We start from the raw sequence: 55,282 nt of genomic DNA, 5'->3' as shown, positions 1-55,282 counted from the left end.
CCCGGATCGCCGAACGCTACGGCCTGCCCGGCAACGTCGGCCAGTGGCGCAGGGAAGCCGACCGGTTGCGCGAACTCATCCTGGAGCGGTCCTGGGACGAGGACGCACAGACACTCAGCGTGTACATGGACGGCGGCGGCGTCCTCGACGCCAGCCTGCTGAACCTGCCGCTGCGCCGCGTCCTGCCGGTCGACCACCCGCGCATGGTCGCGACCACCCGCGCCGTCGCCGAACGCCTGTCGGCCGGTGACGGACTGCTCTACCGCTACCTGCACGACGAACACCCCGACGGCCTCCCGGGGGACGAGGGCGCCTTCGTCCTGTGCAGTTTCTGGATGGTGGACAACCTGATCGGCCAGGGCCGTCTCGACGAGGCCGAGGAACTGTACGACTCGCTGTGCTCGCGGGCGAGCCCCCTGGGCCTGCTGTCGGAGCAGATCGACCCCACCACGGGAGTGTTCATGGGCAACGCGCCCCAGGCGTTCAGCCATATCGGGACCATCGCCAGCGGAGTCAATCTCGAACGGGCGAGGAGCGCTTCGCGATGACCATCCGACGACTCGTCGTCTTCGGAGGGACGGGCGACCTGACGGGCCGCTACCTCCTGCCGGCACTGGCCGCCCTGTACGCGGCGGGACACCTCGACGACCGGTTCACCCTGCTCGCCGCCAGCCGGGAGGACTGGAACGGCGCACGGTACCGCGAGTGGGCCGAGGACCAACTCGCCCGGCACGGCACCGACTTCCCGGCCCACACCCGGCAAGCCGTCACGGCATCGGCCGACTACCGCAGGGCCGACGTCACCGACCCCGCGGACGTGGCCGCGGCCGTCGCCGGTGACGACCCCGTGGCCGTCTACCTCGCCCTCCCGCCGGCCCTCTTCCCCGCGACGGTGACCGCGCTCCACCGGGCGGGACTGCCCCGGGGCAGCCGCATCGTCCTGGAGAAGCCCTTCGGGGAGAGCCTCACCGACGCACGGGAACTCAACCGGCTGCTCTCCGAACTCCTTCCGGAGCGCGCCGTCTTCCGGGTCGACCACTTCCTGGCGATGACGACCGTCCAGAACGTGCTCGGCAGCCGGCTCGCCAACCGGGTGCTCGAACCGATCTGGAACAGCACCCACATCGCCGAGATCGAGATCGTCTGGGACGAGACCCTCGCCCTGGAGGGCCGGGCAGTCTACTACGACCAGGTGGGCGCCCTGAAGGACATGGTGCAGAACCACCTGCTGCAACTGCTGTGCCTGGTCGCCATGGAACCCCCGCTCACTCTCGGCGAACGGGACCTGCGCGACCGCAAGGTCGACGTCCTGCGCTCGGTGCGGCCGTTGACCGACTACGACGTCGTACAGCGCACGCGTCGCGCCCGCTACTCGGGCGGCCCGGGCATCGACCACGCGGTGCCCGCCTATGCCGACGAGGCCGGCGTCGACGCGGGGCGCAGGACCGAGACCTTCGCCGAGATCGTGCTGGAACTCGACAGCTGGCGCTGGGCGGGCACCCGGTTCCGGCTGCGCAGCGGCAAGGCCCTCGGCACCGACCGCAAGGAGGTCGCGGTGCGCTTCCGCTCGGTCCCGCACCTGCCGTTCGGCCAGGACCAGGACGTCCGTCCCAACGTGCTGCGCTTCGGACTGGAGCCGGAGAGCCTGAGCATGGACCTGACGGCGACCGGCTCCCGTCCCGAAACCCTCACACAGCTCTCGCTGGCCGCCCGCATGGACGCCCCCGATCTGCCGGCCTACGGCCGGCTGCTGCTGGACGTCTTCCGGGGCGACCCCGCCCTGTCCATCCGCGGCGACGAGGCCGAGGAGGCGTGGCGCGTCGTCGAGCCGGTCCTGTCCGCCTGGGAGCGGGGGCTGGTGCCGCTGGAGGAGTACCCGGCCGGCTCGGACGGGCCGCCCGAGCGCCATGCCATGCCCGAGCGGCGGGACGAGCTGCTGCACGAGGAGTCCGTCATGCCGGCCGAGTGAGCGCCCGCCCCCGACGGCAGCTGCCGAAGGCCGCCGTGGTCAGCGCAGGATGCGCCAGCGGTTGTCCGCCGTGCCGTCGTCCGCGTCCTGGACGACGAAGGCGCCGACCGCGGGGGAGTCGTCGCGCACGGCGAGGAGTTTCCCGCTGTGGGCGTTGCGGATCGTGCAGGTGCCGTCCCCCTGGTCGAGGAGGGTCCAACGGTGGTCCGCGGTGCCGTTGTCCGCCCACTGCAGCACGGTGGCGCCGTCGGCCGTGGACATGTCGAGGACGCCCAGCACCTTGCCGCTGTGCACGTTGCGCAGACGGTGGGTGCCGCCCGCGTCGGGCACCAGCTCCCAGTCGTGGTCGGCGGTCCCGGAGTCCGTCCAGAGCAGGGCACGGCCGCCGTCGGCGGTGGACATGTCCTGGATGCCCAGCACCAGACCGCCCGCGGCGTTGGCGATGCGGACGGAGGCGCGGCCGCCGGTGTTCCAGTAGACGGTGTAGTTGTGCCCGTGGGCGTCGTGGAACGGGCCGAGGCGCACGGTGGCACCGTTCGCGGTCGCGGTGAACGCGAGCGCGGTGGGGCTGGTCCGCCTGATCGAGGCGACGTCCAGGGAGGGAAGGGAGGACAGCGTGGTGTCGCCGTAGTTCCCGGACAGGGTGACCGGGCCGTGCGTGACGGCACCGACGTCCGGATTGTCGTTGGCCGGCCGTACGACGGTGCGCATCGGGAGCCGGACGGTGACGGTGTCCCCGGAGGTCCAGGCGCGCTCCACCGTCGCGTAGGTCCCGGGAGTGGCGGTCACGTCCTGCGTGACGCCGTTGACGCTGATGACGGCACTGGTGGTCCAGCCCGGGATGCGGATGCGCATCGCCCAGGTGCCGCCCACGTGGCCGGTGACCCGCAGCGCCGTGGTCTCGCTCTCCGGGTACGAGGTGGTCTGGGTGACGGTGATGCCGCGCTCGGCCCAGGTGAGGACCGAGGGGACGAACAGGTTCACGGTCAGGGTGGTGCCGCCGTCGTGGAAGTAGACGGAGTCCATCAGCCGCGTGTGCATCTCCAGACCGGTGCCCTGGCAGCACCAGAACGTGGTGTAGTCGGTGCTCCAGGTGCCGCCGCCCCACGCGGGCCCCACACCGCGCCGGCCGCCCGGCTTCAGCGGGGTGAAGTAGGTGACGTGACCGTGGGGGTCGGCCGGGTTCTGCTGGCCGATCATGTGGTTGAGCCACGCCTGCTCGTAGTAGTCGAACAGCTCGGCCCGCTCCGGTGTCAGCGCGAACAACTCACGCGTGAGGCCGAGCATGTTGACGGTGTTGCAGCTCTCGCAGGTGTCGTTCGCCAGGTGCGCGGCGATGGCGTTCGGGGCGCGGAAGTGTTCCGCCTGGCTGTTGCCCCCGATCGCGTAGGTGTGGGTGGTCACGCACATGCGCCAGGCGTTGGTGGCGATGTCCCGGTAGCGCGTGGCGCCGGTGGCCTTGTACTCCCGCACGGCGCCGATCCACTTCGGCACCTGTGTGTTGGCGTGCAGCCCGGCCAGCCGGTCCTGGTCCGCAGCCAGCGGGTCGAACACCGCGGCGTGGTCGAACCGCTGGGCCACGGTGAGCCAGCGGGTGTCGCCGGTGTGCTGGCAGAGATCGGTCAGGACGGCGTTCATGCCGCCGAACTCGGTGCCCAGGACGGACTGCATCCGCGCGGTGCTCAGCCGGCCGGTGCGCCGGTCGACCCAGCCCGCCAGGGCGAGCAGCACGTCCCGGGCCTGGACGCTGCCGAGGTGCCGCCACACGTCCAGCAGGCCGGTGAGGGTCTTGTGGATCGTGTAGTACGGCACGTTGCCGTTGGTCAGCGTCCCGGACTCCAGGGCGTCGAAGTCCGACTCGGGGTAGCCGCACAGGTAGCCGGCTCCGAAGCCCGCGGCGCCGTTGTTGGCCTGGCACTTGGCCAGCTCGGTCACCATGTACAGGGCCTTGTCCCGGCAGACGGTGTCCCCGGTCACGGCGTACACCTGCGCCCATGCGGTGAGGAAGTGGCCCTGCACGTGGCTGCGGAAGGGGAAGTCGGGAGCCTCCCAACCGCCGGTCGCGGCGGCGCCGTTCACGGAGAGGCCGTGGTTGGCGCGGAAGTTGTACAGCAGCCGGTCGACGTCGACGAACCGGAGGTAGCTCCGGGTGCGGTTCTGGTTGTCCAGCCATCTGCTCGCGGTCAGCCGGACCCGGCCGAGGTCGAAGGGGAACGCCAGCGCTCCGATGTCGGCCCTGGCCGGTGGGAGGGTCGCGCCGTGGGCGGGGGAGCCGCCGGCGAGAGGGCCGACGGCGGTCGCGGCAGCCGTCGTTCCGGCGAGCTGGAGGATGCGCCTTCTGCTGAGGGGGACAGGCATGGAACCACCTTTGCGTTCACCGTGACGGGACAGGGGACGGACGACTGTGGCTCGGCTGTTCATCGGTTCGACAGGTCGAACGCTGTTCGTGAAATCGTCGAGACCATAGTTCCGGTGTTGCCGGCCCGTCAACGCACCCGACGACTTCGGCGGGATGGTGCCCCGTGGACGGCACCGTCGTCCCTCACTCGATGCGGACACTCGCGCCGGGGGCGAGCCGACGGTAGCGGGCCGGGACCCCGGGCCCCCGTTCGCCGAGGAACCCCTCGACCATCGTGGTGCCGACGTCGTTGAGGGCACCGTCGTGCACGGCGTAGGCGGTGCGGGGAGCGACCTCGCGGACGTAGTCGATCAGATCGCCGACCGTGGACCAGGGCGCGTGCACGGGCAGCAGCAGCGTGCCGACCGGTGTGGCGGGCACGGTCAGGGCGTCGCCGGGGTGGAACAGCGACCGGTCGACCAGGAAGCCGATGTTGGGGATGCGCGGGACGTCCGGATGGATGACGGCGTGCCAGGTTCCGTGCACCTGGACATCGAAGCCCGCGACGCCGAAGGCGTCCCCGTCCCCCGTGGTGACGACCCGGTCGCCGAGGCCGTCCAGACGCCGCGCGACACGGGAGTTGGTCCAGATGCGCAGACCCGGCCGCGCCGCGGCGGCCCGGCGCAGCGCCTCCTCGGAGAAGTGGTCGAAGTGTTCGTGCGTCACGAGCACCGCGTCGGCGCCGTCCAGCGCCGGGGGATCGGTCAGACCGCCCGGGTCGATGACCAGGCGGCGCCCCTCCTTCTCGAGCCGTACACACGCGTGGCCGAACTTGGTGAGTTCCATGACCGTCATGCCCTTTCCATGCCATCGACATCATTGGTGCGACGAGGTATACAACCTAACAGTACAACTCAACTGTACAACTCGCTTGAGTGAATGTGGTTAGGATGACCCCATGGACGAAGACGCGCTGGCCGAGGAGTTGCGGCGGTCGATCGGTGAGCTGGTCCGGGCCGTGCGAGCCGCGGACACCATGCCCCCGGGCGAGGCCGCCATCCTCGGCTTCCTCGACCGCGAGGGCCCCCTGACCACGGCCGACCTCGCCCGACTGCGCGGTGTCACACACCAGTCGGCGGCCAAGTCGGTCAAGGACCTCTCCGCCGACGGCCTCGTCCGCGGAGAGCGGCACCCCGACGACGGCCGCAAACTCCTGCTGCGGCTCACCGACGCCGGCCGCTCCCGCCTCCGGCGGGAACGCGACTTCCGTGCCGGCGCCCTGGGCACCGCCATCCGCGAGACCTTCGACCCCGACGAGAGACGGCGGTTGAGCGAGTCGGTCGCCCTCCTGTCCCGCCTGACGGCCCACCTCACCGCACTCGGCGGCGATGCCCGCCCCACGGCAGGGGCCCGCCAGGAGCGGCACACCCGGGAGAACCCGAGCGGCACCGGGACCTGAGCCCGTCCCTGAATCTCCCTCGGGGCGAGCCGGACCGGCGCCGCGGGCCGGCGAGGCGCTGTGACTACTGTGAGCGCCATGAGCGAAGACTCGAAGCGTTCCGTCGTCGTCGAACGCACCAGCAGCGGCCAGTTCGTGGCAACCAACGCCCGCGGCGGAACCATCAGTTTCGGTACGGCGCCGGAGAACGGCCAGGAGACCGGGTTCACCCCCGTCGAGTTGTTCCTGGCGGCGATCGGCGGCTGCACGGCTGTGGACGTCGACATCGCCACCGGCCGCCACGCGGAGCCCACCCGGTTCGACGTGACGGTCACGGGAGACAAGGTCAGTGACGACCTGGGCAACCGCATGACGAACCTCCAGGTCACGTTCGCCGTGACCTTCCCGGACGGCGAGGGAGCGGAGCGCGCGCGAGCCATCCTGCCCCGCGCGGTCAGGACCTCCCACGACCGTCTGTGCACCGTGAGCAGGACCGTCGAGGTCGGCACACCGGTGACCACGACGGTCGCCGACGCCTGACCCCCGGCGGCCCGGGAGACCGGACACGGCGAGGTACCGGCTGCGTGGGGCAGTGGGGCCCGTCCGGGTGCGGCCGCACTCCGAACAGACGCGGTCGGATGGTGGCTCCGTCGGCCCGGAGGTGCACTGGGCCCGTGGGCCCCGACAGGCGGGCCGCGTGCTGCCCGTGGGGTGGCCGACCGACAAGGAGACCTCATGAGACGGCTCAGGGCAGCCACCGCACTGGCCTGCGGTGTGCTGGTCGCCGCCGCGGCGACCGGATGCGCGGGCGACGGCGGCGACAGCGGCGCCGCCGGTACGCAGACCGCCAACGCGGCGGACAGTCTCGACACCGACGTGGTCCCGGCGGCGACCTCGTCGGCGGCCCCCGCCGTCGACGTCAAGGACGGCACCTACGGCAAGATGCTGGTCGACGAGAAGGGCCGGACGCTCTACCTCTTCGAGAAGGACACGAAGAACAAGTCGAAGTGCGACGACGACTGCGCCAAGGCGTGGCCGCCGTTCACCGTCAAGAAGACACCGACCCCGGGCCACGGGGTGAAGAAGGATCTGCTGAAGACCACGAAGCGGGACGACGGGTCCGAGCAGGTGACGTACAACGGGCACCCGCTGTACCGGTTCGCCGACGACCAGAAGGCGGGCGACATCAACGGGCAGGACGTCGACGCCTTCGGCGCCAAGTGGTTCGTCGTCGACCCGGACGGCAAGAAGATCACCACCAAGCCGAACACCAGCGACGGCGGCTACTGACCTTCGGCCGTCCGGCCCCACCAGCGCTCGGAGATGCCATGCCGTTCCGGTTCCCTTCAGGCACCGTGCGCCTCGGCGCCGTCACCGCCTGCGCACTCGCTCTGACCACCCTTCTCGGGTGTTCGAACGGCGGAGGCGGTGGCGGCGACACCGCGACCGAGTCCGCCACCGGCCCGTCCACGGGTGGTGGCACCCGGATCACCATCCAGGACTTCAAGTTCCAGCCGGCCTCCCTGACCGTTTCCGCCGGCGCCAAGGTCACCGTCGTCAACAAGGACACGACCACGCACACCGTGACGGCGTCCAAGGGCGGCTCCTTCGACACCGGAGACATCGCTCCCGGCAAGAGCGCCACCTTCACGGCTCCGTCCAAGCCGGGCGACTTCCCTTACACGTGCACGATCCACCCGTTCATGAAGGGCACGCTCACCGTCGAGTGAGCCCCGGCCGCCGGTAGGTCCGCGGCGCGAAGGGAGACCCGCCATGTCCTCACAGCCCACCGCTCCACCCGCCCGCGGACGGGGTGCCGGTCACCTCGTGCGGGGCGCCGCGCGGGTGCTCGCCGCGGCCGGACTCGCCGTGGACGCATACGTGCACGCGCACCTCGCCGACCGGTACGACGCCGTCTCCGCGAGCATCGGCCAGGGCACCCTCTTCCGCGTCGAGGCCGCCCTCGCGGCACTGGCGGCACTGCTCGTCCTTGTCTGGCGCCGCCTGCCGGGAGACCTCTTCGCGGCGTTGGTGGCGGCCGGCGGGCTCGCCCTCCTCCTGGTGTACCGCTACGTGGACGTCGGTGAGCTGGGACCGTTCCCCGACATGTACGAACCCGTCTGGTACGGCGAGAAGGACGTCACGGTGCTGGCCCAGGCGGTCGCCGTCCTTGCCACGCTGTACCTCCTCCTCGTCCGCCCCCGGGGCAGCCGCGCGCTGTGATGCCGGCATGACGTCCGAACGGCCGATGTACCGCGTCAAGCGGCTGCTCCTCGGCAGACCGCTCACCACGGAGCGGGTCAGCGAGGAGAAACTGGGCAACCCCACGGCGCTCGGCGTACTCGCCTCCGACTGCATCAGTTCGTCGGCCTACGGCTCCGAGGAGATGCTCCGGGTCCTCGTGCCGGTGGTCGGAGCAGCGGCCTTCACGATGGTCGTGCCGGTGACGGGCGCGATCCTGCTGGTGCTGCTGCTTCTGACGCTCTGTTACAGCGACGTCGTGACGATCTACACCCGGGCCGGCGGGTCCTACGTGGTGGCGCGGGAGAACTTCGGGCCGAACGTCGCCCAGGTCGCCGCCGTGGCCCTGCTCGTCGACTACGTCGTCACGGTCGCCGTCCAGGTGTCGGCCGGCACGAACGCGCTCATCTCGCTCGCCCATCTGGTCGGCCACGGCTGGACGGGGCTGGACCATCTCCAGTTGCCGGTGTCGGTGGTGGTGATCGTGCTGCTGGGCTACGGCAATCTGCGCGGGGTGCGCGAAGCGGGCCGGATGTTCGCGCTGCCCGCCTATCTCTTCATCGCCGCGATGGGTCTGGTCTTCGTCGTCGCGGCGGTGCGGGGCCTGACGGGCGATCTGCCGCACGCCGACCTCGACGCTCCAGGCGTCGTGCCGCTCGGAACCCCGGGCGACGGCTGGCTCCAGGGCGCGTCGTTGTTCATCGTGCTGCGGTCCTTCGCCAACGGCGGTTCGTCGCTCACCGGGCTCGAAGCCATCTCGAACGGCATCTCCGCCTTTCGCGAACCGCAGGGCCGCAACGCCCGGCGGACCCTCGTCATCATGAGCTGTGTGCTCGCCGTCCTGGTCCTGGGCGTCTCCACCCTCGCGCACGTCACGCACGCCGTCCCGTACACCGACGGGACCCCCACCGTCATCGCGCAGGAGGCGAGGCTCGCCTTCGGCGACGCGACGGTGGGGACGATCGGACTGGTCTTCGTCCAGCTGGCGACCGCGCTGGTCCTCTACACGGGTGCCAACACCCCCTTCACCGGGTTTCCGTTCCTGGCGAGCTTCGTCGCACAGGACCGGTTCCTGCCGCGACCGCTCACCCGGCGCGGACACCGGCTGGCCTTCTCCAACGGCATCGTCACGCTCTCCGCCCTCTCCCTAGCCCTGCTGCTCGTCACGGGCGCCAACGTGGACGAGCTGGTGGCCCTCTACGCGATCGGCGTGTTCACCGCCTTCACCATGGCCGGGAGCGGCCTGACCGCCTACCACCTGCGCGGACGGGAGCCACGGCGCCGGATGAAGGTCACCGTCAACGCGCTCGCGGCGGTTGTCTCCGCCGCCGTCGTGCTGATCTTCGCGGTCACGAAGTTCACGGAAGGCGCCTGGCTGGTCGTCGTGGTCTTCCCGCTCGGGGTCTGGGCGCTGATCCGGATCAACCGCGAGTACCGGCGCGAGGCCGCCGCCCTGGAGCGGCTGCCCACCGGCGCGGACCGGCCCCGTACCCGCCGCCACCAAGTGTTCGTCCTCGTCGAGACGCTGGACCTGGCCACGCTGAAGGCGCTGCGCTACGCCCACGAGCTGCGGCCCGACGGCGTCCGTGCGGTGCACTTCGCCATCGACGAGGCGCACGCCCGCCGCCTGTCCGCCCGCTGGGCGTCGACCTCCGCGACGTCGGTCGAGCTGGAAGTGGTGGCCTGTCCCGACCGCCGGCTCCGTCACGCGATGCGGGAACTGGCCGTCCGCACCACCCAGGACGGGGACACGTCCCTGACGGTGCTCGTGCCCCGACGGATGTACGCCAACGCCCTCGGCAAACTCCTCCACCGGGAGACCGGCGAGAATATGTCGAGGACGCTGGAGCAACTGCCGCACATCGCGGTCACGATCCTGCCGTTCAACGCGTCGCGCGCCATGCGGGCCCTGGAGTCGCACCACCCGCCCGACATGGACTGAGACGAGCCCGCACGGACCACCTCGAAGGACCCCCGACGGAGCCCACCCCGGGCGCCTGCCCGAGCCGTTCAGCCCCGTGCGTCAGTCGTCGCCCGGCCGCCGCCACCGGCGTCCTCCGGGGCGGCCTCGGTGCCGGGGCGGAGGGGCGGCTCGTTCTTGGGCCCGCGCAGGGCGGTGTGGAGGAGGAGTGCGGTCATGACGGCGGCGCCGACCCACATGGCCTGTTGCCAGCCGTCCACGAAGGACTGCTGTGCGGCGTGGACCAACTCCGGCGCACGGCTGCCGGTCGTGGGTGCGACCTGGATCGCGTTGGCGATGCCTTCGCGGGCGGTGTCCGCGGTGTCCGCGGGGAGGCCGGCCAGCCTGTCGTCGACGGCGCCCCGGTAGCCGTTGGCCAGGAGTGCGCCCAGCATGGCGACACCGAGGGCGGTGCCGAACTCGCGGGTGACATCGTTGAGCGCGGAGGCGACGCCCTGGTCGGCCCGAGACAGGGAACCGGTGATGGCCTCGGTGGACGGGGTCATCGACAGACCCATGCCGGCGCCCATCGCGAGCATGCCGGCCAGGATGGACGGGTAACCGCCGTCGACGGATACGAACAGGGCCATCAGGACCAGGCCGAGGGTGGCAAGGGCGACGCCGACGGTCATGGTCGCGCGGACGCCGATCGCGGCAACCGCCTTGGGAGCAAGGCCGGAGGCCGCCATCATCGTGACGGCCATGGGCATCATCGCCACCGTGGACAGCAGCCCGGACCAGCCGAGGACGGCCTGGAAGAAGGGGAAGAGAACGACGGCGATGCCCGCCTGGACGCCGAACACGACGAGCAGGGTGACGGAGCCGCCGGTCAGGCCGCGCTCGCGGAACAGGCGTACGTCCAGCAGCGAGGCGTCACGGCGGCGCAGTTCCCAGGCCACGAAGGCGGTGGCGGCGGCCACGCCGACGGCCAGGCCGATCAGCGTGACGGGTGCGCCCCAGCCGCGTTCGGGGCCTTCCTGCAGGACGAAGATGAGACCGGTCACGGCGATGACGGAGACCAGTGCGCCGACGATGTCGAAGGAATGGCCGGAGCGTTCGCGGGAGTCGGGCACGCACTTCAGCGTCATCACCAGCGCGACGACGACCAGGACCACGGGCAGCAGGAACAGCCGGCGCCAGTCGGCGACATCGACCAGCAGGGCGGAGAGGAACATGCCCAGGATGCCGCCGCCTCCGGCGACGCCGGTCCACACACCGATCGCCCTGCCCCGCTCCTTCTCGGGAAAGGTGGAGGTGATGACGGCCAGTGTGATCGGCATGATCATCGCGGCGCCGACCCCGGCTGCCGCCCGGGCGCCGATCATCACCGCGGCCGACGGGGCGAGTCCCGCGACGACGCCGGCGGCGCCGAAGACGACGAGTCCGGTGATCAGCATGGGCTTGCGGCCCAGACGGTCGCCGACGGCGCCGAGCGGCAGCAGCAGCGCGGCCAGGACCAGGGTGTACACGTTGATGATCCACAGAACGGTGTTCTGGGAGGCACCGAACTCGACGGCCAGATGGGTCTGGGCGACGTTCAGCCCGGACACCGAGGCGATGACCGCCATCAAAGCGATCGAGACGGTGATCAGGATCGCGCGCAGCTGACGCGCATCCGGCGCACCCGCACCGCCTACCGGTGTGCGGGGCGCCAAGGGAGGCTGGTTGGTCCTCATGTCTTCCTTCCGAAGCGGGCGCGCGGGACCGGCGCCGGAACAGGGCCGGTCGTCGGGGGCGCGGGGGAGGGCTTGCCGGTCGGCCGTAGACCTTCGGGCCGCCTGCCCGCGACGTTAGGCGCGCGCTGCACCAGAGGCATAACATGTTGCCCATGACGCAAGAAGATGGGGAGCTGGACAGCCTCGTACGCAAACGGATCCGTGCCTTGCGCGTCGCGCAGGGATGGTCGCTGGACGAGTTGGCCACGCGCGCCAACCTCAGCCAGTCCTCACTGAGCCGTATCGAGAACGGTCGGCGCCGTCTCGCCCTCGATCAGTTGGTCACCCTCGCCCGCGCACTGGACACCACCTTGGACCAGCTCGTCGAGAACGCCGCCGAAGACGTCGTCTTCAGCCCGATGATCGACGCGGCGCACGGTCTGATGCGCTGGCCCGTGAAGGGCGACCCGGGCATGACCGTGATGCGTCAGCGGATGACCGACCCGCCGCCCGACAATCCGGCCCGGATGCGCGCCCACCCCGGCCGGGAATGGCTGGTGGTCCTGTCCGGCACCGCCGTCCTCGTGCTCGGCCACCGCCGCTTCCGCGTCGAGACCAACCAGGCCGCCGAGTTCCCCACGATGATGCCCCACGCCATCGGCGCCGAGGGCGGACCGTGCGAGATCATGGGCATTTTCGACCGCGACGCCCGCCGCGGCCACCAGACCGACACCGGCGCCGACGGCTCGAAGCCGGTTGGCGGCTGACGGCGCCCGTAACGTGGAAGCATGAAAGACACTGCGCGAAGCACGTCGCTGGTCATCCACCTGGGCCGGGAGGAACTCGTCATCGGGCGGCGCTACGAAGCCGCCAGTATCGCCAACGACGTCCTGATCGCCCTGTGGTTCATCGCGGGGAGCGTCATGTTCTTCTCCGAGCAGTGGACCACAACGGGAACCTGGTGCTTCCTCATCGGCAGCATCGAGCTCCTCATCCGCCCCGCCATTCGCCTCACCCGCCACCTGCACCTGCAACGCGTCCACGCCCACACCCCGGGACCCGATTCCCCCGCGGTTCCCCCCGACGGCTCCCAGGACTACTGAACGTACTGGCAACACCGGCGACACGGCCCCGCAGGTCACCTCGGAGCCGGCCCCGCCCTATCCGCACCAGAGCCAGCAGCCCCCGGGCCGAACATCCTGGTGAACAACGCTGCCCACCTGAACAGCCAGTTGGACCTGTCGCAGCTGTCGTACGAGGACTGGGACCGGTCCTTCAAGGTCAATGTGTATGCGTACTACCACCTGGTTCAGGCCGCGCGTCCTCACCTCGAAGCGGGTGACGCGATCATTGCCACGGCTTCGGAAGAGGCCCTCAAGGGCAGCGACACCATGATCGACTATGCGGCGGCCAAGGCCGCCCTGGTCAATTTCACGAAATCGATCGCCGCGCGCCTGGCCAAGGACGGCATCCGGGCGAACGTGGTCGCACCCGGTCCGACCTGGACAGTACTCAACGTGGCCGACCCGAACATGCCGCAGGAGGGCCTCGCGCACCTCGGCAGCGAAGGCCCCGCCGGCCGGGTCGCCCAGCCCGAGGAGATCGCCCCGGTGTACGTATACCTCGCCTCCGACGCCGACTCCAGCTACACCATCGGCGAGATCGTCGCCGTCACGGGCGGACTGACCTCCACTCGCTGACAGTCGGGCCCACCTGCGGGTTCACGGGGGTGGTGCGAAGGCACCGGGCGTTCCACGAGGGAACCGCGGCGGAACCCAGGACCCCAACCGCGGCTGTCCGGGCGGGCATCGACCGGCGAGCCGTCAGTCCCGCTCGTCATCCCCGCCCGAGCCGCCGTGCGACGTCCTCGAGGAAGTCGTCCAGCGCCGCCACGTGCGTCCGGCCCCGGGGCCGGGCCAGCCCCACTCGGCTCGGAGAGACCCCGTGGACCGGACGGAACACCACACCGGGGTGGGTGTAGAAGCGGGCCACCGACGCCGGGGCGAGGGCCACGCAGCCGCCCGCCACCGCTCCGAGCCACTCGTCGGGCCGCCTGGTGACGGCACCGACCCGCACGGGATGCCCGTCCCGTTCATCCACCGCCAGCCAGTGTTCCCTCCAGGGCCCCGTCTCGGGTCCGGCCGCGGCGAACGTCTCCTCCCACAACTCCCGGAACTCCACCGTCCCGCTGTTCGCCAGCGGATGCCGAGCGGGTAGCAGCACCCCGCGCTCCTCGACGAACAACTCCACCACTCCGAAACGCTCCTGGCCGGGAAACGGCAAACGCACCACGGCCGCATCCACCTCACCCCGGGCCAGGCCGGCGCTCGGCTCGGACCAGTCGAACTGCCGCAGCTCCACCCGCCACTCCGGCCGCGTGTGCCGGAATTCGGCCACGATCTCGGGGACGGCTTCCACCGCGCCCGCGTCCAGGAAACCCAGGCGCAGCACCCGCGCCGCCCGCCCGGCCGCCCGCACCGCCTCGTCCCAGTCGTCCAGCAGCGCGGGCACCCGAGAGGCGAGCTCACGACCAGCCTCGGTCAGCGTCATCCCCGCCCGCGAACGCACGAAGAGCCGTACCCCGAGATCGTCCTCCAGGTGCCGGACCTGCTTGCTCAACGCGGGCTGCGAGACGAACAGCTTCCGCGCCGCTCCGGTCAGGGTGCCCTCTTCCGCCACTGCGGCGAAGTAGCGGAGCAGGCGCGTGTCCACATCCATGCCACCAGGTTATAGAAGCAGGTATTGGACGGTGCCAGGACGCCCGAGGACCCTGAAGACATGATGGACAACCCACTTCCACTCCTCGTCGTCACACTCCTGACCGCCGCCCTCAACATCGGTATCGCCGCCGCCGACCTCGCGGGGGCGCGCTTCGTACTGGCCAACTCGGCGGAGGTGGGCGTCCCCCGTTCCTGGCTGCCCCGGCTGGCCGCCCTCAAGCTGGCCGGGGCCGCGGGCCTCCTTCTCGGCCTCCTCGACACCGGGCTGCGCCCTCTCGGCGTCGCCGCGGCCTGCGGCCTCGTCCTGTTCTACCTCGGTGCGCTCGCCTTCCATGTGCGCGCCCGCGTGCTGCGCAACCTCGCGTTTCCCGGCCTCTTCCTCGCCACCGCCCTCGCCTCGCTGCTGCACCAGATGGCAATGCCCTGATAAGTGATAAAACGGGTGAATGCGCAAGGGGATGAGTGGCGTATCAGCGGTGCGGCGCAAACCATGGCCGCAGAGCGTCGCGGCGCAAGTCTTCGTACTGCAGTTGCTGGTCATGCTGCTCCTGGCCGTACTCAGTGACGTCACCCTGGTGTACGAGACGCGGAGCCAGACGGTGCGTGGGGCACGGCACCAAGCCCTCGCGGTGGCTGCGGGCTTCGCCAGTTCCCCCGGTGTCGCGGCAGCCTTGAAGGGTCCGAACCCGACCGCTGCGCTGCAGCCGCGCGCCGAAGAGGCCCGGCAGACCTCGGGCGTGGATTTCGTCGCCGTCCTGAATCGCGACGGTGTCCGCTACACCGACGTCCGCCCCGATCTGATCGGCAAGCGGGCGACCGGAGACTTCGGTCGAGCGCTGGACGGCGAGTCCTACACCGAACTGTTCAGGGGAGCGCCGACGGATGCCGTCCGCGCGGTCGTACCGGTCACCGACGCGGACGGAACGGTGACGGGACTCGTGACGGCCGGCCTGGAGATCAGCACGGTGAGCGGCACCTTCAACCGGCAGCTTCCCCTGCTGGCAGCCGGTGCCGCAGGGTCACTGGCGTTGGCCACGGGCGCGGCGTGGCTGGTCAGCCGACGGTTGCGCCGGCAGACACACGGGCTGGGACCGACCGAGGTGACGCGCATGTACGAACACCACGACGCGGTGCTGCACGCGGCGCGCGAAGGAGTCCTGGTGATCGGGGCGGACGGCCGGTTGTCGCTGGTCAACGACGAGGCACGAAGGCTGTTGCAGCTGCCGGCGGATGCCGAGCACCGGCCGCTGCGAGACCTCGGCCTGCCCGACTCGATGGTGCGGCTCCTGGCGTCCGACCGAAGCGTGGACGACGCCGTTCAGCCGGTGGGCGGACGCCTGCTCGCCGTCAACGTGCGACGGACCAGCCGTGGCGGACACGGCCCGGCCGGGGGCGTCGCGACTCTGCGGGACACCACGGAGCTCCGTGCCCTCGCCGGGCGAGCGGAAGTCGCGCACGAACGCCTGGAGCTGCTGTACCGGGCCAGCGCGGAGATCGGCAGCACCCTGGACGTGGCGCGTACCGCCGAGGAACTCGCGGACCTCGTCGTCCCGCAGTTCGCCGACGTCGTCACCGTCGACCTCTTCGATGTCGTACTGCGCGGCGAGGAACCCGTGCCGGGCGTGGCGTCGTCGGTGCGCCGCGTGGCGGTACGCGGAGCGGTCGAAGCCTGGCCCTTCCACGAGGCGGGCAGCAGTCTGGAGTACGGGCCCGTCGCGGAGCAGCGTCGGACGATGGACGGTGAGGACGCCGTCCTGGTGTCCGATCTGGCGCAGTCGCAGGACTGGCGCGTACCGGATCCGGACGGCGCGCAGGAGGTTCTCCGGCTGGGGTTCCACTCGCTCCTCGCGGTGCCGCTGCGGGCCCGGGGGGTGGTGCTGGGACTCGTCATGTTCTGGCGCGGCAGCCAGCCTCCGTTCCAGCCGGACGACGTCTCGCCCGCGGAGGAACTGTCGGCCCGCGCGGCGGTCTGCATCGACAACGCGCGCCGCTACACACGGGAGCACGCCACCGCGGTCTCCCTCCAGCGCAGCCTGCTGCCGCGAGACCTGCCCCGACAGGATGCCGTCGAAGCGGCCCACCGCTATCTGCCGGCCCAATCAGGCGTGGGCGGCGACTGGTTCGACGTCATCCCCCTCTCGGGCGCCCGAGTCGCCCTGGTGGTGGGCGACGTGGTCGGACACGGACTGCAGGCCGCCGCCACCATGGGCAGACTGAGAACCGCGGTCCTGACCTTCTCGGCGCTCGATCTGACTCCGGAAGACCTCCTCTTCTCCCTGGATCAACTCGTCACGCGTGTGGACGCCGCCTACCAGGCGGGCGGCGAAGGCCACACCATCACAGGCGCGACCCTGGTGTACGCGGTCTACGACCCGACCAGCGGCCGGTGTGCTGTCGCCCGTGCCGGACACCCACCGCCGGCGCTGGTCCTGCCCGACGGCTCGGTCGAGTTCGTGGACGCGCCGGCCAATCTGCCCCTGGGCCTGGGAAGCGTTCCGTTCCAGACCACCGACATCGCCGTCCCGCAGGGAAGCCGCCTCGTTCTCTACACCGACGGGCTGGTGGAGAGCCGGGGCAGGACCATCGACACCGGAATGGAGCTGCTGCGGTCGGTACTCACCGACACGGTGCCGGACCCCGAGAGCACCTGCCGTACCGTCGTCGAGGCCATGGCCCCCACCGGATCGCACGACGACGTCGCCCTGCTCGTCACCCGCACCCGCGGTTTCCCGGCCGAGCACATCGCGCAGTGGGACGTTCCCGCCGACTTCGAAGCGGTCGGTGCTGTCCGCACCCAGTGCATGCGGCAGCTGGAGAGCTGGGCCCTCGACACGGGCTTCACCACAGAGCTCATCCTCAGTGAACTGATCACCAACGCCGTTCGGTACGGCACACCGCCGATCACCGTCCGGCTGCTTCGGCACCACGTCCTGATCTGCGAGGTGTACGACGCGAGCAGCACCGCACCGCGCGTCGTCCAGGCGGCCGAGTTCGACGAGGGCGGACGCGGCTTGTTCCTCGTGGCCCAGCTCGCCGATCGGTGGGGCGTGCGCTACACCGGAGAAGGCAAGGTCATCTGGGCCGAACAGTCACTCACTCAGGACCTCGGCACGGCCCCCTGACCGCCGACCTCGCCGACCCGCGGTCGACCGCCGGGACGCGTGCGGCAGTCAGCCGACGCGCGGTGTGACCAGCGGCTATCAAGAGTTTTTGTGGGGCGACACGCAGGTCGTGTTGGCCTGCGTCCGGCATGCCTGCCTAGCCTCGTGAGTGGAAGTGATCAACCCGGTCACCGATGGTGACATGAGGAGGTTCTGGACATGGCCGAGCACACGCTGAAGGACAAGGTCGCGGTCATCGGCGGCGGCGAGAAGAATCTGGGCGGACTGCTCAGCAGGTCGTTCGCCGAGGCCGGGGCCAAGGTCGTGGTGCACTACCACACGTCGCAGAAGGAGGCTGAGGAGACCGTCCGGGCCATCCAGGACGCCGGTGGCCAGGCGGTCTCCGTGCAGGGGGACCTGACGGACGTGGCGAGTACACGGCGGCTGTTCGACACCGCGGTGGACACCTACGGCGGCGTCGACGTCGCGGTGAACACGACCGGAATGGTGCTGCGGAAGCCCATCCTGGAGACCACCGAGGAAGAGTACGACCGCATGTTCGGCATCAACGCCAAGGCGGCGTACTTCTTCATCCAGGAGGCGGGGCGCCGCCTCGAGGACCACGGCAAGATCATCAGCCTCGGCACGTCCCTGCTGGCCGCCTTCACCGATGGGTACTCCACCTACGCCGGTGGCAAGGCGCCGCTGGAGCACTTCACCCGCGCGGCGGCCAAGGAGTTCGCCGACCGGTCGATCTCGGTGAACGTGGTGGCGCCGGGGCCGATGGACACGCCGTTCTTCTACCCGCAGGAGACGCCGGAACGGGTGGAATTCCACAAGTCGCAGGCCATGGGCAACCAGCTCACCCACATCGAGGACATCGTCCCCCTCATCAAGTTCCTGGCCACCGAGGGCTCGTGGATCACCGGGCAGACGCTGTTCGCCAACGGCGGCTACACCACCCGATGAGCATGGCCGCCGAACCGCCTGGCCCTGTGAGGTCCGACGACGTCGTCGCGGTCCGGCACCTGCGAGCGTGGGCGAAGAGGACGAAGCGGGCGAAGAGTGAGCGGCGGGGCGACGTGCTGCGTCGGCGTCGCAGGAGGGTGACCTGACCCCATGGGCCTGGACCTGCACAAGCTGGACCACCTGATCGCGGTGGCCGAGGAGCACAGCATCACCCGCGCCGCCGCTCGTCTGCACCTGTCCCAGCAGGCGCTGTCCACCTCCATCCGCGTCCTCGAACGCGAAGTGGGCGTTCCCCTGCTGGAGCGCACCGCCACCGGTGTGGTGCTGCTGCCCGCCGGCACCGCCCTGGTCGAGGACGCCCGCGTCCTGCGGGGCACGGCACGCTCCGCGCTCCAGCGGGCCCGCCGCATCGGCCGCGGCGAGAAGGAAGTGCTGCGCCTTGGGCACACCCCGGCCGTCACCGGAGAGGAGATCATCGCGCTGCTGCGGCAGGTGGGGGCCGTACACCCGCGCCTGGCCACCGACGTCAACCAGCGCTACCCGGGCGAACTGACCGAAGCCCTGCTGGCCGGAGACCTAGACATCGGGCTGTGCCGGGCCATGGTCCCTCCCCACGGACTGACCCGAACCACCCTGGGGGAGCACCCTCTCAACATCGCGGTCGCCGCCGACCACCCCCTCGCCGACCGCACGTCCGTGGCCCTGTCGGACCTCGCCGACCAGCGCTTCATCGTCTGGGGGCAACCCGGCCGGTCCGGTTACACCGACCTGCTCATCACCCACTGCCGCGCAGCCGGCTTCGAACCCCGTACCGAACGCACCGCCCTCCAGGGCACCCCACCCGCCACCGCCGTCATCGGCACCGACCGCGTCGCCTTCGTCACCACAGCCCCGGGCCCCGCCGCCGGCGGCGCCGCCCGCATCCTCGCCCTCACCCCGCCCCTCTACGCACCCCTTCACGCCCTGTACTCGCCAAGGACCACCAGCCCCGCCAGAGACGCATTCCTCACCGCCGCCGCCCTGTGACCACAGACCGACTCCCTCGGCAGTCCGGGGAGTTGGTCCCCAACGTCAGGCCACCGAGCGCAGCCGGTCCAGTTCGCTGCCGATCGCTTCCCGCAGCACGTCATGCTGCGAACCGAGCCTGAACCGTTCGTCACTCCACCGCTCACGCGGATGGAGCCATACCGGCCTGCCCACCACATCGGCCGGTTCCCACTCGAACCGCGGCCAGACGTGCGCGTGCAAGAACGAGTCCGTGTTCCCCAGGATCTCCAGGTTGACCCGCCGGAAGGCCGGGTCCAGCCGACGGCAGACGTGCTCGACGGCTTCACCGAGCTGATCCATGTCGGACAGGAACGACAGCCGCTTCCCCCTCGGAAGGTCCGACAGCCGTTGCACATCCGGCTCGTCCACGAGCAGAACCGAGTAGCCCGGCAGGAACTGAACATCCCCGATCACCGCGAAACCCGACGTCAACCGACGCAGCACGGTCGGGTTCTCGCCCTTCAGCGCAGCCCTGATCCGGTCGTTCCGCCAGTCACCAGTCATGGCCACAACCTACGCGAGGCGGTGGGTGAAACCCGTTCGACCCGATCACCTCCTTGGCGACATCCTTGGGGCATGGAGTTCCTCTGTTACCACCGCGACCGGCCCGGCTCCCTGACGCTGCGTCACGAGCTGTCGGAAGAGCACTGGTCCTACATGGAGCAGTACGCGAAGGAGATGATCGCCCGGGGCCCGACGTTCGCCGACGACGGCGACACACTCACCGGAAGCGTGCACATCCTCGACCTGCCAGATCCCGCGGCTGCCCGCGCGTTTGCCTTCGACGAGCCGAACTACCAGGCCGGCGCCTACCGGGACGTGCTGCTGCGACGGTGGCGCAACACGCTCGGACGGACCATGTGGGACTTCCCCGGCGGCAGGACCGGCGGCAACCGGTACCTGGTACTCGGCCTCGGCACGGGGCGGGCCGCCGACCTCGAAGTGCCGTCGGACCGGGACGAGCTGATCGCGTACGGGCCGCTGCTGTCCGACAACGGCGCCACCTGGCTGGGCACGGCGGCGTTGGTCCGGGCGCCGGACCCGGACACGGCACGCGCACTCCTGACCCCGGACCGGTACGCCGACATCGAGGTGCACAACTGGCAGTTCGGCGGGCGCCCGTCATAGGCGGGGACGTCCGCGAGGCAACCGCCGATTCCTCGCCCCCGCCTCCCGCCGCTTCTACCCGACTGGGACCAGGCCGCCGACATCGCCGTCGCCATCCTGCGCACGGAAGCCGGACGCAACCCCCACGACAAGGATCTCCACGACCTCGTCGGCGAGCTCTCCACCCGCAGCGACGACTTCCGCACCCGCTGGGGCGCCCACAACGTCCGCCACCACGGCACCGGCACCAATCGCTTCCGCCACCACACCGTCGGCGACCTCACCCTCGCCTACGAAGACCTGGACATGGCCGCCGAACCCGGCCTCACCCTCACCATCTACACCGCCGAACCGGGCTCACCCGCCGAAGAGGGCCTGCGCCTGCTCGCCTCATGGGCTGCCACACCCCAGCTCTTCACACCCCACTCCGGCGGCTGAACAGCCCCGCGCGCTGACGCCACGTCGGACGCGCGAGATGAGCCGCGTCCGGGGGCAGTCGGAATTCGGCGCGGCATGGTCCCGGCGCCCCGGGCAGCTTCGGCTCCGACACCTCGTATGCCGGCTCGTGCGGTCATCCTTCGGCGTGCTGCTCCGGCCGTTCCGGGGCGGGTTCGGCGGGGACGCCGGTATCGGTTCCGCGGCCGGGGGAGGTGCGGGTACCGGCCGCCGGGGCCGCGAGGACGGCCGTGGCGACGAACGCCAGGACCACGCCCATGGCCGGACGCAGTCCGTAGTGATCGCCCAGGAAGCCCAGAGTCGGCGGCCCCACCAGGAACGCGACGTAGCCGATCGTCGCCACGAGGCCGACCCGCGCGGTCTCGTCGGGTCCCGAGTCGCCCGCCGCCGACAGGGCCACCGGAAAGCCCAGGGAAGCGCCCAGTCCCCAGAAGAGGACGGCGGCCGCGGCCACGACGGCGTTGTCGGAGAAGATGACCAGGCACAGACCGATGGCTCCGGAGACCGCGCTGGCCCGCACGACGGTCGCCCGGCTGTGGCGACTGAGGAAGAAGCTGCCGCAGAACCGGCCCAGGGTCATCGCGGCGGCGAATCCCACGAAGACGAGCGAGCCCGCGGTGGCGCCGAGACCGTGGCCGTCGACCATGAGCAGGGGAAGCCAGTCGTTGGCGGCGCCCTCGGCGAGAGCCATGGCCAGGACGATGGCCCCGATCATCAGGAGCCGCCGGTCCTTCCACACCTGCGGGCCCGCGGGTCGAGTGGAGTCCGGGACGGGCGCCACGGCACGGACACCGGTCCCGGCCGGTACGGCACCGATGGCGTAACCGAAGAGCGCGGCCGTCACCGCGGCCACCGCCAGGAGGTGCCAGTGGGCGGGGAACGCCGCGGCGGTGGCCGCCATGCCGGCCAGGCCGCCGATGACGGTGCCCAGGCTGAAACACCCGTGCAGCGTGGGCAGAACCGCTGTGCCGGTGATCCGCTCCACGTCGGCACCGTCCACGTTGATCGCCACCTCGCCCGACCCGACCCCCACTCCGAACAAGCACAGCCCCGCGGTGACCAGGGGAGCGGAGGCGAGGGCGCTGCCCGCGCCCACGACGACCACGCTCGCGATGACGAACAGCGTGGCGAGCGCCGTCACGGGCCTGGTCCCGAACCGGGACACGAAACGGCCGGAACAGAGGATGCCGGCCATCGAACCGACGGACAGACCGAACAGCACCAGCCCCATCTGCCCCGTGGAGACGCCCAGACGGTCACGGACGTCCGGGGTGCGCGTGATCCATGAGGACATGGCGATGCCGTTGAGGAAGAAGAAGAGGTACAGCGCCCGGCGGCGTCGGCGTACAGCACGGTCTGTCAAGGAAGGGCCCCGCCGGTGTTGGAGACAATGAGGAACAGGCAGGCGACGATCCCACGCCACCCACCGAGTATGAACAAATGTACACATCGGGTCGGCGGCCGAGAAGACAAGGCGGACAACGGCGATGACAGGCAGCACTCGTGGCCCCAACGACCCCCGGCGCCGCGAACGCATCCTCGATGCCGCGCTCGACGTCATCGCGGAGCACGGCGCCATCAAGGTGACCTTCCGCAGGATCGCGGAGGCGGCAGACGTGCCCCTCGGGTCGCTCACCTACTACTTCGACGACATGCAGCACCTGTTGACCGACGCCTTCACCCGGCTCGCCGAGACCGTCTCCACCCGTTACGGCGCCCTTCTCGATGCCGCCCGAACCCGCCAGGAGGCCGAGGAAGCGGTCGTCGAGATCATCTGCGGCAAGGTCTGGGGGACGGACCGCAACCTCCTGCTCAGCTACGAGCTCTATGCCTTCGCCACCCGCAATCCGGAGGTGCGCGCCGTCATGCGCTCGTGGATGCGGGCCAGCCGGGACTCCCTGGCCGGACACTTCGACCCGCTCACCGCACGGGCCCTGGACGCGCTGGTCGAGGGATTCTCCATCCACAACTCCGTCGACCCCAGGCCCACCGATCGCGAGGAGGTCGCCGCCGTCGTCCGTGCCGTCGTCGACAGGCACCACTGAACAGGAGGGGCGTGGGTGCGGACCGGTCAGCGGGTGAGGGAGACGGCGAAGGGGGCAGGGCCGCTGCGGCGCAGGACGTGGGGGACCACGAGCACCATGGCCTCGGTGGCGCGGGCGGTGGTGATGCCGCCCAGGTCCTCGATCCAGGCGGGCTGCCAGCCGAGGTCGCCCAGGAGGCCCGCGACGGTCTTCTTCGCCCGCTCGTCGTCGCCGGAGAGGTAGGCGGTGGGCGGGCCGGCCAGGGAGCCGGGGTTGGTCATGACCGTGAACAGCATGGTGTTGAGGGTCTTGACGACAGAGGTTTCGGGCAGGGCTTCCTGGAGCTGTTCGGCGAGGCTGCCGCCCGGGTAGCACAGGTCGCCGGGGAGACCGTCGGCGTCGTCCTCGGTGGCGTTGGAGACGTCGATGAGGATCTTGCCGGCGAGTTCGGTGCGCAGGGCGGTCAGGCGGGCCAGGGAACTGCTACCCGGGGTGGCGTTGATCACGACGCCCGCGGTACGGGCGGCGGAGCGCTGATCGGCGTAGTGGATGCCGGTACCGTCCCTCGGTGGCGTGCCCGCGACGTCGCCGTTCTCGCGGCGCCCGAGGGTGACGTGGTGTCCCGCCGAGGCGAGGGCGCGGGCGAGGTGGGTGCCGACTCGGCCCGCACCGAGGATGCCGATGTTCGTCATGGAAGGTGCTCCTTGCGGTAGAGGGGGAGGCAGGTCGATGAGGGCGGTCAGACCGAAGCCAGGACGGCGAGGGCGGCGGTGTGGATGCCGGGGGCGGTAGCCAGGAAGTCACGGCTGCCCGCGTTCCAGGGCCCGCCCTCCATGTCGGTGACGGTGCCTCCGGCCTCGGCGACCAGCAGAGCGCCGGCGACGAGTCCGGAGCGGACGTCGGAGAACTGCCAGAAGGCGTCCGCGCGTCCGGCCGCGACGTGGATGAGCTGCAGCGTGGCCGGGACGGACACCCGCACGACCAGGCCGCTCATCAGCATGGCGGTGACCGAGTCGCCGATCCGGCGGAGGGTGCGCTCGTCCTCGCCGGGGCGGGCCTGTCCGGTGCCGACGAGCGCGGCGCCCAGCGCGGTCTTCGCGGACACCTTCAGGACCCGGCCGTTGAGGTGGGCGCCACCGCCGGCGGTGGCGGTGTAGGTGTCACCGGACAGCGGCAGGTGGACGACGGTGAGGACCGGCCGGTTGTCGCGCACCAGGGTGGCGGTGACGGCCCAGTCGTCCGTTCCGTGGACATGGTTGACATTGCCCTCGGCCGGGTCGACGACCCACCACTCCCCGGACGGGAGCGCCCCGCCGGCCAGTTCGTCCTCGGCCCACCGCGATCCCGGCCTGGCCCGCAGCAGCGGCTCGCGCAGCACCTCCAGCACCGCGTCGTCGTTGGCGTGGATCTCGGCGACGATCTCGTCCAGGCTCACGCCCCGGACGTGGGGGGTGTGGCGCTCCCGCAGGGTGCGGCCCGCGGCCTGCACGGCGGCGGTCACCTCGGACAGGAGGGTGGTGCCCGCGGCGAAGGGCATGGCGATGCTCATGGGGAACTCCCTGGGTTCGGTGGAGCGGGCGGCTCGTCACCTGCCCGCACTGCGAAGGTAGGACCCGCGATCATTAACAACAAGTGCATGTTGGTCACTTATAGGATTACTGCCATGCAAGTAGACCTGAATCTGCTCACGGCCCTGGACGCGCTCCTGGAAGAGGGCAGCGTCACCGGTGCCGCGGAGCGTCTGCACCTCACCCCACCGGCGATGAGCCGCTCCCTGGGCCGCATCCGCAAAGCCACCGGCGACCAGATCCTGGTCCGCACCGGCCGCACCATGGTCCCCACCACCCGCGCCCTGGCCATGCACGCCCAGGTCCACGCCCTTGTCCAGCAGGCCCACCAACTGCTCTCCGAGCAGCAGGAACTCGACCTCGCGGCCCTCGACCGCACGTTCACTCTGCGCTGGCACGACGCGCTGACCGCCGCCTGCGGCACCGCCCTGCTCGCCGCCGTCCATCACCAGGCCCCCGGCGTCCGCCTGCGCCTGTCCGCCGAGCCCGGGACGGACGACGCCGAACTGCGCCGGGGCGAGGTCGACCTCGAATCGAGCTCCGAGGTCCCGGCACTTCCCGACATCCGCCATCGGCTCGTCGGCCGCGACCGGCTCGTCGTCGCCGTCCGGGAAGGCCACCCCCTCACCGAAGGCGTGCTGAGCGTCGAGCGCTACGCGGCCGCCGAACACCTCACCGTCTCCCGACGCGGAAGTCTGCGCGACCCGGTCGACGACGCCCTCGCCGACCGCGGCCTGGAGCGGTGCGTCGTCGCTGCCGGGCCCACCGCGTCCTTCGCACTGCAACTCGCCCACGACACCGACCTGGTCGTCACCCTTCCCGACGCGGTCACCCGCTCAGCCCGGGATCGGCTCGGCCTGGTCACCCTGCCGCTGCCGCTTCCGCTGCCCGAGGTGCCGCTCCACTTGCTGTGGCACCAGCGCTACGACAACGACCGCGCCCACGCCTGGCTGCGCGACCTGGCCACCACGACCGTCCGGGCACTGTTCACACCAGCCACGTAGGGCTTTGCGCCGCCTTGCCGTCGATCCGCGCCTTCAGGCCGAACGCCGCTCAAGCGGGGCGCAGAACATGGGGGGAGGAACTCCTCCAGGCGGTGCATGCGGTAGCGGACCGTGTTCTGGTGACAGTACAGAGCCCGTCCCGCCCCGGCTGCCGAACCGCTCAGCTCCAACCCGCCCGGGCAGTCGCGAGCAGCGTGGTGCGGTCGTCCTCGGGCAGGGACAGCACGCCTCCGAGCCTGGGCCGCGACCTGTGCGTAGCGCAGCGCCCGGCTGGTCTGGTCGAGCCGCTCGTACACGGGGCTGACGCCGACGCGACCGGTGGCGACGGCGCGCTGCGGCGGGCAGGAGAGGACGCCGGTCTCCGAACTCGGCTGCGCGCCCGCCAGGCGGACCTGACGCCCAGGGCGTGCAGGCGCGGATCCAGCCCCGGCAGTGAGGGCTCGCCGGCCGTGACGCCCTGTGCCGTTACGACGAGGAACGACCCTTGGAAGGGGAAGTCGAGCATGCGTGCGACTTCCCGGGCGGTGTCGCCGTCCGACGAGGGGCCGTCGATGAGCTCGGACACCAGTGCGGAGCGGCGCCGGTCCGTCTCCACCGTTCGTTCCGCGCAGGTCTGCCGGTAGGAGTCGGTGAGGGCCGAGCAGTACACGTCCGAGAGTTCCCAGATGTGCGATGCCGTGCCCAGGAGCGCGTCCGGCATACTCCCGCCTCTCCGGTGCGCCTCGCCCAGGAGATGTTCCCAGAAGATCCGGAAGCTGAGGCGGTAGGAGCGCAGTACGTCGGGCAGGGGCGCGTTCTGGAGAGCACGTCTGCGGCCGGTGGCGGCGGGGCCGTCCAACTCGACCGCGGCCTTCGCCGTGCTCTGCTTCGGAGCACTGCGCGCCGGAGCGGTCGTGGTGCCGCTGTTCCCCCAGCCCCGGAGGGAGGTAACGCGGCCAGGGGCGATGCCTTCGGCGCGGAGATCGTATGTGCCCGGCCCGATGCGGCGAGGACGCAGGACTCGGGCGCCGACGCGGGCGACACCATGTCCGTCCTGGCCGGTCCCGAGTTCCTCGAGCAGGTGGCGTTCTGGCCGCAGCGCCACGGAGTTGCCGACCGTACAGGTCACACCACGGCAGTCATGGCCCCTGGGCAGGGGACGACGGCGAGCGGGCGGGGAGCCGACAGTGCTCAGCCATCGCTCGCTGCGCGACAGCACCCGGACCGTCAGACTGTTGAGCGGCCTGGCCGCCACGCATGACGGCCGGGGCGAACCCGAGCGTGCTTCCTGCCCGACCAGCCGGACTTACGGCATGCAGGCGGTGCTCCTCACCGGAGCCTGCCTCCCTGCCTGTTTGCTGACGGGGAGAGGGCCCGGCGGGACGGTGTCCCGTAGTGGGTCTTCAGAATGACATCCTCGGCAGGGCCGAACGTGAGGCTCCCGTGGAAATCGACCGTGCCCTGATCCTTCAACCAGTCCGCGGGGGACGGGCCGGATGCCTCGTGCTGAGGCGCGTGCGACAGGATCGACGCGGCTACGAGGCCGCTCAGAAGGGCGACCGCACCGACGACCGTCCGTGTGAGCAGGCGCGTGCGCCGCTCGCTCTCGGCGCGTACCGCTGTCGCCGTGGGCACGGTCGCCGACGCGGCATTTTCCACCAACGCCCTCACCTGCTCGCGCAGTCGGCTCTCGTCGCAGCCGGGGAACTGCTCCAGGAGAGCGGCGTGCGCGTGAAGCAGCCGGCTCCGGGTGGCCGCGGGTGAGGCTTCCAGCTCCGCCGCCGCTTCGGCGATCGTCAGTCCCAGGCCGTCGCACATCACGAGCGTGCGGCGGTGCAGCGGTCTCAGCCGCAGGAGCGCGGCGCCCATCGTCCCTTTCGGCGCGGGGTCGTCGCGCTTCACGGTGTCCCGGATCCGGTGCCATGGCGAGAGGGCGTACTCGTAGGCGCGCTGGCGAACCCAGCTCACCGGGTCCGCGTGCACGGCGACCTCCGGCCAGCAGTCCCAGGCGCGACAGAAGGCGTGTTCAACCGACTCGAAGGCGCGCCCGCGCCGCCCGGTCAGCAGAAGTGTCTGATGGACCAGATGCGGCGCGGCGTGCAGATACAGCGCGTCGAACGCCGCCTCCGGCGTCGGGGCGGAGCGAAACGAATCTGCAGACCGTCCGGGCTCCCGGCGATCGATGCCGACCGATCCGACGGGCTGTTCCGTCGCGCGGTCCGCCGGGTGCAGATGAGAGAGCAAACGAGCACGTCCTTCTGGTGATGCGGAGGTGGTGTGGAGGATGCCGTCCCTGCCGGACGAGCAGTGCGGGACGGTCAACGATCGACCATGCGACAGGTCACCCGAACAATTGGGCGCACCCCGGCCGACCGCGTGGTTCCCCTGCTCTGTTCACCCGATTGCCGCACATCCGCCGGGCTGCAGAACCGTTACTCCGGGCATGACCAAGAACACGCGAGACGGGGATCTCCGGCCACCGGGGGACAGCGCGAACGACCGGCACCGGCCACGACCGGTCAGCACAGGCCGGGAGACGGTCAGGTAACCCACCCCCTCATGTATCACGAACGCATCCCGCACGACGCACACCGCCCGAACCACCCTCAGTACCTCCCCGGACAGACGCCGTTCCCGGAGGGAAACGGCCAACCCTCCCCGCATGCCGCGGAGTTCACCTCCCACACGGACGGGAACATCGGCCCTCACACGGCTGATGCGTACGCCGGGCCCCTGGCGCCGCCGGGCGCCGACTGGGACCCCGCAGCGGAACTGGCCTCCCTGCTCCAGGGAGCGGAAGAGTGGCAGCAGCCAACCGACTTCCACGAAGACAAGCGTTCCCCGCACTCCCCGGCGGCCGGGCCACCGCAGGAAGGCCCGCATCGGGTCACGGTCCCGCCCGGACGCCGACGCCGTCCGCGTCGCAGAGCCCGCCGTCGAGCGCAGGTCAGCCCACTGCGCCTCGCCAGCCTGACGGCGGCCGCGCTGGCGGCGGTCATCGCCTCCTCCGTGAGCCTCCTCGGCGGAATGGCGTCCTACGAACCCCTGCGTCTGACGGCCGTCGCCCAGGCCTCCGACGGCGTGGTGTCCTGGTGGCCGATGCTGGTGTACGGCCCCTGGCTGGTGGCGTCGCTGGCCGTCCTCCGCGCCGCGCTGCACCGGCGCCGTGCCGTGCACTCGTGGGCGGTGGTCCTGCTGTTCTCGGGCATCGCGATGCTGCTGTGCGTCCTTCAGGCGCCCAGAACCCCGACGGACGCCGCGGCCGCGTCCCTGCCCGGCCTGGCCTCGCTCGTCTGTTTCCAACAGGCCGTTCGGCAGATCACGTTGAGCCGGCCGCCCCGGCGGGCCGCTCCCCGTCATCACCGCCAGGCCAAGGAGTCCCGCTCCGCCGCCTCCGGCGTACAACGGAGGTCGTCCTCCGGTCCCAGGCCGGTAGAACCACCGCAAGGCCGAGCGCCTCGTGGTCTCAGGGATGCACCGGTCCGTCGTGCGTGAAGTGCACCCGGTCGACCTTGTGTGGTGCTGGTGGTGCTAGTGATGCTGGTGGTGCACCATCGCTTCTCCCGTCAGGACGCGTCTTCTCCCGCTGTCCCGGGCGAAGCGCTGCCGGCGGCAGGCCTTTCGACCGTGCAGTGCAGGGAGTCGTCGACCACGTCGGCCACGACGGTGTCACCGGGGTCGGCCTCGCCGCCGAGGAGGAGGTCGGCGATACGGTTGTCGAGTTCCGTCTGGATCGTGCGCCGCAGCGGGCGGGCACCGAACTCGGGCTGGTAGCCGTGGGCGATCAGCAGCTTCTTGGCGGCTTCGGTGACCTCCAGCTTCAGGCCCTGCGCATGTACGCGGTGCTCGCTCTGCGCGAGGAGATGGTCCAGGATCTCGCCCAGGTCGTCCTGCGTGAGGCTGTGGAAGATGATGATGTCGTCGATGCGATTGAGGAACTCGGGCAGGAACCGGGCCCGCAGCTCCTGCATCAGTTCGTCCTTGAGGTCGGCGGCATGGCCCTTGTGGTCCAGGATGCGGTGGGCGCCGATGTTGGACGTCATGACGACCACGCAGTGCCGGAAGTCGACGGTGCGGCCCTGGCCGTCGGTGAGGCGGCCGTCGTCGAGGATCTGCAGCAGCGTGTTGAAGACGTCGGGGTGCGCCTTCTCCACCTCGTCGAACAGGACCACGCTGTAGGGCTGGCGGCGGACCTTCTCGGTGAGCTGACCGGCCTCGTCGTAGCCGACGTATCCCGGGGGAGCGCCGACGAGCCGGGCGACGGTGTGCTTCTCCTGGAACTCGCTCATGTCGAAGCGGACCATGCGGTTCTCCTCGCCGAACAGCAGCTCGGCGAGGGTCTTGGCCAGCTCGGTCTTGCCCACGCCGGTGGGGCCGAGGAAGAGGAAGGAGCCCACGGGGCGGTTCGGGTCGCCCATGCCGGCCCGGTTGCGGCGCACGGCCCGTGAGACGGCGGTGACCGCCTCGTCCTGCCCGACGATCCGGGCGTGCATCTCGTCCTCCAGCCGGAGCAGCCGCTCCTTCTCCCCGGCCGTCAGCTGGGAGACCGGGATGCCGGTGCGGCGGGAGATCACGTCGGCGATGTCGTCGGCGGTGACGGAGACGACGCCCTCGCGGCGCTCCTCGATGCCCGCGAGTTCGCCCTCCGCCTCGGTGATCTCGTGCTTCAGCTCGCCCGCCCGGGCATAGTCCTCGGCGGCGACGGCCTGCTCCTGCTCCCGGCGGAGCCTGGCGATGCGGTCCTCGCGGCTGACGACCTCGGTGGAGCGGCTCGCGCTGCGCAGCCGTACCCGGGCGCCCGCCTGGTCCATGACATCGATGGCCTTGTCGGGCAGGAAGCGGTCGCTGACGTAGCGGTCGGACAGTTCCGCCGCCGCGGTCAGGGCGCCGTCGGCGAAGCGGACCTGGTGGTGGGCCTCGTAGGCGTCGCGCAGGCCCTCCAGGATCTGCACCGTCTCCTCGACCGTGGGCTCGGGGACCATCACGGGCTGGAAGCGGCGTTCCAGGGCCGCGTCCTTCTCGACGTACTTGCGGTACTCGTCGATGGTCGTGGCGCCCACCACGTGAAGTTCGCCGCGGGCGAGGGCGGGCTTGAGCATGTTGCCGGCGTCCATGGAGCCCTCGCCGGTGGCTCCGGCGCCGACGACGGTGTGCAGTTCGTCGATGAACAGGATGATCTCGCCGCGGGCCTGCTGGACGTCCTCGATGACCTTCTTGAGCCGCTCCTCGAACTGACCGCGGTACTGAGCGCCGGCCACCATGCCGGACAGGTCGAGGGCGACCACCCTCTTGTCCTTCAGCGTGCCCGGGACCTCGCCGGCCACGATGCGCTGGGCCAGTCCCTCCACGATGGCGGTCTTGCCGACGCCGGGCTCGCCGATCAGCACCGGATTGTTCTTGGAGCGCCGGGAGAGGATCTCGACGGTCTGCTCGATCTCCTCGGCGCGGCCGACCACGGGGTCGAGCTTTCCGGCCTTGGCCTCCTCGGTCAGGTCCCGCCCGTACTCGTCGAGCGTCGTGGCGGGCTTGCCCGCACCGTCACCCGGTGTCCCGCCCGAGCGGGCGACCTGCTCGGTGAGCCCCTCCAGCTTGCCGATGTCCTGGCCCTCCGCGCTCAGCAGCCGGGCGGCGCCGGTGTCGCCGCCGTCCAGGAGGGCGCCCAGTATGTGCTCGGGGCCGATGTAGGAGACGCCGGACGCCCTGGAGCGGGCGTAGGCGGTGGCGAGGGTGCGCTTGGCGGCCGGAGTGAGGCCCGGTTCGGCGGACGGTTCGCCCGCCTCGCGGGGCAGGACCTCGGCGACCTGCGTCGCGAGGGCGTCGGGGTCGGCGCCCGCCCGGGCGAGCAGTCCCCGCGCGGGCTCGACCTTCGTGGCCGCCCACAGCAGGTGTTCCGTGTCCAGGTCGGACGTGCCGTCCTCCATCGCCCGCCGGGCCGCCAGGTTGAGGAGCTCCTGCGAGGACTCGGTCAGCATCCGGCCGATCGGCACCCGCTGCACCGCCGGGGGCGAGGACGCGGGCGAGGTACCGAAGAAACGGTTGAACAGATCACTGAACGGGTCGGAGGAACCGAACGCTGAGCCGAACGACATCGACATGGCAACTCCAGTGCCGGATGGCTTTCTTCCACCCAAACGCCACGGGTGCACTCCTGCAAGCGGACCGTGCCGGCACGGAGCCGCACGACGGCCTCACCCCCGGAACAGGTGCGACGTGCCGCTGAGAGCGGCGCACCAGCAGATCACCGCGGATGCACGAACGCCCGGTTCGTGCTCGATCGAAGCGAAGGGCAGGATGGAGGGGCGCGTCACTGATGTGACCCCTTGCATCCGCCGCAGGAAGGGGGCGCCGACGATGAGTACGCACGAGCCACCCGGGAACCGGGGGCCGGGACCGGAGACCTCCCGGGCGTGGTCGTCATCTGCGGGAGGGATGCTCGACCTGCTCGGTGTGTCGGCAGTCGTGGTGGACGATGCCGGACGGATCGTCTTTTGGAGCCCGCAAGCCAGTGACGTGTTCGGCTATTCCTCCGAGGAGGCACTGGGCAGATACGCGGCCCGGCTCCTCCTCCACGAGGAGCACCGTGATCTCGCGATAAAACTGTTCGCCAAGGTACTGAGCACCGGAGAGAACTGGGCGGGAGCCTTCCCCATCAAGAGGAAGGACGGCAGCACGCGGTTGGTGGAGTTCCGCAACGTGCGGCTGCAGAACGACCAGGGCGAGATGTACGCCCTGGGCATCGCCGCGGACCAGAGCGTGCTGGAGGGTGCCGAGACCAAACTCGCGCTGTCCGAGCAACTCGTCTCGCAAGCACCCATCGGAATCGCGCTGTTGGACACCAACCTGCGGTACATCCTGGTCAATCCGGCCCTGGAACGCATCAACGGCGTGTCCGCCGCGGATCATGTCGGGCGGCACCCGCACGACATTCACATCTCCCCGGAGATCGGTGCCGCAGAGGCAGTGATGCGAGAGGTGCTACTCACCGGTAAATCGATGCTCGACCAGTACATCGTCGGCCGCACCCGCGGGGACCCGGACCATGATCACGCGTGGTCGGTGTCGTACTACCGGCTCGAAGGACCGGGCGGCCGAGTCATCGGTGTGGCGAATTCGGTCGTCGACGTCACCGACCGACACCGCGCTGCCGCCGAGGCGGACCGGGCCCGCTGCAGGCTGACGTTGATCGCCGACGCGTCGGCACGGGTGGGGACCACGCTCGGGGTGGAGCAGACGGCACGGGAACTGGCGCACACCGCCGTGCCCGAGCTGGCCGACGTCGCCGCAGTCGACGTCCTCGACAGCGTTCTGGCCTTCCGCCGCAGCAACGGCCACCGCAACGGCCCGGAACTCTTCCGTGCACTCGCGGTCGCCACGGCCCAGCCGAGCGCGGCCGCTGACGCGGCGGACCCGGTCGGAGACGTGGCCTCCTACAGTGCCGACCGCTTGATCACACAGTGTGTGCACACCGGCCGGCCCCTCCTCGTGCCCCGCACCAGTCCCGACGATCTGCGGCGCATCGCGCGCGATCAAGAGGCCGCAGCGGCGCTGGCCCGCGCCGGCGTCCACTCCTACCTGGCCGTGCCCTTGATCGCCCACAACGAGATCCTCGGAGCCTTCGACCTGATACGCACCCAGAACCCCCTTCCCTTCGACGAGGACGACGTCGTCCTCGCCCGGGAACTGGCGGCACGGGCGGCAGTCGCCATCGACAACGCCCGCTGGTACCAGAGCGTGCGCAACTCCGCCGAGAGCCTCCAGCGCAGTCTCCTGCCCAGCCATCCCTCCCGGCTCCCCGGGCTCGAAGTCGCCTCGCTCTACCAGCCGGCGCAGGCCTCCTGCGAGATCGGCGGGGACTGGTACGACGTCATCCCCCTGTCCGGCGGCAGAGCAGCCCTCGTCGTCGGTGACGTGATGGGCAACGGCATCGACGCGGCAGCGACCATGGGACGCCTGCGCACAGCCACCTGCGCCTACGCCGACCTCGAGCTGGAACCGCACGAGGTGCTCCGGCACCTCGACCGACTCACCTGCGGGCTCGAGCACTACATCGCCACATGCCTCTACGCCGTGTACGACCCCCATCGAAAGGAGTGCCGCATCGCCAATGCGGGGCACCTTCCCCCCGTCCTGGTCCGCCCCGGCAGGCGTCCTCAGCTCCTCTCCCTTCCGGCCGGAGCGCCCCTGGGTGTCGGTGGCGTTCAGTTCGACACCATGACCTTCGGTCTGGAGCCCGCAGACAGACTCGTCCTCTACACCGACGGGCTGGTGGAGACGCGGGATCACGCCATCGACGAGCGGCTGGACGCCCTGGTCGATGCCCTGGACGGGCGACCCCAGTCACTCGACGGCACCTGCCGGAACCTCCTGCATTCCTTGCGCCACCCCGACGACCACGACGACGTCGCGGTCCTGATCGCCGAAGCCCACGGCATCCAGGACTGATGCCCGTCCAGGCCGGCGATATGACCAAAGCTGCTACGCATGTCGACCGCGCGACAACGGCACAGCCCGTGAATACCGTGTCGGCATGAGTGCACAGGGTGAATCCGAGGGAGGATCGAGCAGATCTCCCCGCCCACTCCTCGACCCCCGGGTCGGTTCCTCCCGGGGGCCCGGGGCCGGCGGGTCCACGTTCACCGTGATCGTGGCGGCAGCCGCCAACTTCGGAGTGGCCCTGGCGAAGGCGGTCGCAGGCGTCCTCAGCGGTTCCAGCGCCATGCTCGCCGAGGCGGGGCATTCCGTCGCCGACACCGTCACCGAACTGCTCCTGCTCGTCGCCCTCAAGCGCAGCAAGAAGCCCCCCGACGCCGAGCACCCGCTCGGGTACGGCCCCGAACGCTACATCTGGGCGCTCCTCGCATCCGTCGCGACATTCGTCGGCGGCGGCGTGTTCGCCGTGTACGACGGCATCCGCGCCCTGACGCACGGAGAAGAGCCCGGCAATCCGCTGGTCTCGTACATCGTGCTCGCGGTCGCCTTTGTCCTCGAAGGGTTCTCTCTGCGCACCGGTGTCAAGCAGGCCACCGGAAGAGCACGGCACTTCAGCGTGCCCGTGTTGCGCTACCTCCGGCACACTCCGGACACGGCCGTCAAGGCAGTCGTCATGGAGGACACGGCCGCCCTCGTGGGGCTGGCGCTGGCCGCGCTCGGACTGCTGGGCGGGCAGCTCACCGGATCCAGCGTGTGGGACGGGATCGCCTCCGTCCTCATCGGCCTGCTGCTCGTCGTCGTCGCCTGGGTGCTCGGCCGGTCCAACACCGAACTCCTCGTCGGCCGGGCCCTTCCCGCACCGTTGCGGGAGGCGGTGGAACGGGAGCTGACGGCTGTCCGCCAGATCGAGGACGTGCTGGAGCTGACTACGTTGGTGCAGGGTCCGGGGGAGATCCTCATCGCCGCCAAGGTCGACTTCCGGGACGCCGTCACCTCGGAAGAGATCGAACGCGCCTGCGAGGAGGCGGAAGCACGCCTCCGGGCGATGATCCCGGCCGTCAAGCGCGTCTATCTCGATCCGACACCGCCGCGCAACGCCGACCGCGAGGGGCCCGTGCTGAGCGCGCCCTCGCCCGAATCGAGGATTCCGCCGGGGAGAGCTAACGTGGCTGAAGGGGGACACCCACGAGGAGCTGCCCCGTTCGGAGACAGACACTGCGCCAACGGGAGCCCATCTCAACCTGCCCGACCTGCAGGAGGAGTCATGACCAATCCCGAGCAAGACCCCAACCGGCAAGAGGGCCCCGCGGACGGTGGTGCGGCCGGTGCACCGGGCGTGCATGACGGTGGTGCCGATGGTGGTGCGGAGGGTCCAGCGGACGGTGGTGCGGCGGGGACGCCCGGCGTGCATGACGGCGGTGCCGATGGTGGTGCGGAGGGTCCCGCGGACGGTGGTGCGGCGGGGACGCCCGGTGTGCATGACGGCGGTGCCGACGGAAGCGCGGACGAGTCGTCCCCCAGCGGCAGTTGAGCACCTCCCCCCGGCGACCTCGGCACCCCGCCCCCGCGGCAGCGGGCGGCGGGGTGCTGGGCCGCCTGATCGACCTGAGCCCGGCGGAGTTCGCCCGTGACGTGTGGGCGCGGACAGCGCTGTACACACCGCGGGCGGGCGACTTCTCCGACCTGTTCTCCGCGGACGCCGTGGACGAGCTGGTCTCGCGCCGCGGGCTGCGCACGCCGTTCCTCCGCGTGGCCAAGGACGGTTCCACGCTCCCCGACACATCGTTCACCTCGTCCGCCGGCGTCGGAGCCACGATCCCCGACCAGCTGGACGACACCGCCGTGTGGCGGGCGTTCGCGGACGGCGCCACGCTGGTGCTGCAGGCACTCCAGCGCACCTGGCAGCCGCTCGGCGACTTCGTCGCGGGGCTGACCTCGGACCTCGGCCACCCCGTCCAGGCCAATGCCTACGTCACCCCACCACAGAACCGTGGATTCGACGACCACTACGACGTCCACGACGTCTTCGTCCTCCAGATCCAGGGGATCAAGCGCTGGCTGATCCACGAGCCGGTCCACCCCGATCCGCTGCGCGACGAGCCCTGGACCGACCTGCGCTCCGCGGTGGCCGAGGCGGCGAAGGGGGAGGCCCGTATCGACACCGTCCTCGAGCCCGGCGACACCCTCTACCTGCCGCGCGGGTGGCTGCACTCCGCCCAGGCGCAGGGCGCGGTCTCCATCCACCTGACCCTGGGCATCCACACGTGGACGCGGTACGCACTGGCCGAACACCTCGCGCAGGCGGCCCTCGCGATGCTGCGCGACGACCCCCGTATGCGCACCACCCTTCCCCTGGGGACCGGCGAACCGGACGAAGAGATCGACGTCGTCCGACGCCTCCTCGGCGCCGCCGTCGAGGAGGCGGACTCCGCGCCCATGTTCCACCGGGCCCGGCGCGGGCAGGGACGGCCGGCCCCGCTCGGACCGCTGGCCCAGTTCGAGGCCGTCCACGGACTCCGCCCCGACTCCGAGGTGCGCCTGCGTGCAGGGCTTCAGGCGCGTCTGGAAGGGCGGTGCCTGCGTACCCGCGTGGGCTGGCTCGAATTCCCCGAGAGCGACCTGCCGCCCGTCACCCGTCTGCTCGACGGTGACGTCCGCACGGCCCAGGACCTCGGCATCGCACTCGTGCGGAGACTGCTGCGCGCGGGCGTCCTGGTGCCCGCCGAACCGTGACGCCCGAGACGGCCGGGGACGGCCCCTTCTTCTGTTCCGACGCCGCCCGCCTGCGCGGCGACCCGATCGCCGGCACGGCACCGTACGGCGACGTCTGGATCCTCGTCGAGTACCGGGGAGGCTCGCCGGCCAACGGGTTCGACGGCCTCGACCTCCGGGCGGACGTCAAAACACGCGTGTACCGCGCCGCGCAGGCGGTGCGGGCCAGGATCCTCTTGGTGCGCCGCCACGGTCGTCGCCCCTCATCGGGCGACGCGCCGCAGTGGGCCGTACTGCGCTACGAGCCTTCCGGGGCCCACCGACAGCGTTGGGGCACCTGGCGCTCGGACGTGGACCTGGCGGAGGTGGTGGATGCCCTCGGGGCCCCGGGAGAGGCCGGTCTGCCGCCCGTCGTCCTGGTCTGCGCGCACGGTCAGCACGACCCATGCTGTGCGGTGCGCGGGCGGCCCGTGGCCCGTGCCTTGAGCGAGCGGTGGCCGGACCTGGTGTGGGAGTGCGCCCACGTCGGCGGGGACAGATACGCCGCGAACGTCCTCGTCGCGCCCGACGGCGTCTACTACGGCGGTCTCGACGGCCGGTCGTCCGTCGCGGCGGTCGAGGAGCATCTGGCCGGCCGGATCCACGCCGGGTACCTGCGGGGGTACACGGACCTCTTCCCGGCGCAGCAGGCTGCCGTAGCGGCGGTCCTGGAACTGGCCGGTCCGGCGGGTCGGCAGGACTACGTGGTCACCGAAACGTCGCGCGACGGCGACCGCTGGAGGATCCGGGTCGCGGGCCGCTCGCGCCGAGCGGCACGGTTCGACGTCGAGGTCCGCTCGTACCGCGCCCCACCGACCCGGTTGACGTGCCGGGGAGCGGCAAGAAGCTCGGCCGTCGTCCATGAGGTCGTCTCGATCAGCGCCATGTGAGCCCGCCCGGCGTACGACTGACGATTGCCATGGCCGGAACATTCCTCCGGCCTGAGAAGTATCGCTCGGGCACAGCCGGAACATGAGAGGACGGTAGTGATGGACAGCCGCCGCATCGCGGACATCTGGGGGCCGTGCACCCCGCACAGCGCGGGTACGCCGTGGCCCCGGCGTGTGGACCAGTTCCTGATCGACGGAGTGGGCGAAGCCGACGTCGACACGTGGGTGCGCGGGGCGTGCCTGCTGTGCTCCAACGGCTGCGGCCTGGAGGTCGCCGTCCGGGACGGCCGCATGGTGGGAGTGCGGGGACGCGCAGAGGACCGGGTCAACCACGGCCGTCTGGGACCCAAGGGCCTCTACGGATGGCAGGGCGAGCAGCACGACCGCCTCACCACGCCCCTGATCCGCGAGGGTGGCCGACTGGTCGAGACCGACTGGGAGACCGCCATGAACCGCGTGGTCGAGCGCTCACGCGCCCTGCTGGACTCCAAGGGCCCGCTCAGTCACGCGTTCTACACCTCCGGCCAGCTGACGATCGAGGAGTACTACACGCTGGCCGTGATCGGCAAAGCCGGCGTCGGCACCCCGCACATGGACGGCAACACCCGGCTGTGCACGGCCACCGCGGCGTCCGCGTTCCAGGAGAGCTTCGGCTCGGACGGGCAGCCCGGCTCCTACTCCGACGTCGACAGCTGCGACGCGCTGTTCCTGTTCGGGCACAACGTCGCCGAGACACAAAGCGTGCTGTGGGCACGGATGCTCGACCGGCTGGAGGCGGCCGACCCGCCGCGGCTGGTGTGTGTCGACCCCCGCCGGACCAAGGTCGCCGAACGGGCCACGGTCCACCTGCCGGTCCGCAACGGAACCAACCTCGCGCTGATGCACGCCCTGGTCCACGAAGTGATCGCCCACGGCTGGGTGGACCGCGACTACGTCGACGCGCACACGGTCGGCTTCGAACCGCTCGACGAACTGACCCGGGACGCGACACCGGAGTGGGCCGCCGGCATCTGCGGTGTTCCGGCGGACGACATCCGGGCGGCCGCCGAGATCTTCGGTACGAGCGAGCGGGTGGTCTCGACCTGCTCTATGGGCTACTACCAGTCCCACCAGGCCACCGCCGCCTCCTGCCAGGTCAACAACCTGCACCTGCTGCGCGGCCTGCTCGGCCGTCCCGGGGCCGGCATCCTCCAGATGAACGGCCAGCCCTCCGCGGAGAACAACCGTGAGGCCGGGTGCGGCCCCGCGCTCCCCGGATTCCGCAACTGGGACAACCCCCGCCACGTGCGCGAGCTGGCCGAACTGTGGAACGTCGACCCGATGACCATCCCGCACTGGTCGCCCCCTACCAACGCCAACGAGATCTTCCGCTACGCCGAGCAGGGCTCCGTCGGCTTCCTGTGGATCGCGGGCACCAACCCGGCGGTGTCGATGCCGGACCTCGCCCGGATCCGCCGGATCCTTTCCGGCGACCAGTGCTTCGTCGTCGTCTCCGACGGGTACCGCACCGAGACCACCGAACTCGCCGACGTGGTGCTGCCCGCGGCACTGTGGGCGGAGAAGACCGGCACGTTCACCAACGTCGACCGCACCGTCCACCTGCAGGAGAAGGCCGTCGAACCCCCCGGCCAGGCCCGGGGCGACCAGGCCGTCTTCACCGACTACGCCCGTCGCCTGGGCCTCACCGACAAGGACGGCAACCCGTTGCCGGCCTGGGACACACCGGAGCAGGCCTTCGAGGCATGGAAGGCGGCCAGCGCCGGGCGGCCCTGCGACTACTCCGGCCTCACCTACGGCAAGCTGCACGACGTGGGTGGCATCCAGTGGCCGTGCACCGCACAGGCGCCCGGCGGCACCGAACGGCTCTACACCGACGGGGTGTTCAACACCGAAGTCGACATGTGCGAGACCTACGGCCACGATCTGGCCACCGGCGCACCGGTCGGCGAGACCGCCTACCGCGCGCGTCGCGTCGACGGCCGCGCCATCCTCAAGACCACCGCCTACGAGCACGCCTTCGAGGAACCCGACGACGCCTACCCACTGCGCCTGACCACCGGCCGCACCGTCTACCACTGGCACACCCGCACCAAGACCCGACGCAGCCGGCAGCTCAACGACGCCGCCCCCTCCATGTGGGTCGAGCTGTCCGAGCCCGACGCCGAGCGGCTCGGCGTGGCCGAGGGCGACCTGGTGCGCGTCACCTCGCGCCGGGGCAGCATCGAAGCCCCGGCCCGCATCTCCCACATCCGGGAGGGCGTCGTCTTCGCGCCGTGGCACTACGGGGACGGAGGCACCGCCGCCAACGAACTCACCCTCACCGGCTGGGACCCGGTCTCCAAACAACCGGAACTCAAGGTCGCCGCAGTCTCCGTCGAACGCATCGCGGCCGGAGACGGGCCCGCGCCGGCACCCGTCCACACGGCCTCCGCACCGGTCCGCCCCCTCGGCACGGTCCGTGACTGAAAGGCATCGCCTCATGCATCTCGTGACCTACCTGGGCTTCCAGCACACCAGCGAAGCCACCCTCGCCGGCAGCTTCACGGTCGTCTCCGAGGGACACACCGGGGACGCCGACGTCCACTGGGCCGCCGCACGTTTCGCCCGCCAGTGCGCCGCCCACTCCCAGGCACTGGACCCCGTCCTGGCCCGCCTCGACGCACCGGACGAGCCGGCACCCGAACGTCTCCACGTCCAGGGCATCACCAAGGCCCGGCCGGGACCCGCAGGACTCCTGCGCGACCTGCTGGACCTCTACCAACTCGCCAACCTCGTCGACATCACCTGGCACCTCGTCGCCCAGGCGGGCAGCGCCCTGCGCGACCACGAACTCCTCCACGCCGTCGACACCTGCTCGGCACAGACCGCGGCCCAACTCGACTGGCTGCGGATGCGCATGAAGACCGCCGCGCCGCAAACGCTGCTCGTGGCCACCTGACCACCTGGGCAACCGACCACCCCGCCTCGCAGAGCGTCGGTGTGCGTCAGGACGTCCAGTGGTGGCGAGCACGAGCCATGTCCACCCGCGCCCCGCGCATCGGCGTTCCCTCGGTCCGCAGCAGGTCCGGTGCCCGCCCACCGTGACAGGAGGGCGGGGTGCCGTCCGCGTACACGACGCGCCACCACGGCACCCCGTCGTCGAGCAGGCTCATGGCCCGCCCCGCCTGGCGCGCGCCGACACCGGCCCGCCGGCCGACGTCACCGTAGGAGGCCACGGCACCCGCGGGGATCGAGCACACCGCGTCACGGACGTCGTCGACGAAGGTCACGGCACCCCCAGGTCGGTCGGAGGGTAGGTGAGGTGACCGTCGCGGACCCGTGCGTGTTCGTTCAACGCCGCGGGCTTCGCGGACGTCCGCGACATGATGTGCACGACCTCCACTCCGGCGACGAGCAGCGCGTCGGTGATCAGCCGACGGTGGCACCGCCACGGCACCGCCTCGCTGCACATGATCGCGGGCCGCTCCTGCCGTGCCAGTCCGATCAACTCGTCCAGGCCCTCCGCGAACGCGTCGCTCGCCATGTAGTCGGCGTAGTCCCGGAACGCTTTCACCCGCCAGGCCCCGTTCTCACTGGGGACTCCCTTGGGGGTGTGCCGCCGGCCCCCGAGCTGAGGGATCCAGCGGTATCCGATGTCGGACGGCAGGCTCTCCGCGACGGCGGACCGGTTCCACTGGGGGTGCTTCCTCGACGAGGGGTAGGAACGCACATCGACCAGGCAGGTGATGTCGTAGCCGCGCAACATCTCCAGTACCTCGTCGAATCCACGCGTCGAATGACCGATCGTGTACACGCGACCGCCCATGGGACCTACGCCTTGGTCAGTGCGCCACCCTTGTGCATGGCGATGTGTTCGGTCTTGTCGCTCTTGATCTCGTACTGCGGGTCGTCCGGCGAGCAGTGTCGCGTACGACCTTTGAATTCCACATCATGGGTGTGCTTCTTGACGATGACGCCCTCGACGTATCCGGCCTCGGAGTTCCAACGTACGTGGTCTCCCACGGAAAAGTCGTCTGCCATTTATGGTCTCTTTCGTTCCGTTCCTCGGCCGACGAGACGCGCGACGTCCGGCATCTCGACTCCGGCACTCCTTCCAGATTCTCATGCGGGCAAGGGGGCGGCTATCCGGTCCCGGTGAGCCACCCCGTCCACCGACGGCGCTCTCCGGACCGAGGGCGTGCTCTCGGGGCTGGTGTACACGCAGGTACCGAAGTCGCTCCATCCCGGCTGGAGCCCATCCCAGTCGCCACGGCCGTAGTAGCCGGTGCCGGCTCCGCCGAGGGTCAAGCCGCCGTCCTGCTGACGGCCGACGTACTCCAGGTACGCTCCGTCTCCGGCAGACTGGAACACGTGCAGCTCGGCTCGCCCGTCCTGGTCCTCGTCGGTCGCACGCACCGCGGCGACGAAGAACGAGACCTGAACGCGGATGGTGCCGGACCGGCTGCCACTCAGGTCCCGGGCGAGCGGTCCGTAGCGCACCTCGTGCACGAGCAGGTTGGAGCGGGGGCTGTCCCCGATGTCCTTCTGACTGCGGAACAACGCCAGATCGAGATAGCCGTCGCCGTCGAAGTCGCCGAACGTGCCCCTGGTCTCCAGGTCCGACGTCAGCAGGCCACGGGCCTTCTGCCATACGCCGAGAGCCTCGCCGACACCCACCTCGATACGCTCATCGGCCCGGCTGAAGAGGACGGAACCCTCTCCCGAGCGGTCGGGGTCGTGTATCTCGTCCAGCCGCCCGTCCGCGTCCACGTCGGCGGTCAGGCTGGTGTTGTCGGTGTCGGAGCACACCACAGTCGGTGCGTGATCACCGGGCTCGGGCCCGGAACAGAGGACGAGCGTCGTGGTGACTGCGGCCAGAGCGGCTCCCGTGCCGAGGACGAGCCGCCTGCGCCCGCGTATGTGCGGTCCTCTCAACCGGGCGGTGAACACGCCGCTGACACCGCCCTGTTGTGGACCCTCGGGTTCCGTCATGGCGGGATTCTAGTGTCCCGTGCCAGAAGTTGATCGTCAGTGAGCGGCTTCGGCGCTGCCCCCTGGCCGCTCACGCCGCGGTGAACCGTTCGGCGGCTTCCCAGAGTTCGCCTTCACGCCGCTCGTCGTAGGACTCCTCCGACGAGCGTGCCGCACGGCCGCGGTCGACGTAGGAACCGGTCGGTGCCCGAGTGGTGCCGAGGACGAAGCCCGGGTTGTAGGCGACCAGCTCGATTCCGGCCGGCAGGCGGCGCGCGTACTCGTGGACCAGGTAGATGGCTGCCAGCTTGCTCGTCGAGTACGCGGTGCGTCCGGGCGGCCGTGGTGCCCGGCTCGGGGAAGGCGCCCGTGCGGGAGAGGGCGTCCGGGGACTTCCAGGCCGGGCCCGGCACCATGCCCATGTTGTGCTTGAAGTCGCCGAAGTGGGTGTCGCTGACGGTGATCACAATCCGGGCGGGCGCCGCGAAGCGGTCCTGGAGCAGGCGTACGAACAGGTGGTTGGCGAGCACGTTCACCGTGAACGTGGCTTCCAGTCCGTCGGGCCCCTCGGTGAGCGCGTTGGTGTACTGGATACCCGCGTTGCCCACGAAGCCGCGTAGCGGCGGCAGGTCACCGCGGTCGAGCCGGTCGTGTATCTCGGTGGCGGCCCGGCGGACGCTGCTCAGAGAGCCCAGGTCCGCCGGGACGTGCGAGACCGTGTGCCCACCCGTGGCGAGTTCCGCAGCGAGCCTGGTGCCAGCGGATTGGCGGGCGACGACCAAGAGGTGTGTGTTCGGTGACCGGCGCAGGATGTGCTCCGCGGCGACGCGGCCGATGCCGCGGCTCGCGCCGGTCATCACGACGGTGTGCTTCATGGAAGGCTCCTTCAGTGGTCGGCCGATGCCGCCCGGCTCGGGCACAGCCCCACGTTCGCCGCTTGTGCCCCCGTCGGCCAGCGGCGTCCCCGTCGCTAGGACCGGCAGCACCCAGGCTGTTGCGGCGCGTACGGCGAGAGTCGTCGGCGCCCTCGCCCGGGCCCTTCAGCTCACCCGCGCCGAGCGCGACCAGCTGTACCGAAGCGCCGGGCTCCTGCCGCCCCGGACGGGACGGTCAGCACCCACGTCCCCGCGGGGATCCAACGGCTCGCCGCGCGCCTGGACGACGTCCCGGTCGGTGTGTTCACCGCCGACTGGACCCTGGTGTGGTGGAACACAACGTGGAGCGCCCTGCACGGCGACCCCGCCGTCATTCCGACCGCCGAACGGAACCTGGCCCCCGCACTCTTCGGCAACGGCCCCGCACGCGTCGATGCGTCCGGTCCGGTCCGAGCGCGGACCGGACGCCTTCGAAGCGTCCGTCGTCGCCGACCTCAAGGACGCCGTGTCCCGCTATCCCGCGGACGCTCGGCTCGATCGTCTCGTGCGGGAACTGCGAGGAACGTCCGACGCCTTCGCTCATCACTGGGCCACGCGGACGAGTGCCATCCCACACACGACCGACCGCAAGACGATCCGGCATCCGGAGGTCGGCGACATCCTGCTCGACTGCGACGTGCTCATCGTCCCCGGCGCGGACCTGCGCATGGTCACCTCACGGCGGCGACCGGAAGCAGCGACGCGGGCAAACTGGACCTTCTTCGCGTCACAGGTGGCCGTGGCACCGCCACCGTGCTCCCCTGAGCAGCTCTGGGCGACGGCCTCCGCAGCGCCCGGCATGATCGCGCGCCGTCCGTCCGAGTCGGCACTCGGCTCGGACAGCAGCCCCCGGTCGACGCCGGGGCCCGACCACGGTCACGCCAGGAGATCGACGGTTGCTCCCTTACCCGCTGCCTCGGCCTGCTGGAAGACCAGCCAACTCAGGGCCAGGTCCTGCCAGGGCAGTCCGACGGGAGTGTAGGCGGTGAGTTCCCAGCTGTGAGAGCGGGCGGGGACATCACCGCGAATGACCTCTCCGAGGGAGGCGGCAGCCGTCGAGGAGGGCAATCCGGCGTTGGCGAGAGCGCCGTGCCGTGCGACGAGCGCGGCGTCATCGACGAAGAGCCGGGCGGAGAGAAGAACCTCGGGGGCGAGTTCCTGCTTACCGGGTTCGTCGGCACCGAGCGCGGTCAAGTGCTGTCCCGGCCGCACGTCCCGAAGACGCAGCAGCGGCTCACGCGACCAGGTGGCCAGTACCACCAGGTCGGCGGTGGCGGCCACCTCCGCCGGCGTCGACGCCACGACGCCGCCGTGCCGCTGGGCGAAGGAGGCCGCCCGCCGGTCGTCGACGTCGTGGACGACCAGACGGTCCCATGACCTGAGCGTGCGCAGTCCACGGATGGTCAGTTCGGCCTGGGCTCCGGCGCCGATCACGCCGACCGTGCGGGTACCGCCGTCGGCCGGCCGGGCGATCAGATCGGTGGCCAGGGCCGCTGCGAGACCCGTCCGCCAGGCCGTGACGGTGGCGGAGTCGATCAGGGCCAGCAGTTCGCCGTCCGTGCCGCTGTGGAGGCAGATCACACCCCGCAGGGACGGTACCGCGCCAGGGAACTTCGCGTTGACCTTGACCGTGTAGGCGTCTGTTCCCGGAAGAAGTCCGGGCAGCAAGGCCGTCGCGGTGCCGGGGAAGGGAAGGTCGGTGCGCACCCGCCGGCCCGGTAGAGAACTCTGCACGGACGCGGCAAACCCTTCTCGCAGAACCCTGATGCAGTCCGCGGGGTTCAGCAGTTCCAACAGGTCCGTGCGCGTCAGGATCCGGGTCATGCGCGTCAGAGTTTCACGCGGTTCCCCGACGGCCGATACAGGGGGCCGTGCGTGCCTGGTCACAGGCGGATGGTGAACCCGGCCACGACCAGTGCCTCACTCGTAGCGCAGGCGCAGGGACTCCTGTTCGGCCTCCTCGATCTGGGTCAGGGTCAGGCCGGGCAGGTCCAGCTGGGCCAAGGTCACCTCGGCGCTGCTCGGCTGGGCGTCGGCAGGCAGCCACTGCTCCGGTCGCCAGGCGTTGGCGCGCATCAGTGACTTCGGGCAGTGCGGGTAGACCTGCTCGATGTGCACGACCAGCGCGGTGACCGGTGGTTTCCCTACGGGTGTGAGTTGGGCCAGCAGTTCCGGGCGCGCGGAGACGCAGGCGCGGCCGTTGACGCGCAGGGTGGTCGGGCGGCCGGGGACGAGGAAGAGCAGCCCGAGGCGTCCGGTCTCCAGCACGTTGTGCAGGGTGTCGAGCCGCTTGTTGCCGGTCGCGTCGGGGATCACCAGGGTCTGCTCGTCGAGCACCGAGACGAACCCGGGCGGGCCGCCGCGCGGCGTGACGTCCGTCCGGCCCTCGTGGTCCGCGCTACCGATGAACACCAGCGAGGAACAGCCGATCAGCGCCCGGGTCTCCTCGGTCAGGCGGTCGGTCTCCTTCCGCAGCGCGTTCGGGTTCGGCTGCGGGTAGAGCTCGCGCAGCTGATCCGGGCTGGTGAGGGCATCCGCCCGCAGGGAATCGAACAGCAAGCCGGTGGCGCCGGTGTCGATCATCATAGGAGCGACCCTAGTAGGCGATCCGGTGGCCTGTCCGGGTGATCTTTGATGGTCCGGGCGACGAGGTCGTGGATCATGAACTGCCCGGGGCCGCAGTTCTCCTTGAGACGGGCGAGATTGTCGGGGCCGAACCAGTCGCAGGCGGAATGCTTCGACCACTCCAGCGCGGGGTGGTCCAGGTCGCCTTCGACCTCGACCAGGTAGTCGGCCTCGTGACGCAGACCACCGTCGTCGTCCCCCGTCCAGGTCGTGATACCGAGGAACCGCCGGACGTGAGTCAGCCGCCAGCCGGTCTCCTCCTCGACCTCACGTGCGAGAGCCTCCAGAAGCGTTTCCCCCTCCTCGACATGGCCGCCCACGATGTCCCAGGCCCCGGGAAACAGGCGACGGTCCGAACTCCGCTTCTGGGCGAAGGCCCGACCCTCCCGGTTGAGGACGACAGCACCGACGGTCCAGACCTCGTCCGAGCCGGGGGCGGGGACTTGGACGTCATCGTCGACGGTGAACGACGGTTCGTGAGCGGGCATGACCGACAGCGTAGAGCGGGCCATCCTCCAGCTTGCCGGAGGCATCGAGGCGGCCCCGGTTCCCGGCCGCCTCGACCGACTTGCCGGATCACGACCGGTTCGTGGCCACGCTCGTGACGATCTGGTCCGGCCCCGGCCCCTGTGAACGGCGCCTCCCGCCAAGTCCCGCCCGAGCGCGACTTGACCCTCCCCCTGCGTCAGGCTTGAGGCTGCTGCTGACGAAAGGGCAGGTGGATGAGCTACTCCGTGGGACAGGTCTCGACGCTCGCCGGGGTGACGGTGCGGACCCTGCATCACTACGACAAGGCGGGACTGCTCTCGCCCAGTGACCGCAGCCCCGCCGGATACCGCCTCTACAACGAGGCCGACCTCGTCCGTCTCCAGCAGATCCTCTTCTACCGGGAACTCGGCTTCCCCCTCGACGAGATCGCCGCGATCTTCAAGGACCCGCAGGTGAACCCCCTGGAGCGGCTCCGGGCCCGCCAGCGAGAACTGAACGAGGAGATCGTCCGCCTGCAGCGGCTGGCCGAGGTGGCGGAGCGGGCCATCGAGGTCCAGAAGACCGGGGTGCCCCTGACCCCCGAAGAGCGCTTCGAGGTTTTCGGCGAGGTCGCCTTCGACCTGAGTTACGCCACCGAGGCAGAGCTGAAGTGGGCGCACTCGCAAGGGCAGCGCGAGGCGATGGCACGCGCGGACGCCCACACCAAAGAGGACTGGCGCCGGCTCATGGACGAAGCCGGCGCATGGCGCGCGGAGTTGCTCGCCGCTTTCGACGACGGGCAACCGAGCGACGGCGAGCGGGCCATGGACCTCGCCGAGGAACACCGGCTGCACATCGCACGCTGGTTCACCTCCTGCCCGCCCGACATGCACCGGCGCATCGCGGACGACTTCGTCGCCGACCCGCGTGCCTTCGCCCTGGTCGTACCGCCCTCCCAGCAACGCCCCGGCCTGGCCGCCTACACACGCAGGGCCGTCTACGCCAACGCGGCCCGCCACGCCGGTGACGGCACCGATGTCGAGGAGAACCGATGAGAATCACGATCGCCGCAGCCGGCTCGCGCGGCGACGTCGCGCCCTACACGGGCCTGGGCGCCGAACTGCGTCGGGCCGGCTACGACGTCGCCCTCGCCGCCACCGACGCCTTCGCACCCCTGGCACACGACGCGGGGCTGGAGTTCCGCAGCCTGCCCGCCGATACCAGGGCCCGTGGCGATGTCGCGGGCAAACGCGGCCTGATGCGGACCGCCGCCGCCTTCGTCACCGAACTCGGCCAGGGCTTCGCCGACGCCGTGGACCAAGGCACGGACCTGCTCCTGCTGTCCACCACCACGGCCCCGCTCGGCTGGCACATCGCCGAGGCCACGGGCACCCCGAGCCTCGGCGTGTACCTCCAGCCCACCGCACCGACCGGCGACTTCCCACCCGTCGTGACCGGCTCCCGCTCACTGGGCCGACTCGCCAACCGGGCAACCGGGCGCTTCGCCCTGCGGATGGCCGACCGCGTCTACGCACAGGCCGTCACACAACTGCGCCACCGTCTCGCTCTCCCTCCGGCCTCGCCGGCCGAGGCGCGCCGGCGACGGGAACGGGCGAACTGGCCCATCCTGCACGGCTTCAGCACGGCCCTGGTGCCCCGACCCTCCGACTGGCGCCCCGGCCTGGACGTCGTAGGAAACTGGTGGCCCCACCACGACCCGGCCGAACGGCTGCCCCCCGAACTCGAGGACTTCCTGTCCGCCGGACCCCGGCCCGTCCTCATCGGTTTCGGCAGCATGGCCTCCGGCGACGGGGAACGACTGAGCGAGATCGCCGTGCGAGCGCTGCGCCGCGCCGGACTGCGCGGCATCCTCCAGGCCGGCAGCGCCCACCTCGCCGCCGACCGGGACGACGTACTCACCATCGGGGACGTACCGCACACCCTGCTGTTCCCACGGCTGGCCGCGGTGGTCCACCACGCCGGAGCCGGCACCTCCGCCGCCGCGCTGCGTGCCGGAGTACCCGCCGTCCCCGTCCCGGTCACCGCGGACCAGCCGTTCTGGGCAAGGCGACTCGCCGCCGTCGGCGCCGCCACCGACCCCATCCCGTTCGGCGCCCTCACCGCCGAACGGCTGGCCGACCGCCTTCACCAAGTGGTGAAGCGGCAGTCGCACAGCCGAGCCGCCGCGGAAGCGGCACAACACATGGCGACCGAAGACGGGGCACGGCAGACACTCAGGGCCATCCGGCAACTGACCGAGGGATGACGACCCAGAGCGAGACAGCATGGCTGAGCATTCCCGCCGTGGTGGCGATCGGCCGGATGCGGGCGGCGGACAGTGACAAGGCCGGCCCGGAGGAGGTGCGGCGGCTGTTGCCGGCCCTCGCCGGTCGCGCCCAGAGGGACGAGCGACGATGCCACGGGCCGACCGCTCACTGATCCTCACCCTGCGCGTGCCTGATCAACCTGACTTCACACGGTCCTCGGGTTGATGAGCAGATGCCGACGGGACGACGAAGAAGCCCAGTGCGGCGAGGACCGCCACGCCCGCTGCGAACGCCAAGGTGCCCGGAAGGGACCAGGTCGCGAACGGTCCGGCAACCGCCGCCCCGAGAGAGAACCCGGTGATCTTCAAACTGGCCCCGGTGGTGAATATCTGCCCGCGCAGCCGTTCAGGGGCCTCCCGGTGGCGAACCGCGAACAAGGCAGCCAATTGGGGTCCCTCACCGATCCCGGCAATGAGGACGGCCACGATGAGCACGGCTGGTTGACCCCATATGGCCAAGGCCAACGCGGCAGCCTGGACGAGGGCACTGGCCCAGATCACCGTGTCGGGGGCGATCGAACGTGGAAACCGGGCCAGTACGGCGTTGGCCACCAGAGCGGAGATCGCCGTGCAGGAGAGCAGCAACGCGCCCCGGCCCGCTCCGCCCAGGACGCGCTCGCCCAGGAGCGGAACGCAGGCCATCAGCATGCCCTGAGCAGCGCACGAGAGCGTCGAGGTGAGGGTCGCTCGGGCCAGCGACGGTCTTCCGGTGATGACGCGCAGACCGGCAGCAAGATCGCTCACCACTGACATGGTCCGAGCGCCCCGAGCCCCGCCGGTACGGGCGGGCAGCATCCAGGCAGCCGGCAGAGCCAGACCGATGAGTGCCGCGGAGACCACCACGGCCGTCGGGGCGCCCAACGTCTCCGCCACGCCGCCGGCGAGAGCCGGACCGGCCAGACTCGCCATGCTGAACGTCATGGCGTCGAGCACGTTCGACCGGGGCAGGCGGTCGCCCGGCACCACACGGGGCAGCTGGGCCGTCCATCCGCCCGAGAGAGCCGGCCCCAGCAGCCCCGTCACCACAGCGATCGAGACGGTGACACCGAACGGCAACCGGTCCAGGCCCGCGAGAATCACCCCCAGCCCCGCCGCGTACAGGAGGAGGGCCCCGGCCAGCAGGCGTCCCGGCCGTCCGGCTCGGTCAAGGAGCGCGCCGAGTACTGGCCCGCCCACCGCGGCAGAGATCGTGATGCCCGCGAGCAGCGACGACGCCTCGACGGCCGATCCGGCCAGGGCGAATGCCGCCAGCATCAGCGACGGTCCCGACATTTCGTCCCCGGCGCGAGCTGCCACTGCTCCAGCGAGATAGAGGCGGAGCGAGTAACGCTTTGTCATCGACAAGACGTTACGGAGGTAACTCAAAAGTTGGCAAGATGCGTTACATTCCGCAGGTGTCCTTCCACAGCACCGAATGGTCCACCCGGCATTCCGTACTGACCACGGCTCGGCGCACCGCCGCCCTGATCAACGCGCTCACTGACGAGCGCCCCGACCCGAGCGACGTCGCCGACGTGCTCCGCGCATACGGTGAAACCGACCCCATCGACCTCACGCCCCGCGACGTCACCGGGATGCGCGCAGCCGCTGCCCTACTGCGGCAGGTCTTCGCGGCCGAGCACGCGGATGACGCCGCGGTCACCCTCAACCGCCTCCTCGAAGACCACACCGGACCGCTCCGCCTGACCTCGCACGGCGGCAGCACCCCCTGGCATCCTCACCTCGACCACGACGACAACGCCCCCTGGGACGAGTGGCTCCTCGCCTCGTCCTGCATGGCCCTGACCGTCCTCGTCTGGGACCGCCAACGCCCGCCCGGCAGGATCTGCGCCTCAACCAGCTGCCACAACGTCTTCATCGCCCAAGGCAGCGGCCCGGAACGCCGCTACTGCTCCCGCCGATGCGCCACCCGCGAACGCGTCGCAGCGCACCGACACTCCCACTCCACCGAACGACAGAAGGACACCTACTGAGAGGGAGAGGCATCGGCCCCTGCGGAGGGTGCAGGGGAGGCAGCGGGTCCCCTCTGTGTGGAGTCGCCGCCCTCCGGGCCGGTGGCCGGGACGTGCCCGGGCTGAGGTACGTGATCAAGATAGGTCACGGTCAGGAACTTGATCTGGCCGGCGCTCACCGACACCAATTGGTGACCGGTGAGCCGTCGGGAAGGTGCCCCCGGGTGAGACCGGTACTCCAGCGGAGCAGCCAGGGCCAGTTCCCGGTCGCTCGTCTCCTCGGCCTGGTGCGCGAAGTGCTTGAGCACGCCGGCCAGATAGGACCCGTCGACGAGTTCGCAGCCGACATACGTGCACTTCGCCCCGACAAGCGCCGGATACCGGTCGAACAGCAGCCACCACGACGACTCGACCGACAGCGGGCCCGGGCCGCGTGGAAGCAGCCGGGCGGCTGCCAGCGCGACGCAGGCCGCGGCGGCGAGCAACGCGCAGGACCACAGCGTCAGCCGCCCGTAGTCGTCGCGCGCGTAGGCCCAGCCCTCGCGCACGAGGCGGCCGGTGTCAGGGGTGAGACCCGGTGACGCCGTACGGATCAGCGCGAACACCGCGAGGACGATTCCGTCGAAGGCGAGGCTGGCCAGTACGACACGGGTGGTCTCGCGGAACGCGGACGAGGTGCGCTCCGGCAGTCGCATGTCCCGGGCTGCCACATAGACGAATCCCGGGACCAGGCAGACGACGAAGAGAACCAGACCGAGGAGGGAACTGGGCATGGCGCAGCTCAGCTCTCCTCGTCGTCCGCACGGTGTTCACCTTGCCGACCGGCGCCGTCGATTGTGGTGCCGTCAGCCAGGCTGGGCGGGGCGTCAGGAATGTCGGAGACCGGTGCGGGCAAGTCCACGCCGATGCCCATGGCCTGGCCGCCGTGTTTCGGGCCGTTGAGGAGTTCCTCGCGCGGGCTGGTGAGCGGCCGCCGTCCGCGTGGCTTCGACTGCGGGGTGGGAGCGGCGGCGTCGGCGTCTGCGTCGTCGTCTGCCATCAGTACCTCCTTGTGTGCCAAGTGGGCCGCATTGCGGACGGATGGATTTCATGGGCCGGTGTGGATGAAGGGCGTCCAGATCACCAGTTCCATGCCCGGCTGGGCGCGCACCTCCCGAACAGCGTGGTGGAGTGCGAGCGCGCACTCCTCCGATGCCAGCTCTCCGTTGGTGGCGAGGAAGTCGTACAGACGGTCGGCGACGAGACTGCCGTATCGGCCGAGCGTCGTCCACATGGTGGCCACCACGTGCCGGTATCCGGCGAACTGGAGGGCGGCGGAGATGTGGACTGCTTCGTCGGGCAGGCCGAACCCCGTGAGCGCCGTCTTGCAGCTGGACAGGAAGGCGAAATCCGCGTGTTCCAGTCGTAGCCGTCCCAGATCGGCGACGGTCAGCGTCCCGTCGTGGAGCCGCAGCCCGCTGCGCGACGGGGCGTGAGGATCCAGGTCGCCGTGGCAGGAGAAGTGTGCCCAGCTGTGGTCGCCCAGCGCACGGCGCACGGCATCCCGAGTGGCTTCGGGGCCGACGACGACGCTGGTCCGGCCGGGGAAGCAGGCGGTCACTGCCTCAACGTCCTCTTCCGCGTCCGGGAGCGGTGGCAGTCCCGGTGTCTCGGGCATCGCGACAACCAGCATGCGCCGGCGTCCGGCATCGGGAGACGGTCTCGTGCGGGCCTGAATCAGAGAGCGCAGTGTCGGCGTGTAGGAGGATACGACCCGGTCCAGGACGCAGGCCCCCGGCCGGAACTCCGGGTGGTAGCGACCTGCGGCGTGAAACGGCAGGAAGGTGAGCGGCCCGGCAGGGCACCACCACACCCGCGGCCAGACACCATCGGTTGGCTCGCCGGTGTGGCCAAGCGCATCGAGTACGGGTTCGACGGCGGCGTCCCACAGCCAGTTCAGGACGTCCCGCATCATGAAGCCGAGCTGGTCGAGTTGCCCCTTGACGGAACGTTCGTCAATGGCTGTCAGCAGGTCCGTGTACTCGTACGATTCGAGCGCACTCATGTACATGGTCACGTGGTGGTGCACGGTGCGTGGGCTGAGCCGCGGCAAGGGAATCACGGTCAGCCCGTTCGGGGACAGGGCCAGGGCGTCGCTGCGGCGTTCGGCGGTGTTGATCAGCACGACCGTGCCGTTCACCGCAGCCGTGCGCAGGTGGGCGAAGCCGGGCGGGCGCAGGAAGTCTCGGCATCCGGGGACTTGTTGTCGCACCTGCTCGCACAGCGCGTCCCATTCGCGGGCCAGGTTCATACGCTGGTCCGTGGGTTCAACGGCGGCGTTCGGACTGTCGTGCCCGGCGTCCAGGGCAAGCAGGCGGGCGCGCACCTCGTCCAGCCGATCCGCGAGGTCGGGCGCCGCCCGGCGTACCGCGTCCAAGTCGGGATCGGTGTCGAGGGACTGGCTCCACAGGATGGCTCGGCCGTGCTCCAGCAGTTCGACGGCCCGCTCCGGACAGCCCGAGTCCAGCGCCGCCGCGGCGGCCTCCTGGGTGAGGGGGCCGACATGGGTCAGGTGCCGCTCGCGGTCGCGGCGGCTGAGACCGTGCCAGGCGACCAGCGGGACACAGGCCATCGCCTGTTCGTAGGCGGCCAGGGCGGAGGCCGGATCGGGTGTGTGCATGGCCAGCTCGCGCAGTGCCGTCATGCGCAACAGGGGAGAGGCCGTCGCCGCCTCGGCGGCCTCCCGCAGCGCCTCTGTGGCGGCGGTCCGGTCGTCGGCCTCGGTGGCCTCGGTGGCCTCGGTGGTCGAGCCGGGGCCGGCCGAGGCTCCGCCGAGCAGCAGCCGGGCCCGCACGTGCAGTAACTGGGCTCGCTCCGGCCGCCCCTCGGGGCACTCGTTCAGGGCGTCGGTAACACTGGTGAGCGCAGCCTGGCGGTCAGCCCACCGGGGGGCCGCCTCGAAGCGGTCCGCCAGCGCGTGCGCCAGGTTCGCCAGGAGTCCCGTGCGATAGCGGTGGCCGGCCGGAACGGTATCGAGCGCCTCACGCAACAGGTCGATCGACCTGTCGATGTCGTACATCAGCAGGGAGGTCAGGCTGTCGGTCTCATCGGCCGACCGGCCGGACAAGCCGTCGAGATCGGGTGGGGGAGCCAGCTCGCGGAAGCGGCTGCCGTGAGCCAGTGCCAGGTTCGACAGATAGGCGGGGCGCTCCGTATGGCGGGGCGGTATCGCCCGGAGGGCCTGTTCGCCTGTCTCGATCGCGCCGTCCAGGTCCCTCTGGTCGCCGAAGTGGACGAAACGCAGCCCCAGGGCGCTTCCGGCGAGGTGCAGCGCGGAGTGTCGTTCGTGGTCCGGGGCGGATCGGGCGGCGGCTCGGCTCAGCGTGATGGCTTCGTCGAGATCGGCACGCCCGCCGCGGCGCAGGAAGCGGGCAAGTCGCGCGGTTGCGAACCCGGTGAGAGTGAAGTGATCGGCTTCGCCCGTAGCGGCCTCACGGTACGCGGCGACCGCGGCATCGAGGTCGCCGACGACCCCGGAGATCTCGGCGCGGGCCCGGAGCGCGTTGCCCAGTTCGGCGTGGGTGCGGCAGCGCTGCGGTGAGTCGGCAGGCAGGAGATCGAGTGCTTCGGTGAGGCATTCGACGGCGTGGTCCGCGTCCGTCGGTGATCCGAAGGCTTCCCCGCGCAGTGTCAGTGCGTAACCGAGGACGAGTAGCTTGGAGGCGTGATCGGCCGGGTTCCGGGCTTCCTCGGCCGCCCGCTCCAGGACGTCCTGTGCCGTCTCGACGGCAAGGTCGAGGTCGCGCCGGTCCGGCTCCAGGCGGAACCTGTCGCACAGGGCCCGCGCCAGCGTCGGTCCGATGGCGGACTCCCACCGCACGGACAGGGAGGCCTCGGCGTCGGCCGCGGCCTCGAGGAGAATCTCGTCGGCCGTGGCGATCACGGCATCCAACTCATCACGGTTTCCGGTGTGGTGGTACGAGGCGTAGTGCACCTCTGCCCGCCGGACCAGAAGCCGCATACGCGCCTCTGTACGGTCCTCGCGCTCCAGGCACTCGCCGACCGTCCGGGCGGCCTCTTCAAGGTACCGGCCCTCCCTGTCGACGTCGTACAGGTCGAGAATCGCGGCCGCGAGGAGTTGAGCGACATCGGCTCGCATCCGTACGGCCCCGGGCGCGGACGACGACGTGCTGTGGGCGGCCCACAGGCTGAGCAGGCAGTCGTCGAGATCCTGTCGACGACGGTGTCTGAGGTACATCGTTCGGCAGGCACTGCCGAGCATGAGGTGCGTCTCCGCCGCCTCCGGACTGCCCTGGGACTGGACGGTGACAACGCGCCGGAAGACGGCCGCCGCCTCCGCGACGTGGCCGGCCAGAAGCAGAGCGGCGCCCAGATTGCGGGTGGGCGCCAGCCACTTGGGA

The 55,282-nt window shown here is 70.7% G+C and carries 52 protein-coding genes and 3 pseudogenes (2 of these 55 only partly in view); 31 read left to right on the top strand and 24 right to left on the bottom strand.

Going from position 1 to position 55,282, the window contains the following annotated elements:
• Together D1J63_RS00500 and D1J63_RS00495 are read left to right on the top strand one after the other, a co-directional pair.
• On the top strand, positions 1-548 hold the final stretch of the coding sequence (locus D1J63_RS00500) for a glycoside hydrolase family 15 protein (RefSeq protein ID WP_125627225.1). 1,279 nt of this gene lie to the left of the window's left edge; the window shows 548 of its 1,827 coding nt (coding positions 1,280-1,827); its start codon lies beyond the left edge, outside the window; its stop codon occupies positions 546-548.
• On the top strand, positions 545-1,969 hold the full coding sequence (locus D1J63_RS00495; RefSeq protein WP_125627224.1) for a glucose-6-phosphate dehydrogenase: 1,425 nt from the start codon (positions 545-547) through the stop codon (positions 1,967-1,969). Before D1J63_RS00500 ends, D1J63_RS00495 begins: the two co-directional genes overlap by 4 nt.
• Before the next feature lie 39 nt (positions 1,970-2,008).
• On the opposite strand, the gene D1J63_RS00490 is transcribed toward D1J63_RS00495, so the two are convergent.
• Complete coding sequence (locus D1J63_RS00490; protein WP_125627223.1) at positions 2,009-4,327, bottom strand: beta-L-arabinofuranosidase domain-containing protein; 2,319 nt, start codon at positions 4,325-4,327, stop codon at positions 2,009-2,011.
• Between the two features lie 184 nt (positions 4,328-4,511).
• Entirely contained in the window at positions 4,512-5,153 is a 642-nt protein-coding gene (locus D1J63_RS00485) for an MBL fold metallo-hydrolase (RefSeq protein WP_164713136.1), read from the bottom strand.
• Between the two features lie 112 nt (positions 5,154-5,265).
• On the opposite strand from D1J63_RS00485, the pseudogene D1J63_RS00480 reads away from it, so the two are divergent.
• The 6 genes and pseudogenes from D1J63_RS00480 to D1J63_RS00455 all read left to right on the top strand — a co-directional run.
• Positions 5,266-5,682 (top strand): annotated as a pseudogene (locus D1J63_RS00480) (MarR family transcriptional regulator); the annotation flags it as partial.
• 162 nt (positions 5,683-5,844) lie between these two features.
• Positions 5,845-6,285 (top strand): OsmC family protein, encoded by a 441-nt coding sequence (locus tag D1J63_RS00475; RefSeq protein WP_125627221.1) that lies wholly within the window; start codon positions 5,845-5,847, stop codon positions 6,283-6,285.
• Between the two features lie 195 nt (positions 6,286-6,480).
• Positions 6,481-7,035, top strand: coding sequence for a hypothetical protein (locus tag D1J63_RS00470; protein WP_125627220.1), 555 nt, complete (start codon positions 6,481-6,483; stop codon positions 7,033-7,035).
• Between the two features lie 38 nt (positions 7,036-7,073).
• The gene (locus tag D1J63_RS00465; RefSeq protein WP_125627219.1) at positions 7,074-7,475 is read left to right on the top strand and encodes a cupredoxin family copper-binding protein; all 402 of its coding nucleotides are present in this window, start codon (positions 7,074-7,076) and stop codon (positions 7,473-7,475) included.
• A 43-nt stretch (positions 7,476-7,518) separates the two neighbouring features.
• Positions 7,519-7,968 carry a hypothetical protein gene (locus tag D1J63_RS00460; protein ID WP_125627218.1) on the top strand — a complete coding sequence of 150 codons (450 nt, stop codon included), beginning with the start codon at positions 7,519-7,521 and terminating at the stop codon, positions 7,966-7,968.
• Between the two features lie 7 nt (positions 7,969-7,975).
• Positions 7,976-9,928: an APC family permease gene (locus D1J63_RS00455; RefSeq protein ID WP_164712664.1), complete on the top strand. Its 1,953-nt coding sequence runs from the start codon at positions 7,976-7,978 to the stop codon at positions 9,926-9,928.
• Positions 9,929-9,996: 68 nt separating this feature from the next.
• Here the strand turns inward: D1J63_RS00455 and D1J63_RS00450 are convergent, their stop codons facing one another.
• A complete protein-coding gene (locus D1J63_RS00450; protein ID WP_125627217.1) occupies positions 9,997-11,622 on the bottom strand; it encodes an MFS transporter in 1,626 nt (541 codons plus the stop codon).
• Positions 11,623-11,774: 152 nt separating this feature from the next.
• Here D1J63_RS00450 and D1J63_RS00445 point away from each other — a divergent pair, with 152 nt between their 5' ends.
• The 3 genes from D1J63_RS00445 to D1J63_RS00435 all read left to right on the top strand — a co-directional run bounded on the left by D1J63_RS00445 (position 11,775) and on the right by D1J63_RS00435 (position 13,301).
• On the top strand, positions 11,775-12,368 hold the full coding sequence (locus D1J63_RS00445; RefSeq protein ID WP_197923358.1) for a helix-turn-helix transcriptional regulator: 594 nt from the start codon (positions 11,775-11,777) through the stop codon (positions 12,366-12,368).
• Between the two features lie 21 nt (positions 12,369-12,389).
• Positions 12,390-12,704, top strand: coding sequence for a YrhK family protein (locus tag D1J63_RS00440; protein ID WP_125627215.1), 315 nt, complete (start codon positions 12,390-12,392; stop codon positions 12,702-12,704).
• Between the two features lie 99 nt (positions 12,705-12,803).
• On the top strand, positions 12,804-13,301 hold the full coding sequence (locus D1J63_RS00435) for an SDR family oxidoreductase (protein WP_240798600.1): 498 nt from the start codon (positions 12,804-12,806) through the stop codon (positions 13,299-13,301).
• 136 nt (positions 13,302-13,437) lie between these two features.
• Here D1J63_RS00435 and D1J63_RS00430 read toward each other — a convergent pair whose 3' ends face one another.
• Positions 13,438-14,319: a LysR family transcriptional regulator gene (locus tag D1J63_RS00430; protein WP_125627214.1), complete on the bottom strand. Its 882-nt coding sequence runs from the start codon at positions 14,317-14,319 to the stop codon at positions 13,438-13,440.
• A gap of 60 nt (positions 14,320-14,379) precedes the next feature.
• Between D1J63_RS00430 and D1J63_RS00425 the strand changes: the two genes are divergently transcribed.
• The 4 genes from D1J63_RS00425 to D1J63_RS00410 all read left to right on the top strand — a co-directional run bounded on the left by D1J63_RS00425 (position 14,380) and on the right by D1J63_RS00410 (position 19,417).
• Entirely contained in the window at positions 14,380-14,748 is a 369-nt protein-coding gene (locus D1J63_RS00425) for a DoxX family protein (protein WP_241235493.1), read from the top strand.
• Positions 14,749-14,779: 31 nt separating this feature from the next.
• Positions 14,780-17,443, top strand: a complete 2,664-nt coding sequence (locus D1J63_RS00420) for a SpoIIE family protein phosphatase (RefSeq protein ID WP_125627213.1) — start codon at positions 14,780-14,782, stop codon at positions 17,441-17,443.
• Between the two features lie 198 nt (positions 17,444-17,641).
• Entirely contained in the window at positions 17,642-18,391 is a 750-nt protein-coding gene (locus D1J63_RS00415; protein WP_125627212.1) for an SDR family oxidoreductase, read from the top strand.
• A 150-nt stretch (positions 18,392-18,541) separates the two neighbouring features.
• Positions 18,542-19,417 (top strand): LysR substrate-binding domain-containing protein, encoded by an 876-nt coding sequence (locus tag D1J63_RS00410; RefSeq protein ID WP_125627211.1) that lies wholly within the window; start codon positions 18,542-18,544, stop codon positions 19,415-19,417.
• Positions 19,418-19,462: 45 nt separating this feature from the next.
• On the opposite strand, the gene D1J63_RS00405 is transcribed toward D1J63_RS00410, so the two are convergent.
• Positions 19,463-19,942 carry a diadenosine tetraphosphate hydrolase gene (locus tag D1J63_RS00405; protein WP_125627210.1) on the bottom strand — a complete coding sequence of 160 codons (480 nt, stop codon included), beginning with the start codon at positions 19,940-19,942 and terminating at the stop codon, positions 19,463-19,465.
• A 72-nt stretch (positions 19,943-20,014) separates the two neighbouring features.
• Between D1J63_RS00405 and D1J63_RS00400 the strand changes: the two genes are divergently transcribed.
• Together D1J63_RS00400 and D1J63_RS00395 are read left to right on the top strand one after the other, a co-directional pair.
• Positions 20,015-20,566: a YciI family protein gene (locus D1J63_RS00400; RefSeq protein ID WP_125627209.1), complete on the top strand. Its 552-nt coding sequence runs from the start codon at positions 20,015-20,017 to the stop codon at positions 20,564-20,566.
• A gap of 25 nt (positions 20,567-20,591) precedes the next feature.
• Positions 20,592-20,983: pseudogene (locus D1J63_RS00395) on the top strand (transcriptional regulator); the annotation flags it as partial.
• A 133-nt stretch (positions 20,984-21,116) separates the two neighbouring features.
• Here the strand turns inward: D1J63_RS00395 and D1J63_RS00390 are convergent.
• Complete coding sequence (locus D1J63_RS00390) at positions 21,117-22,364, bottom strand: MFS transporter (protein ID WP_125627208.1); 1,248 nt, start codon at positions 22,362-22,364, stop codon at positions 21,117-21,119.
• A gap of 124 nt (positions 22,365-22,488) precedes the next feature.
• Between D1J63_RS00390 and D1J63_RS00385 the strand changes: the two genes are divergently transcribed.
• Positions 22,489-23,046, top strand: coding sequence for a TetR family transcriptional regulator (locus D1J63_RS00385; RefSeq protein WP_125627207.1), 558 nt, complete (start codon positions 22,489-22,491; stop codon positions 23,044-23,046).
• A 26-nt stretch (positions 23,047-23,072) separates the two neighbouring features.
• On the opposite strand, the gene D1J63_RS00380 is transcribed toward D1J63_RS00385, so the two are convergent.
• Positions 23,073-23,717, bottom strand: a complete 645-nt coding sequence (locus tag D1J63_RS00380; protein WP_125627206.1) for an NAD(P)-binding domain-containing protein — start codon at positions 23,715-23,717, stop codon at positions 23,073-23,075.
• 47 nt (positions 23,718-23,764) lie between these two features.
• Entirely contained in the window at positions 23,765-24,574 is an 810-nt protein-coding gene (locus D1J63_RS00375) for an inositol monophosphatase family protein (protein ID WP_125627205.1), read from the bottom strand.
• 114 nt (positions 24,575-24,688) lie between these two features.
• Between D1J63_RS00375 and D1J63_RS00370 the strand changes: the two genes are divergently transcribed.
• Complete coding sequence (locus D1J63_RS00370) at positions 24,689-25,597, top strand: LysR family transcriptional regulator (protein WP_125627204.1); 909 nt, start codon at positions 24,689-24,691, stop codon at positions 25,595-25,597.
• On the opposite strand, the gene D1J63_RS37010 is transcribed toward D1J63_RS00370, so the two are convergent.
• The 3 genes from D1J63_RS37010 to D1J63_RS00360 form a co-directional block, all read right to left on the bottom strand.
• A complete protein-coding gene (locus tag D1J63_RS37010; protein ID WP_241235492.1) occupies positions 25,516-25,767 on the bottom strand; it encodes a helix-turn-helix domain-containing protein in 252 nt (83 codons plus the stop codon). The two genes, D1J63_RS00370 and D1J63_RS37010, sit on opposite strands and share 82 nt — an antisense overlap.
• Positions 25,758-26,681: a hypothetical protein gene (locus D1J63_RS00365; protein WP_232249046.1), complete on the bottom strand. Its 924-nt coding sequence runs from the start codon at positions 26,679-26,681 to the stop codon at positions 25,758-25,760. Before D1J63_RS00365 ends, D1J63_RS37010 begins: the two co-directional genes overlap by 10 nt.
• A gap of 224 nt (positions 26,682-26,905) precedes the next feature.
• Positions 26,906-27,820 carry a hypothetical protein gene (locus D1J63_RS00360; RefSeq protein ID WP_232249047.1) on the bottom strand — a complete coding sequence of 305 codons (915 nt, stop codon included), beginning with the start codon at positions 27,818-27,820 and terminating at the stop codon, positions 26,906-26,908.
• Between the two features lie 315 nt (positions 27,821-28,135).
• On the opposite strand from D1J63_RS00360, the gene D1J63_RS00355 reads away from it, so the two are divergent.
• Positions 28,136-29,071 (top strand): DUF2637 domain-containing protein, encoded by a 936-nt coding sequence (locus D1J63_RS00355; RefSeq protein ID WP_232249048.1) that lies wholly within the window; start codon positions 28,136-28,138, stop codon positions 29,069-29,071.
• A gap of 71 nt (positions 29,072-29,142) precedes the next feature.
• Here the strand turns inward: D1J63_RS00355 and D1J63_RS00350 are convergent, their stop codons facing one another.
• Positions 29,143-31,671, bottom strand: coding sequence for an ATP-dependent Clp protease ATP-binding subunit (locus D1J63_RS00350; protein WP_125627203.1), 2,529 nt, complete (start codon positions 31,669-31,671; stop codon positions 29,143-29,145).
• Positions 31,672-32,005: 334 nt separating this feature from the next.
• Here D1J63_RS00350 and D1J63_RS00345 point away from each other — a divergent pair, with 334 nt between their 5' ends.
• The 6 genes and pseudogenes from D1J63_RS00345 (at position 32,006) to D1J63_RS00315 (ending at position 40,585) form a co-directional block, all read left to right on the top strand.
• The gene (locus D1J63_RS00345; protein WP_232249049.1) at positions 32,006-34,018 is read left to right on the top strand and encodes a SpoIIE family protein phosphatase; all 2,013 of its coding nucleotides are present in this window, start codon (positions 32,006-32,008) and stop codon (positions 34,016-34,018) included.
• An 85-nt stretch (positions 34,019-34,103) separates the two neighbouring features.
• Positions 34,104-35,093, top strand: a pseudogene (locus tag D1J63_RS00340) (cation diffusion facilitator family transporter); the annotation flags it as partial.
• 497 nt (positions 35,094-35,590) lie between these two features.
• On the top strand, positions 35,591-36,739 hold the full coding sequence (locus D1J63_RS00330; protein WP_241235676.1) for a cupin domain-containing protein: 1,149 nt from the start codon (positions 35,591-35,593) through the stop codon (positions 36,737-36,739).
• A complete protein-coding gene (locus D1J63_RS00325; protein ID WP_206436743.1) occupies positions 36,736-37,647 on the top strand; it encodes a sucrase ferredoxin in 912 nt (303 codons plus the stop codon). The genes D1J63_RS00330 and D1J63_RS00325 overlap by 4 nt, the downstream gene beginning before the upstream one ends.
• A 99-nt stretch (positions 37,648-37,746) precedes the next feature.
• Positions 37,747-40,113 carry a molybdopterin oxidoreductase family protein gene (locus D1J63_RS00320; protein ID WP_125627200.1) on the top strand — a complete coding sequence of 789 codons (2,367 nt, stop codon included), beginning with the start codon at positions 37,747-37,749 and terminating at the stop codon, positions 40,111-40,113.
• A gap of 13 nt (positions 40,114-40,126) precedes the next feature.
• A complete protein-coding gene (locus D1J63_RS00315) occupies positions 40,127-40,585 on the top strand; it encodes a hypothetical protein (RefSeq protein ID WP_125627199.1) in 459 nt (152 codons plus the stop codon).
• Between the two features lie 46 nt (positions 40,586-40,631).
• Here the strand turns inward: D1J63_RS00315 and D1J63_RS00310 are convergent, their stop codons facing one another.
• The 5 genes from D1J63_RS00310 to D1J63_RS00290 all read right to left on the bottom strand — a co-directional run bounded on the left by D1J63_RS00310 (position 40,632) and on the right by D1J63_RS00290 (position 43,472).
• Positions 40,632-40,916 carry an MGMT family protein gene (locus D1J63_RS00310; RefSeq protein ID WP_125627198.1) on the bottom strand — a complete coding sequence of 95 codons (285 nt, stop codon included), beginning with the start codon at positions 40,914-40,916 and terminating at the stop codon, positions 40,632-40,634.
• Complete coding sequence (locus tag D1J63_RS00305; RefSeq protein WP_125627197.1) at positions 40,913-41,452, bottom strand: DUF488 domain-containing protein; 540 nt, start codon at positions 41,450-41,452, stop codon at positions 40,913-40,915. The genes D1J63_RS00310 and D1J63_RS00305 overlap by 4 nt, the downstream gene beginning before the upstream one ends.
• A gap of 5 nt (positions 41,453-41,457) precedes the next feature.
• Positions 41,458-41,667 (bottom strand): DUF2945 domain-containing protein, encoded by a 210-nt coding sequence (locus D1J63_RS00300; protein WP_102932932.1) that lies wholly within the window; start codon positions 41,665-41,667, stop codon positions 41,458-41,460.
• 81 nt (positions 41,668-41,748) lie between these two features.
• A complete protein-coding gene (locus D1J63_RS00295; RefSeq protein WP_176152718.1) occupies positions 41,749-42,618 on the bottom strand; it encodes a VCBS repeat-containing protein in 870 nt (289 codons plus the stop codon).
• 113 nt (positions 42,619-42,731) lie between these two features.
• Positions 42,732-43,472 (bottom strand): SDR family NAD(P)-dependent oxidoreductase, encoded by a 741-nt coding sequence (locus D1J63_RS00290; RefSeq protein WP_241235491.1) that lies wholly within the window; start codon positions 43,470-43,472, stop codon positions 42,732-42,734.
• On the opposite strand from D1J63_RS00290, the gene D1J63_RS37635 reads away from it, so the two are divergent.
• A complete protein-coding gene (locus D1J63_RS37635) occupies positions 43,408-44,493 on the top strand; it encodes a hypothetical protein (RefSeq protein ID WP_347141230.1) in 1,086 nt (361 codons plus the stop codon). The two genes, D1J63_RS00290 and D1J63_RS37635, sit on opposite strands and share 65 nt — an antisense overlap.
• On the opposite strand, the gene D1J63_RS00280 is transcribed toward D1J63_RS37635, so the two are convergent.
• From D1J63_RS00280 to D1J63_RS00270, 3 genes are all read right to left on the bottom strand, one after another.
• Entirely contained in the window at positions 44,388-45,335 is a 948-nt protein-coding gene (locus D1J63_RS00280) for an ornithine cyclodeaminase family protein (protein ID WP_125627196.1), read from the bottom strand. The two genes, D1J63_RS37635 and D1J63_RS00280, sit on opposite strands and share 106 nt — an antisense overlap.
• 96 nt (positions 45,336-45,431) lie before the next feature.
• Complete coding sequence (locus tag D1J63_RS00275; protein ID WP_125627195.1) at positions 45,432-46,097, bottom strand: MSMEG_1061 family FMN-dependent PPOX-type flavoprotein; 666 nt, start codon at positions 46,095-46,097, stop codon at positions 45,432-45,434.
• Positions 46,094-46,624 carry an NUDIX domain-containing protein gene (locus D1J63_RS00270; RefSeq protein WP_125627194.1) on the bottom strand — a complete coding sequence of 177 codons (531 nt, stop codon included), beginning with the start codon at positions 46,622-46,624 and terminating at the stop codon, positions 46,094-46,096. The genes D1J63_RS00275 and D1J63_RS00270 overlap by 4 nt, the downstream gene beginning before the upstream one ends.
• Positions 46,625-46,858: 234 nt before the next feature.
• Between D1J63_RS00270 and D1J63_RS00265 the strand changes: the two genes are divergently transcribed.
• From D1J63_RS00265 to D1J63_RS36630, 3 genes are read left to right on the top strand one after another with little or no spacing between them, the layout of a single operon-like run.
• Positions 46,859-47,659, top strand: a complete 801-nt coding sequence (locus D1J63_RS00265; RefSeq protein ID WP_125627193.1) for a MerR family transcriptional regulator — start codon at positions 46,859-46,861, stop codon at positions 47,657-47,659.
• Positions 47,656-48,870, top strand: a complete 1,215-nt coding sequence (locus D1J63_RS00260) for a glycosyltransferase (RefSeq protein ID WP_125627192.1) — start codon at positions 47,656-47,658, stop codon at positions 48,868-48,870. The genes D1J63_RS00265 and D1J63_RS00260 overlap by 4 nt, the downstream gene beginning before the upstream one ends.
• Complete coding sequence (locus D1J63_RS36630) at positions 48,867-49,043, top strand: hypothetical protein (RefSeq protein WP_164712663.1); 177 nt, start codon at positions 48,867-48,869, stop codon at positions 49,041-49,043. Before D1J63_RS00260 ends, D1J63_RS36630 begins: the two co-directional genes overlap by 4 nt.
• A 22-nt stretch (positions 49,044-49,065) precedes the next feature.
• Here the strand turns inward: D1J63_RS36630 and D1J63_RS00255 are convergent, their stop codons facing one another.
• Entirely contained in the window at positions 49,066-50,268 is a 1,203-nt protein-coding gene (locus D1J63_RS00255) for an MFS transporter (protein WP_125627191.1), read from the bottom strand.
• Positions 50,269-50,306: 38 nt separating this feature from the next.
• Between D1J63_RS00255 and D1J63_RS00250 the strand changes: the two genes are divergently transcribed.
• Positions 50,307-50,903: a CGNR zinc finger domain-containing protein gene (locus D1J63_RS00250; protein ID WP_125627190.1), complete on the top strand. Its 597-nt coding sequence runs from the start codon at positions 50,307-50,309 to the stop codon at positions 50,901-50,903.
• On the opposite strand, the gene D1J63_RS00245 is transcribed toward D1J63_RS00250, so the two are convergent.
• The 3 genes in view from D1J63_RS00245 to D1J63_RS00235 are tightly spaced (at most 48 nt apart) and all read right to left on the bottom strand, a layout consistent with a single transcriptional unit that may run on beyond the window.
• Positions 50,897-51,655, bottom strand: a complete 759-nt coding sequence (locus tag D1J63_RS00245) for a DUF6338 family protein (RefSeq protein WP_125627189.1) — start codon at positions 51,653-51,655, stop codon at positions 50,897-50,899. The genes D1J63_RS00250 and D1J63_RS00245 overlap by 7 nt on opposite strands.
• 8 nt (positions 51,656-51,663) lie before the next feature.
• A complete protein-coding gene (locus D1J63_RS00240; RefSeq protein ID WP_125627188.1) occupies positions 51,664-51,921 on the bottom strand; it encodes a hypothetical protein in 258 nt (85 codons plus the stop codon).
• Positions 51,922-51,969: 48 nt separating this feature from the next.
• Positions 51,970-55,282: the 3' portion of a CHAT domain-containing protein gene (locus D1J63_RS00235; protein WP_125627187.1), read on the bottom strand. 1,700 nt of this gene lie beyond the right edge of the window; 3,313 of the gene's 5,013 nt are visible here — the last part of the coding sequence; the start codon falls outside the window, past its right edge; it ends in the stop codon at positions 51,970-51,972.

This window comes from Streptomyces sp. KPB2, from assembly GCF_003950055.1.
Classification (GTDB): domain Bacteria; phylum Actinomycetota; class Actinomycetes; order Streptomycetales; family Streptomycetaceae; genus Streptomyces; species Streptomyces salinarius.
This window is presented reverse-complemented; position numbering and strand designations above follow the sequence as displayed.

What these genes read in the sequence shown, in the direction of transcription:
- D1J63_RS00430 (WP_125627214.1), bottom strand. Translation starts at nt 14,319, where the DNA reads ATGGATGTGGACACGCGCCTGCTCCGCTACTTCGCCGCAGTGGCGGAA.
- D1J63_RS00425 (WP_241235493.1), top strand. Translation starts at nt 14,380, where the DNA reads ATGATGGACAACCCACTTCCACTCCTCGTCGTCACACTCCTGACCGCC.
- D1J63_RS00350 (WP_125627203.1), bottom strand. Translation starts at nt 31,671, where the DNA reads ATGTCGATGTCGTTCGGCTCAGCGTTCGGTTCCTCCGACCCGTTCAGT.
- D1J63_RS00375 (WP_125627205.1), bottom strand. Translation starts at nt 24,574, where the DNA reads ATGAGCATCGCCATGCCCTTCGCCGCGGGCACCACCCTCCTGTCCGAG.
- D1J63_RS00465 (WP_125627219.1), top strand. Translation starts at nt 7,074, where the DNA reads ATGCCGTTCCGGTTCCCTTCAGGCACCGTGCGCCTCGGCGCCGTCACC.
- D1J63_RS00305 (WP_125627197.1), bottom strand. Translation starts at nt 41,452, where the DNA reads ATGGGCGGTCGCGTGTACACGATCGGTCATTCGACGCGTGGATTCGAC.
- D1J63_RS00380 (WP_125627206.1), bottom strand. Translation starts at nt 23,717, where the DNA reads ATGACGAACATCGGCATCCTCGGTGCGGGCCGAGTCGGCACCCACCTC.
- D1J63_RS00495 (WP_125627224.1), top strand. Translation starts at nt 545, where the DNA reads ATGACCATCCGACGACTCGTCGTCTTCGGAGGGACGGGCGACCTGACG.
- D1J63_RS00250 (WP_125627190.1), top strand. Translation starts at nt 50,307, where the DNA reads ATGCGTTACATTCCGCAGGTGTCCTTCCACAGCACCGAATGGTCCACC.
- D1J63_RS00255 (WP_125627191.1), bottom strand. Translation starts at nt 50,268, where the DNA reads ATGACAAAGCGTTACTCGCTCCGCCTCTATCTCGCTGGAGCAGTGGCA.
- D1J63_RS00295 (WP_176152718.1), bottom strand. Translation starts at nt 42,618, where the DNA reads ATGACGGAACCCGAGGGTCCACAACAGGGCGGTGTCAGCGGCGTGTTC.
- D1J63_RS00415 (WP_125627212.1), top strand. Translation starts at nt 17,642, where the DNA reads ATGGCCGAGCACACGCTGAAGGACAAGGTCGCGGTCATCGGCGGCGGC.
- D1J63_RS00300 (WP_102932932.1), bottom strand. Translation starts at nt 41,667, where the DNA reads ATGGCAGACGACTTTTCCGTGGGAGACCACGTACGTTGGAACTCCGAG.
- D1J63_RS00420 (WP_125627213.1), top strand. Translation starts at nt 14,780, where the DNA reads ATGAGTGGCGTATCAGCGGTGCGGCGCAAACCATGGCCGCAGAGCGTC.
- D1J63_RS00240 (WP_125627188.1), bottom strand. Translation starts at nt 51,921, where the DNA reads ATGGCAGACGACGACGCAGACGCCGACGCCGCCGCTCCCACCCCGCAG.
- D1J63_RS00405 (WP_125627210.1), bottom strand. Translation starts at nt 19,942, where the DNA reads ATGACTGGTGACTGGCGGAACGACCGGATCAGGGCTGCGCTGAAGGGC.
- D1J63_RS00490 (WP_125627223.1), bottom strand. Translation starts at nt 4,327, where the DNA reads ATGCCTGTCCCCCTCAGCAGAAGGCGCATCCTCCAGCTCGCCGGAACG.
- D1J63_RS00270 (WP_125627194.1), bottom strand. Translation starts at nt 46,624, where the DNA reads ATGCCCGCTCACGAACCGTCGTTCACCGTCGACGATGACGTCCAAGTC.
- D1J63_RS00355 (WP_232249048.1), top strand. Translation starts at nt 28,136, where the DNA reads ATGTATCACGAACGCATCCCGCACGACGCACACCGCCCGAACCACCCT.
- D1J63_RS36630 (WP_164712663.1), top strand. Translation starts at nt 48,867, where the DNA reads ATGACGACCCAGAGCGAGACAGCATGGCTGAGCATTCCCGCCGTGGTG.
- D1J63_RS00440 (WP_125627215.1), top strand. Translation starts at nt 12,390, where the DNA reads ATGAAAGACACTGCGCGAAGCACGTCGCTGGTCATCCACCTGGGCCGG.
- D1J63_RS00460 (WP_125627218.1), top strand. Translation starts at nt 7,519, where the DNA reads ATGTCCTCACAGCCCACCGCTCCACCCGCCCGCGGACGGGGTGCCGGT.
- D1J63_RS00280 (WP_125627196.1), bottom strand. Translation starts at nt 45,335, where the DNA reads ATGACCCGGATCCTGACGCGCACGGACCTGTTGGAACTGCTGAACCCC.
- D1J63_RS00290 (WP_241235491.1), bottom strand. Translation starts at nt 43,472, where the DNA reads ATGAAGCACACCGTCGTGATGACCGGCGCGAGCCGCGGCATCGGCCGC.
- D1J63_RS00445 (WP_197923358.1), top strand. Translation starts at nt 11,775, where the DNA reads ATGACGCAAGAAGATGGGGAGCTGGACAGCCTCGTACGCAAACGGATC.
- D1J63_RS00260 (WP_125627192.1), top strand. Translation starts at nt 47,656, where the DNA reads ATGAGAATCACGATCGCCGCAGCCGGCTCGCGCGGCGACGTCGCGCCC.
- D1J63_RS00265 (WP_125627193.1), top strand. Translation starts at nt 46,859, where the DNA reads ATGAGCTACTCCGTGGGACAGGTCTCGACGCTCGCCGGGGTGACGGTG.
- D1J63_RS00370 (WP_125627204.1), top strand. Translation starts at nt 24,689, where the DNA reads ATGCAAGTAGACCTGAATCTGCTCACGGCCCTGGACGCGCTCCTGGAA.
- D1J63_RS00470 (WP_125627220.1), top strand. Translation starts at nt 6,481, where the DNA reads ATGAGACGGCTCAGGGCAGCCACCGCACTGGCCTGCGGTGTGCTGGTC.
- D1J63_RS00475 (WP_125627221.1), top strand. Translation starts at nt 5,845, where the DNA reads ATGAGCGAAGACTCGAAGCGTTCCGTCGTCGTCGAACGCACCAGCAGC.
- D1J63_RS00450 (WP_125627217.1), bottom strand. Translation starts at nt 11,622, where the DNA reads ATGAGGACCAACCAGCCTCCCTTGGCGCCCCGCACACCGGTAGGCGGT.
- D1J63_RS37635 (WP_347141230.1), top strand. Translation starts at nt 43,408, where the DNA reads ATGTGCTCCGCGGCGACGCGGCCGATGCCGCGGCTCGCGCCGGTCATC.
- D1J63_RS00410 (WP_125627211.1), top strand. Translation starts at nt 18,542, where the DNA reads ATGGGCCTGGACCTGCACAAGCTGGACCACCTGATCGCGGTGGCCGAG.
- D1J63_RS00485 (WP_164713136.1), bottom strand. Translation starts at nt 5,153, where the DNA reads ATGGAACTCACCAAGTTCGGCCACGCGTGTGTACGGCTCGAGAAGGAG.
- D1J63_RS00385 (WP_125627207.1), top strand. Translation starts at nt 22,489, where the DNA reads ATGACAGGCAGCACTCGTGGCCCCAACGACCCCCGGCGCCGCGAACGC.
- D1J63_RS00400 (WP_125627209.1), top strand. Translation starts at nt 20,015, where the DNA reads ATGGAGTTCCTCTGTTACCACCGCGACCGGCCCGGCTCCCTGACGCTG.
- D1J63_RS00455 (WP_164712664.1), top strand. Translation starts at nt 7,976, where the DNA reads ATGACGTCCGAACGGCCGATGTACCGCGTCAAGCGGCTGCTCCTCGGC.
- D1J63_RS00320 (WP_125627200.1), top strand. Translation starts at nt 37,747, where the DNA reads ATGGACAGCCGCCGCATCGCGGACATCTGGGGGCCGTGCACCCCGCAC.
- D1J63_RS00275 (WP_125627195.1), bottom strand. Translation starts at nt 46,097, where the DNA reads ATGATGATCGACACCGGCGCCACCGGCTTGCTGTTCGATTCCCTGCGG.
- D1J63_RS00245 (WP_125627189.1), bottom strand. Translation starts at nt 51,655, where the DNA reads ATGCCCAGTTCCCTCCTCGGTCTGGTTCTCTTCGTCGTCTGCCTGGTC.
- D1J63_RS00315 (WP_125627199.1), top strand. Translation starts at nt 40,127, where the DNA reads ATGCATCTCGTGACCTACCTGGGCTTCCAGCACACCAGCGAAGCCACC.
- D1J63_RS00345 (WP_232249049.1), top strand. Translation starts at nt 32,006, where the DNA reads ATGCTCGACCTGCTCGGTGTGTCGGCAGTCGTGGTGGACGATGCCGGA.